The 56,155-nt window shown below is 62.6% G+C and carries 56 protein-coding genes and 3 pseudogenes (2 of these 59 cut by a window edge); 33 read left to right on the top strand and 26 right to left on the bottom strand.

All coding sequences use genetic code 11. The features are described from left to right. Positions 1–431 carry the beginning of an ATP-binding protein gene (locus tag V1294_RS20630; RefSeq protein WP_334499693.1) on the bottom strand. The gene continues 553 nt to the left of window position 1, outside the view, so 431 of the gene's 984 nt are visible here — the first part of the coding sequence; it begins with the start codon at positions 429–431; its stop codon lies beyond the left edge, outside the window. 195 nt (positions 432–626) lie between these two features. Here V1294_RS20630 and yajC point away from each other — a divergent pair, with 195 nt between their 5' ends. Genes yajC through V1294_RS20655 form a run of 5 tightly spaced genes read left to right on the top strand, consistent with a single transcriptional unit; the run spans position 627 to position 4,903 of the window. Continuing rightward, on the top strand, positions 627–989 hold the full coding sequence (gene yajC, locus V1294_RS20635) for a preprotein translocase subunit YajC (RefSeq protein ID WP_108515959.1): 363 nt from the start codon (positions 627–629) through the stop codon (positions 987–989). Between the two features lie 54 nt (positions 990–1,043). Further along, on the top strand, positions 1,044–2,645 hold the full coding sequence (gene secD / locus V1294_RS20640) for a protein translocase subunit SecD (RefSeq protein ID WP_334499695.1): 1,602 nt from the start codon (positions 1,044–1,046) through the stop codon (positions 2,643–2,645). Positions 2,646–2,654: 9 nt separating this feature from the next. Continuing rightward, a complete protein-coding gene (secF, locus tag V1294_RS20645; protein WP_334480971.1) occupies positions 2,655–3,656 on the top strand; it encodes a protein translocase subunit SecF in 1,002 nt (333 codons plus the stop codon). Positions 3,657–3,659: 3 nt separating this feature from the next. Next, positions 3,660–4,043, top strand: coding sequence for an Mth938-like domain-containing protein (locus tag V1294_RS20650; protein WP_334499696.1), 384 nt, complete (start codon positions 3,660–3,662; stop codon positions 4,041–4,043). Then, the gene (locus V1294_RS20655) at positions 4,040–4,903 is read left to right on the top strand and encodes a phytoene/squalene synthase family protein (protein WP_334499697.1); all 864 of its coding nucleotides are present in this window, start codon (positions 4,040–4,042) and stop codon (positions 4,901–4,903) included. Before V1294_RS20650 ends, V1294_RS20655 begins: the two co-directional genes overlap by 4 nt. A 134-nt stretch (positions 4,904–5,037) precedes the next feature. On the opposite strand, the gene V1294_RS20660 is transcribed toward V1294_RS20655, so the two are convergent. The 5 genes from V1294_RS20660 to V1294_RS20680 form a co-directional block, all read right to left on the bottom strand. Further along, on the bottom strand, positions 5,038–6,135 hold the full coding sequence (locus tag V1294_RS20660) for a serine/threonine protein kinase (RefSeq protein WP_334499699.1): 1,098 nt from the start codon (positions 6,133–6,135) through the stop codon (positions 5,038–5,040). 4 nt (positions 6,136–6,139) lie between these two features. Further along, entirely contained in the window at positions 6,140–7,573 is a 1,434-nt protein-coding gene (gene trmFO / locus V1294_RS20665) for a methylenetetrahydrofolate--tRNA-(uracil(54)-C(5))-methyltransferase (FADH(2)-oxidizing) TrmFO (RefSeq protein ID WP_334499701.1), read from the bottom strand. Between the two features lie 186 nt (positions 7,574–7,759). Then, on the bottom strand, positions 7,760–7,912 hold the full coding sequence (locus tag V1294_RS20670) for a DUF1127 domain-containing protein (RefSeq protein WP_334480961.1): 153 nt from the start codon (positions 7,910–7,912) through the stop codon (positions 7,760–7,762). Positions 7,913–8,469: 557 nt separating this feature from the next. Next, on the bottom strand, positions 8,470–9,285 hold the full coding sequence (locus V1294_RS20675; RefSeq protein WP_334499703.1) for a lytic murein transglycosylase: 816 nt from the start codon (positions 9,283–9,285) through the stop codon (positions 8,470–8,472). Positions 9,286–9,495: 210 nt separating this feature from the next. Then, entirely contained in the window at positions 9,496–10,407 is a 912-nt protein-coding gene (locus V1294_RS20680; protein ID WP_334499705.1) for a DUF2189 domain-containing protein, read from the bottom strand. Between the two features lie 292 nt (positions 10,408–10,699). Here V1294_RS20680 and V1294_RS20685 point away from each other — a divergent pair, with 292 nt between their 5' ends. Then, positions 10,700–11,080, top strand: coding sequence for a DUF3597 domain-containing protein (locus tag V1294_RS20685; RefSeq protein ID WP_057855857.1), 381 nt, complete (start codon positions 10,700–10,702; stop codon positions 11,078–11,080). A gap of 177 nt (positions 11,081–11,257) precedes the next feature. Then, a complete protein-coding gene (locus V1294_RS20690; protein ID WP_334499707.1) occupies positions 11,258–12,049 on the top strand; it encodes a fumarylacetoacetate hydrolase family protein in 792 nt (263 codons plus the stop codon). Between the two features lie 73 nt (positions 12,050–12,122). On the opposite strand, the gene V1294_RS20695 is transcribed toward V1294_RS20690, so the two are convergent. After that, positions 12,123–12,395, bottom strand: a complete 273-nt coding sequence (locus V1294_RS20695) for a GNAT family N-acetyltransferase (RefSeq protein WP_334499709.1) — start codon at positions 12,393–12,395, stop codon at positions 12,123–12,125. A 336-nt stretch (positions 12,396–12,731) separates the two neighbouring features. On the opposite strand from V1294_RS20695, the gene V1294_RS20700 reads away from it, so the two are divergent. After that, a complete protein-coding gene (locus tag V1294_RS20700; RefSeq protein WP_334480948.1) occupies positions 12,732–13,133 on the top strand; it encodes an SPW repeat protein in 402 nt (133 codons plus the stop codon). Positions 13,134–13,188: 55 nt separating this feature from the next. On the opposite strand, the gene V1294_RS20705 is transcribed toward V1294_RS20700, so the two are convergent. Continuing rightward, positions 13,189–13,713: a DUF3828 domain-containing protein gene (locus tag V1294_RS20705; protein ID WP_334499711.1), complete on the bottom strand. Its 525-nt coding sequence runs from the start codon at positions 13,711–13,713 to the stop codon at positions 13,189–13,191. Positions 13,714–13,799: 86 nt separating this feature from the next. On the opposite strand from V1294_RS20705, the gene V1294_RS20710 reads away from it, so the two are divergent. The 3 genes from V1294_RS20710 (at position 13,800) to V1294_RS20720 (ending at position 16,598) form a co-directional block, all read left to right on the top strand. Next, positions 13,800–13,928 (top strand): hypothetical protein, encoded by a 129-nt coding sequence (locus V1294_RS20710; RefSeq protein ID WP_334499714.1) that lies wholly within the window; start codon positions 13,800–13,802, stop codon positions 13,926–13,928. 168 nt (positions 13,929–14,096) lie between these two features. Continuing rightward, on the top strand, positions 14,097–15,737 hold the full coding sequence (locus tag V1294_RS20715) for an acyl-CoA synthetase (protein WP_442895362.1): 1,641 nt from the start codon (positions 14,097–14,099) through the stop codon (positions 15,735–15,737). A gap of 3 nt (positions 15,738–15,740) precedes the next feature. Further along, positions 15,741–16,598, top strand: a complete 858-nt coding sequence (locus V1294_RS20720; RefSeq protein WP_334499717.1) for a PCC domain-containing protein — start codon at positions 15,741–15,743, stop codon at positions 16,596–16,598. Between the two features lie 104 nt (positions 16,599–16,702). On the opposite strand, the gene V1294_RS20725 is transcribed toward V1294_RS20720, so the two are convergent. Continuing rightward, a complete protein-coding gene (locus V1294_RS20725; protein WP_334499720.1) occupies positions 16,703–17,347 on the bottom strand; it encodes an outer membrane protein in 645 nt (214 codons plus the stop codon). 715 nt (positions 17,348–18,062) lie between these two features. Then, the gene (locus V1294_RS20730; RefSeq protein WP_334499723.1) at positions 18,063–18,446 is read right to left on the bottom strand and encodes a hypothetical protein; all 384 of its coding nucleotides are present in this window, start codon (positions 18,444–18,446) and stop codon (positions 18,063–18,065) included. 134 nt (positions 18,447–18,580) lie between these two features. On the opposite strand from V1294_RS20730, the pseudogene V1294_RS38050 reads away from it, so the two are divergent. The 7 genes and pseudogenes from V1294_RS38050 to V1294_RS20760 form a co-directional block, all read left to right on the top strand. Beyond that, positions 18,581–18,682, top strand: a pseudogene (locus V1294_RS38050) (AAA family ATPase); the annotation flags it as partial. Between the two features lie 72 nt (positions 18,683–18,754). Beyond that, positions 18,755–19,246, top strand: a complete 492-nt coding sequence (locus V1294_RS38055; RefSeq protein WP_442895456.1) for an AAA family ATPase — start codon at positions 18,755–18,757, stop codon at positions 19,244–19,246. 149 nt (positions 19,247–19,395) lie between these two features. After that, on the top strand, positions 19,396–19,938 hold the full coding sequence (locus V1294_RS20740) for an SRPBCC family protein (protein WP_334499725.1): 543 nt from the start codon (positions 19,396–19,398) through the stop codon (positions 19,936–19,938). A 2-nt stretch (positions 19,939–19,940) separates the two neighbouring features. Beyond that, on the top strand, positions 19,941–20,888 hold the full coding sequence (locus tag V1294_RS20745; RefSeq protein ID WP_334499727.1) for a YVTN family beta-propeller repeat protein: 948 nt from the start codon (positions 19,941–19,943) through the stop codon (positions 20,886–20,888). Positions 20,889–21,079: 191 nt separating this feature from the next. Then, positions 21,080–21,412: a PRC-barrel domain-containing protein gene (locus V1294_RS20750; protein ID WP_334499730.1), complete on the top strand. Its 333-nt coding sequence runs from the start codon at positions 21,080–21,082 to the stop codon at positions 21,410–21,412. Between the two features lie 323 nt (positions 21,413–21,735). Continuing rightward, the gene (locus V1294_RS20755) at positions 21,736–22,338 is read left to right on the top strand and encodes a hypothetical protein (protein WP_334499732.1); all 603 of its coding nucleotides are present in this window, start codon (positions 21,736–21,738) and stop codon (positions 22,336–22,338) included. Next, positions 22,301–23,485, top strand: a complete 1,185-nt coding sequence (locus V1294_RS20760; RefSeq protein ID WP_334499735.1) for an ATP-dependent nuclease — start codon at positions 22,301–22,303, stop codon at positions 23,483–23,485. Before V1294_RS20755 ends, V1294_RS20760 begins: the two co-directional genes overlap by 38 nt. 12 nt (positions 23,486–23,497) lie before the next feature. Here the strand turns inward: V1294_RS20760 and uvrA are convergent, their stop codons facing one another. The 3 genes from uvrA to V1294_RS20775 all read right to left on the bottom strand — a co-directional run bounded on the left by uvrA (position 23,498) and on the right by V1294_RS20775 (position 28,456). After that, complete coding sequence (gene uvrA, locus V1294_RS20765) at positions 23,498–26,482, bottom strand: excinuclease ABC subunit UvrA (RefSeq protein WP_334499737.1); 2,985 nt, start codon at positions 26,480–26,482, stop codon at positions 23,498–23,500. A gap of 253 nt (positions 26,483–26,735) precedes the next feature. Next, positions 26,736–27,479 carry an outer membrane protein gene (locus tag V1294_RS20770; protein ID WP_334480930.1) on the bottom strand — a complete coding sequence of 248 codons (744 nt, stop codon included), beginning with the start codon at positions 27,477–27,479 and terminating at the stop codon, positions 26,736–26,738. 224 nt (positions 27,480–27,703) lie between these two features. Continuing rightward, on the bottom strand, positions 27,704–28,456 hold the full coding sequence (locus V1294_RS20775; protein ID WP_334480928.1) for an outer membrane protein: 753 nt from the start codon (positions 28,454–28,456) through the stop codon (positions 27,704–27,706). A gap of 529 nt (positions 28,457–28,985) precedes the next feature. On the opposite strand from V1294_RS20775, the gene V1294_RS20780 reads away from it, so the two are divergent. The 3 genes from V1294_RS20780 (at position 28,986) to gyrA (ending at position 33,079) form a co-directional block, all read left to right on the top strand. Continuing rightward, positions 28,986–29,474 carry a single-stranded DNA-binding protein gene (locus V1294_RS20780; protein ID WP_334480927.1) on the top strand — a complete coding sequence of 163 codons (489 nt, stop codon included), beginning with the start codon at positions 28,986–28,988 and terminating at the stop codon, positions 29,472–29,474. Positions 29,475–29,746: 272 nt separating this feature from the next. Continuing rightward, on the top strand, positions 29,747–30,145 hold the full coding sequence (locus V1294_RS20785) for a DUF2306 domain-containing protein (RefSeq protein WP_334499739.1): 399 nt from the start codon (positions 29,747–29,749) through the stop codon (positions 30,143–30,145). Between the two features lie 204 nt (positions 30,146–30,349). Continuing rightward, the gene (gene gyrA, locus V1294_RS20790) at positions 30,350–33,079 is read left to right on the top strand and encodes a DNA gyrase subunit A (RefSeq protein ID WP_334499742.1); all 2,730 of its coding nucleotides are present in this window, start codon (positions 30,350–30,352) and stop codon (positions 33,077–33,079) included. A gap of 97 nt (positions 33,080–33,176) precedes the next feature. On the opposite strand, the gene V1294_RS20795 is transcribed toward gyrA, so the two are convergent. The 3 genes from V1294_RS20795 to V1294_RS20805 all read right to left on the bottom strand — a co-directional run bounded on the left by V1294_RS20795 (position 33,177) and on the right by V1294_RS20805 (position 36,245). Further along, positions 33,177–34,109 (bottom strand): IS3 family transposase, encoded by a 933-nt coding sequence (locus V1294_RS20795; RefSeq protein ID WP_334495346.1) that lies wholly within the window; start codon positions 34,107–34,109, stop codon positions 33,177–33,179. Then, entirely contained in the window at positions 34,106–34,516 is a 411-nt protein-coding gene (locus V1294_RS20800; protein ID WP_334495344.1) for a helix-turn-helix domain-containing protein, read from the bottom strand. Before V1294_RS20800 ends, V1294_RS20795 begins: the two co-directional genes overlap by 4 nt. Positions 34,517–35,090: 574 nt before the next feature. Further along, positions 35,091–36,245, bottom strand: coding sequence for an IS110 family transposase (locus tag V1294_RS20805; RefSeq protein WP_334495347.1), 1,155 nt, complete (start codon positions 36,243–36,245; stop codon positions 35,091–35,093). Between the two features lie 88 nt (positions 36,246–36,333). Here V1294_RS20805 and V1294_RS20810 point away from each other — a divergent pair, with 88 nt between their 5' ends. Beyond that, positions 36,334–37,044: an alpha/beta hydrolase gene (locus V1294_RS20810; protein WP_334499744.1), complete on the top strand. Its 711-nt coding sequence runs from the start codon at positions 36,334–36,336 to the stop codon at positions 37,042–37,044. Between the two features lie 183 nt (positions 37,045–37,227). Continuing rightward, positions 37,228–37,737 (top strand): hypothetical protein, encoded by a 510-nt coding sequence (locus V1294_RS20815; RefSeq protein WP_334480922.1) that lies wholly within the window; start codon positions 37,228–37,230, stop codon positions 37,735–37,737. A gap of 166 nt (positions 37,738–37,903) precedes the next feature. Here the strand turns inward: V1294_RS20815 and V1294_RS20820 are convergent, their stop codons facing one another. Continuing rightward, positions 37,904–38,536, bottom strand: coding sequence for a hypothetical protein (locus V1294_RS20820; protein ID WP_334499746.1), 633 nt, complete (start codon positions 38,534–38,536; stop codon positions 37,904–37,906). Positions 38,537–38,889: 353 nt separating this feature from the next. Continuing rightward, the gene (gene pcaB, locus V1294_RS20825) at positions 38,890–40,239 is read right to left on the bottom strand and encodes a 3-carboxy-cis,cis-muconate cycloisomerase (RefSeq protein WP_334499748.1); all 1,350 of its coding nucleotides are present in this window, start codon (positions 40,237–40,239) and stop codon (positions 38,890–38,892) included. 124 nt (positions 40,240–40,363) lie between these two features. Between pcaB and V1294_RS20830 the strand changes: the two genes are divergently transcribed. Beyond that, positions 40,364–41,146, top strand: coding sequence for a GntR family transcriptional regulator (locus tag V1294_RS20830; protein ID WP_334499750.1), 783 nt, complete (start codon positions 40,364–40,366; stop codon positions 41,144–41,146). Positions 41,147–41,155: 9 nt separating this feature from the next. Here V1294_RS20830 and V1294_RS20835 read toward each other — a convergent pair whose 3' ends face one another. Together V1294_RS20835 and V1294_RS20840 are read right to left on the bottom strand one after the other, a co-directional pair. Then, positions 41,156–41,800: a 2-hydroxychromene-2-carboxylate isomerase gene (locus V1294_RS20835; RefSeq protein WP_334499752.1), complete on the bottom strand. Its 645-nt coding sequence runs from the start codon at positions 41,798–41,800 to the stop codon at positions 41,156–41,158. Between the two features lie 175 nt (positions 41,801–41,975). Next, on the bottom strand, positions 41,976–42,233 hold the full coding sequence (locus tag V1294_RS20840) for a hypothetical protein (RefSeq protein WP_334480912.1): 258 nt from the start codon (positions 42,231–42,233) through the stop codon (positions 41,976–41,978). Between the two features lie 273 nt (positions 42,234–42,506). Between V1294_RS20840 and coaD the strand changes: the two genes are divergently transcribed. The 6 genes from coaD to V1294_RS20870 all read left to right on the top strand — a co-directional run bounded on the left by coaD (position 42,507) and on the right by V1294_RS20870 (position 47,305). Continuing rightward, positions 42,507–43,004, top strand: a complete 498-nt coding sequence (gene coaD / locus V1294_RS20845; RefSeq protein WP_334499754.1) for a pantetheine-phosphate adenylyltransferase — start codon at positions 42,507–42,509, stop codon at positions 43,002–43,004. A gap of 47 nt (positions 43,005–43,051) precedes the next feature. Beyond that, positions 43,052–43,594: a peptidylprolyl isomerase gene (locus V1294_RS20850; RefSeq protein ID WP_334499756.1), complete on the top strand. Its 543-nt coding sequence runs from the start codon at positions 43,052–43,054 to the stop codon at positions 43,592–43,594. 4 nt (positions 43,595–43,598) lie between these two features. After that, positions 43,599–44,039, top strand: coding sequence for a hypothetical protein (locus V1294_RS20855; protein WP_442895363.1), 441 nt, complete (start codon positions 43,599–43,601; stop codon positions 44,037–44,039). After that, complete coding sequence (locus tag V1294_RS20860) at positions 44,015–44,479, top strand: peptidylprolyl isomerase (protein ID WP_108515875.1); 465 nt, start codon at positions 44,015–44,017, stop codon at positions 44,477–44,479. The genes V1294_RS20855 and V1294_RS20860 overlap by 25 nt, the downstream gene beginning before the upstream one ends. Before the next feature lie 131 nt (positions 44,480–44,610). After that, complete coding sequence (gene queA, locus V1294_RS20865) at positions 44,611–45,687, top strand: tRNA preQ1(34) S-adenosylmethionine ribosyltransferase-isomerase QueA (RefSeq protein WP_334499759.1); 1,077 nt, start codon at positions 44,611–44,613, stop codon at positions 45,685–45,687. A gap of 316 nt (positions 45,688–46,003) precedes the next feature. Continuing rightward, complete coding sequence (locus V1294_RS20870) at positions 46,004–47,305, top strand: PQQ-dependent sugar dehydrogenase (protein ID WP_334499761.1); 1,302 nt, start codon at positions 46,004–46,006, stop codon at positions 47,303–47,305. A gap of 102 nt (positions 47,306–47,407) precedes the next feature. On the opposite strand, the gene V1294_RS20875 is transcribed toward V1294_RS20870, so the two are convergent. The 5 genes from V1294_RS20875 to V1294_RS20895 form a co-directional block, all read right to left on the bottom strand. Further along, positions 47,408–47,899, bottom strand: coding sequence for a GNAT family N-acetyltransferase (locus tag V1294_RS20875; RefSeq protein ID WP_334499764.1), 492 nt, complete (start codon positions 47,897–47,899; stop codon positions 47,408–47,410). A gap of 74 nt (positions 47,900–47,973) precedes the next feature. Then, positions 47,974–48,999 carry an aspartate-semialdehyde dehydrogenase gene (locus V1294_RS20880; RefSeq protein ID WP_334499766.1) on the bottom strand — a complete coding sequence of 342 codons (1,026 nt, stop codon included), beginning with the start codon at positions 48,997–48,999 and terminating at the stop codon, positions 47,974–47,976. A gap of 254 nt (positions 49,000–49,253) precedes the next feature. Next, positions 49,254–49,832, bottom strand: coding sequence for a PepSY domain-containing protein (locus V1294_RS20885; RefSeq protein WP_442895364.1), 579 nt, complete (start codon positions 49,830–49,832; stop codon positions 49,254–49,256). Between the two features lie 302 nt (positions 49,833–50,134). Next, complete coding sequence (locus tag V1294_RS20890; RefSeq protein ID WP_334499768.1) at positions 50,135–50,869, bottom strand: TetR/AcrR family transcriptional regulator; 735 nt, start codon at positions 50,867–50,869, stop codon at positions 50,135–50,137. Between the two features lie 136 nt (positions 50,870–51,005). Beyond that, positions 51,006–52,097: a patatin-like phospholipase family protein gene (locus V1294_RS20895; protein WP_442895365.1), complete on the bottom strand. Its 1,092-nt coding sequence runs from the start codon at positions 52,095–52,097 to the stop codon at positions 51,006–51,008. A gap of 1,135 nt (positions 52,098–53,232) precedes the next feature. On the opposite strand from V1294_RS20895, the pseudogene tgt reads away from it, so the two are divergent. After that, positions 53,233–54,367 (top strand): annotated as a pseudogene (gene tgt, locus V1294_RS20900) (tRNA guanosine(34) transglycosylase Tgt). Here tgt and V1294_RS20905 read toward each other — a convergent pair. After that, positions 54,364–55,593, bottom strand: coding sequence for an MFS transporter (locus V1294_RS20905; protein ID WP_334499772.1), 1,230 nt, complete (start codon positions 55,591–55,593; stop codon positions 54,364–54,366). The pseudogene tgt and the gene V1294_RS20905 overlap by 4 nt on opposite strands. A gap of 55 nt (positions 55,594–55,648) precedes the next feature. Here V1294_RS20905 and V1294_RS20910 point away from each other — a divergent pair. Continuing rightward, positions 55,649–55,894: pseudogene (locus tag V1294_RS20910) on the top strand (Ada metal-binding domain-containing protein); the annotation flags it as partial. A 45-nt stretch (positions 55,895–55,939) separates the two neighbouring features. Continuing rightward, a protein-coding gene (locus tag V1294_RS20915) for a helix-turn-helix transcriptional regulator (protein ID WP_334489691.1) crosses the window boundary here: on the top strand, positions 55,940–56,155 show its 5' portion. 108 nt of this gene lie beyond the right edge of the window; the window shows 216 of its 324 coding nt (coding positions 1–216); the start codon lies at positions 55,940–55,942; the stop codon falls past the right edge of the window.

Below are 56,155 nucleotides of genomic sequence, written 5' to 3' on the forward strand. Positions count from 1 at the left end.
ATATTGGCGTGAGTGGCCTTCACCAGCGACGACTTGCCCATGCCGCGCGCGCCCCACAGCAGCGCGTTGTTCGCGGGCAGCCCGTCGGCAAAGCGCTCGGTGTTTTCGATCAGGATGTCGCGCACCTGGTCGATACCCCTAAGCAGCCCAAGGTCGACGCGGCTGACCCGCGGCACCGACGAAAGCCGTCCGTCCGGATGCCAGACAAAGGCGTCCGCAGAACCGAACTGCTCAAGGGTGGCCGTCGCCGGGGAGGCCGCGGAAAGGTGGACGGCGATGGCTTCCAGCGCCGTGGCGATCCGCTCGGCGGTGGCGCCGTTGAGGCTGTTTGCCGGACGTTTTGTCGCGGTTTTCGCAACGGCTCGCGAGGCCGCTTTGGGGGCAGTGCGCGCCGCTGTTTGAGCCGCGGTTTTCTTGGCTTTTTTCGACATTTTTGCAGTTCCTGACCGCGCAGCCTTAACGGGCCTTGGAAGGTCCCGCAAGCGGCCTAAATGAGAGGGGCCGGCCACGTTGCAATTGGGCCCGCCGCCGCTATAGTCCGCGCGAATTTGCCCGGGACAGGCGATTTGCCCAAGGCGCTAAGCCCAGGCATGGCCGGTTCTTTTCCGTCTCACGAGGATTGTTCGATGCTGATTACCCCTGCGTACGCCCAGGCTGCGGCCGGCGGCGATGCGAACAGCATGTTGATGTCGCTGCTGCCGTTCGCGCTGATCTTCGTGATCATGTATTTCCTGATTCTGCGCCCGCAGCAGAAGAAGGTGAAGGATCATCAGGAACTGGTCAAAAACATCCGGCGCGGCGACACCGTCGTCACCTCGGGCGGCCTGGTCGGCAAGGTGACCAAGGTGGTCGACGACGACCAGATCGAGTTCGAGATTTCGGACGGCGTCCGTGTGCGACAGATGCGGCAGATGATTTCGGGCGTCCGCGCCAAGGGCGAGCCGGCCAAGGAAAAGAGTGAGAGCAAGGACGAGACGTCCGCGAGCTGAGTTTTCCGCGCCGCTTGCCGCGGCGCATTTTCCTGGATCTGACGGGTCAACTCGATGTTGTATTTCTCGCGGTGGAAGGCGCTGGCGATCATTCTGACCGCGCTGATCGTCTGCCTGTTCGCGGTTCCGAACTTCTTTTCCCAGGAGAGAGTGAAGACCTGGCCGCTCTGGGCGCAGCGCCACATCGTGCTCGGCCTCGATTTGCAGGGCGGCTCGTACCTGCTGCTCGAAGTCGATTCCAACTACGTGAAGAAGGAAAAGCTCGACCAGGTGCGCGATGAGGTCCGCCGCGTACTGCGCGACGCCAAGATCGGCTATACTGGCCTTTCCGTCCGCGGCGACGCCGCCGAAGTCCGCGTCAAGGAGAGTGACCAGCAGGCGGCCCTCACCAAGCTGCGCGAGCTGTCGCAGCCGCTCGGCGGTCTGCTCGGCTCCTCAGGGCAGCGCAGCCTCGAAGTTTCGGACGCCGGCGGCGGCCTGTTCCGTCTCACCGTGCCGCAAGCCGCCATTACCGAACGCATCCGGCAAACGATTGAACAGTCGATCCAGATCGTCGAGCGCCGTATCAACGAGTTGGGCACGGTCGAGCCCTTGATCCAGCGGCAAGGCACCGATCGTATCCTGGTCCAGGTGCCGGGATTGCAGGATCCAACCGACCTGAAGCGCATCCTTGGCCAGACCGCCAAGATGGAATTCCGCATGGTCGATCCGTCGGTGTCGCCGGATCAGGTTCAGTCGGGGCGGGGAGTTTCGGCGGATTCGGAAGTCTTGATGAGCGAGCAATCGCCCAAGGTTCCCTACGTCATCAAGCGACAGGTGCTGGTGTCGGGCGGCGACCTGACCGACGCGCAGCCGGGCTTCGACCAGCGCACCAACGAGCCGATCGTGAACTTCAAGTTCAACAGTTCGGGCTCGCGCAAATTCGCGCAGGCGACGTCGGAAAATGTCGGGCAACCCTTTGCCATCGTCCTCGACAACAAGGTGATATCCGCACCCGTGATCCGCGAGCCGATCACCGGCGGCCAGGGGCAGATTTCCGGCAGCTTCACGGTGCAGGCGGCCAACGAGCTCGCGCTGCTAATGCGCGCCGGCGCACTGCCGGCGCCGCTGACCGTGATCGAGGAGCGCACCGTCGGTCCCGGCCTCGGCCAGGACTCGATCGAGAAGGGCAAACTCGCTGCCTACATCGGCTCGATCATGGTCATTGTGTTCATGCTGGTGACCTACCGCCTGTTCGGCGTGTTCGCCAACGTCGCGGTGGCCATCAATGTCGCGATGATCTTCGGCATCCTGTCGCTGCTTAACGCCACGCTGACCTTGCCCGGCATCGCCGGCGTCGTGCTGACGGTCGGCATCGCCGTCGACTCCAACGTGCTGATCTATGAGCGCATCCGCGAAGAGCTACGTCACGGGCGAACCCCGATTTCGGCGATCGACGCGGGATTCCGCCGCGCATTGGCGACAATTCTGGACTCCAACATCACCACCTTCATCGCCGCTGCGGTGCTGTTCTATATCGGCACCGGGCCGGTCCGCGGCTTTGCCGTCACGCTCGGCATCGGCATCATCACCACGGTCTTCACCGCGTTTACGCTCACCAGCCTGATCGTCGCCGGTTGGGTGCGGTGGAAGCGACCGAAGACCGTGCCGATTTAAGGAATAGCTGTGACTGATTACGTTCTCATTGGTCTGGGCATTCTGATCGTCGTGCTGACGGTGGTCGCGGTGCTCGATCTCTTGCCGCCGCTGCGCATCGTCCCCGACGACACGCATTTCGATTTCACGCGCTTTCGCCGCATCAGCTTTCCGATCTCGGCGGCGCTCTCGATCGTCGCGATCGTGCTGTTCTTCACCCATGGCCTGAATTTCGGCATCGACTTCCGGGGCGGTACGCTGCTGGAAGTGCAGAACAAGTCCGGCCCGGCCGATATCGGCGCGATGCGCGCAAGGCTGAGCACGCTCGGTCTCGGCGACATCCAGCTGCAGCAGTTCGGCGGTCCCTCGGACGTGCTGATCCGGGTGGCCGAGCAGCCGGGCGGCGATGCCGCGCAGCAGGCGGCAGTGCAGAAGGTTCGCGGCGCGCTCGGCGATAGCGTCGAATACCGCCGCGTCGAAGTGGTTGGGCCGCGCGTTTCCGGCGAACTTTTGGCCTACGGCATGGTCGGCCTGATGCTCGCGATCATCGCGATCCTGGTCTATCTCTGGTTCCGATTCGAATGGCAGTTCGCATTGGGCGCCATGATCGCCAACGTCCACGATATCGTGCTGACGATCGGCTTCATGTCGATCTCCCAGGTCGATTTCGACCTCACCAGTATCGCGGCGCTCCTGACCATTCTCGGCTACTCCCTGAACGACACGGTCGTGATCTACGACCGCATCAGGGAAATGCTGCGGCGGTACAAGAAAATGCCGATGCCGCAGCTTTTGAACGAATCCATCAATTCGACATTGTCGCGTTCGATCATCACCCACGTCACGGTGACGCTGGCATTGCTCGCGCTGCTGCTGTTCGGCGGCCACGCGATCCACAGCTTCACGGCGGTCATGATGTTCGGCGTGGTGCTGGTCGGCACCTATACCTCGATCTTCATCGCGGCGCCGATCCTGATCTATCTCGGCGTTGGTGAGCACCGCGACGCCCCGGATAAGCCTACGAAGAAGTAAGTCATGGCCACATCCTCGGACGCCCCGCATCTTCCGAGGTCGGCGCCGATCGAAGCCTACGGCAAGGGCGGCTTCGCGTTCGCCGAGATGTCGCATCGCGGCTCGCTGCTGTGCCTGCCGGACGGCATATGGGCCTGGCAGGTTACGAAACCGGCCGAGATCGACGAATATTCGCTGGCGCGCGTCTTCAAGGCCGCCAATTCCATCGATACGCTGATCGTCGGCACCGGCACTGAAGTCTGGGTGCCGCCGCGGTACCTCCGCGAGGCGCTGCGCGCCGTGCGCGTGGTGCTCGATGCGATGCAGACGGGGCCCGCGATCCGCACCTACAACATCATGCTGGGCGAGCGCCGGCGCGTCGCGGCGGCGTTGATCGCGGTGCCATGAGCGGGGCGGCGACGTCGAAAGAGTCCGCCGCGTTCTGCGCCGATCTGGTGCGCACGCACGACTTTGCCCGCTATGCGTCGACGCTGTTCCTGCCGGCGGCGCAGCGCCGCGCTTTGCTGTCGGTCTACGCCTTCAATGTCGAGATATCGCGCGTGCGCGAGCAGGTCAGCCAGCCGCTGCCGGGCGAGATGCGGCTGCAATGGTGGACCGACATGCTGGAAGGCGCCGGCCATGGCGGCGTCGAAGGCAATCCGGTCGCGGCCGAACTGTTGCAGACGATCGGTGAATTCCGCCTGTCGATCGAACCGCTGTCGCGGCTGATCGAGGAGCATCAGTTCGACCTCTACAACGATCCGATGCCGTCGATGGCGGCGCTGGAAGGGTACGTCACCGACACCTCCGCGGCGCTGTTCTCGCTCGGCGCGCGGATCGCGGCGCAGCCGTCGGCCGTGATCGACCATCTCGCGCGCCATGCCGGGCTGGCCCAGGGCATGGCGCATGTGATCGCGGCGCTGCCGCTCGATGCCGCGCGGCGACAGCTATTCCTGCCGCTGCAATTGCTGCAGCAACACGGCAGCGGGATGGAGGAAGTTTTTTCGGGCAAGCAGACGCCGCGGGCGCGTGCCGCGATCGACCAGTTGGTGGGAGACGTCCGAAAGCACCTCCGTACGGCCTTCGAGCTGCTCATACATGTGCCGCCACAGGCGCGGCCGGTGTTCCTTCCGCTGGCGCTGGTCCGCCGCGATCTGAAGCGCATGTCACGTGCTGACTTCGATCCCTTCGTGCCGCAGGCGACATCGCGGCTGCGGACGCTGTGGACCCTGTGGCGCGCGTCGCGATCGCGTGAGTTTGGCGGGTAGGGTCGCGCCGCATCGTCATTGCGAGCGAAGCGAAGCAATCCACCTCGCAGCACGAAGAAAGAATGGATTGCTTCGTCGCTGCGCTCCCTTGCGCAAACGCTTCGCGTTTGTCGCAGGCAATGACGCCGGAGTGCCTACCGCAAATTCAACTCGCTGCTCTCGAAATTGAACCGATCGCGCAAGTTCTTCCGGCTCTCCAGAATGTCCTTCAGGAACGCGCGGTCGACCTCGCTTTTGATCAGCGGCTCGATCAGGTCGAGCTGGTTCATCGCGACGAGTTGCAGGATCTCGGTGCGCGGCTTGCCGGCGGCGTCGCGCGGCAGGGCATGCACCACCTGGATATGCTCCGGCGGCTTGACGCCCTTGGCTGCGGCGAGGTCGCTGCGCAACTGCTTTTCCAGCGCGACCTTGTCGGCCTCGACGAAGGCGTACAGCCCGACGCCGGTGCGCCGGTCGGCGAATGCGACGATGGCGGTGTCGCGCACGTCAGGGTTCTTTCTGATCAGCTCGATCAGGACAGGGGCGTCGTTGACCAGCCGGCGGCCGCCGCCTTCGCGATCGGTGAAGTTGAACAGGCCGCGGGTGATGGCCTGGTAGACCTTCTTGCCGGTCTTGAGCCAGATGCTGGCGACAAAGGATTTGCGCGCGAGAATCTTGCGCTCCATCGGCGTCAGCGCCTGTGGCGCATAGCTGCGCTTGTGCTTCAGCAGATGCCGCAGGTCCTCATAGGCCGCGATCCGGAACAGGCGGCTTCTTGTCTTGAAGCAGGCGGCCAGTTGAAAATCGGTCACATAGGCGCGGCCGTTGCTGCCACGCAGCCAGTTCTGTTCCTTGGCAAGGTCGTTGTGGCAGATGCCAGCGCGGTGCAGCTTGCGAAGCGCGAGCTTGGCGGAGCGGAAATAGGCGAGGTCGCCATGGGGTTTTGCCAGATGCAGCGCGACGCCGTCGATGAAGCCGCGCACCAGCGCGCTTCGGCCGGCCCAGAGCAGCTTCGGGCCGGCGTCGAGATCGCGCGCCAGCGCCAGCGCGCGGCGCTCGCGGGCGAACAGATGGCGGGCGAGCGGATAGGACCACAGCGGTACCTGATCGAGCCGGCGCAGCACTGCGTCAACCTCGCCGGCATCATCGCGAAAGCGGCCGCGTTCGACGGTCGAGAACACGTCGCGCTTCAGCAGCACGCCTTCGGTCCATCGCGCCGACAGGATCGCGGCGTCGTCCTTGGGCAAACTCATGGTGCTAAGCCGCCGCCGCTACACGAAGATGATCAGCGATCCAGCGATCGAGATCAGCCAGCGCCCGAGCGCTAAGCGCCTGCTTTTTTGCCACCGTCTTCTCGTTGCCGCGCAGCCGCGTGCCATCCGCTTTCTTGGTCGGCAAGCTCGCAAGCGGCGGGAACAGCCCGAAATTGATGTTCATGGGTTGGAATGAGCGCGTTCCGGCCTCAATCGTCTCGATGTGGCCGCCTGTGATATGCCCGAGCAGCGACCCCAGCGCCGTGGTCACCGGCGGCGGTTCGAGCGACTGCTCCCGGGCGTTCGCCGCGGCGTAAAGGCCTGCGATCAGGCCGATGCTGGCGGATTCCACATAGCCCTCGCAGCCGGTCATCTGCCCGGCAAAGCGCAGCCGTGGCTGCGCGCGCAGCCGCAACTGCCCATCGAGGAGTTTTGGCGAGTTCAGGAAGGTGTTGCGGTGCAGGCCGCCGAGCCGTGCGAATTCGGCGTTCTCGAGGCCCGGAATGGTACGGAACACGCGCTGTTGCGCGCCATAGTTCAGCTTGGTCTGGAAACCGACGATGTTGTAGAGCGTGCCGAGCTTGTTGTCCTGCCGCAGTTGCACGATAGCGTAGGGCTTGACCGTCGGATTGTGCGGATTGGTCAATCCGACCGGCTTCATCGGTCCGTGCCGCAGCGTCTCGTGGCCGCGCTCGGCCATCACTTCGACCGGCAGGCAGCCGTCGAAATAGGGCGTGTTGGTCTCCCAGTCCTTGAAGTCGACCTTCTCGCCGGCCAGCAGCGCGGCAACGAAGGCGTCGTATTGCTCCTTGGTCATTGGGCAGTTGATGTAGTCCGCGCCGGTGCCGCCCGGCCCGATCTTGTCGTAGCGCGACTGAAGCCACGCCACCGACATGTCGATGGAATCCTTGTGCACGATCGGCGCGATCGCATCGAAGAACGCCAGCGCGTTCTCATCCGTCAGCTCGCGGATGGCCTCGGCCAGCGGCGCCGAGGTGAGGGGGCCGGTCGCGACGATCACGTTGGCCCAGTCGGCGGGCGGCAGACCGGCGATTTCGGTCCGGTCGATCTCGATCAGGGGATGGTCGTGCAGGGCCCGGGTGACGGCTGCGGAAAACCCGTCGCGGTCGACCGCCAGCGCCCCGCCCGCGGGCACCTGATTGGCATCGGCGCAACGCATGATCAGTGAGCCCAGCCGGCGCATCTCGGCATGCAGCAGGCCGACGGCGTTGTTGGCGGCATCGTCCGAGCGAAACGAGTTGGAGCAGACGAGCTCGGCCAATCCTTCGGTGCGGTGCGCTTCGGTCATCCGCAACGGGCGCATCTCGTGCAGGACGACGCGAACGCCCGCATTGGCGACCTGCCAGGCGGCTTCCGAACCGGCAAGACCGCCGCCAATCACATGGACGGTGTCAGTTTGGGGAGTGGAGGAAATCATGTGCGAAGGGTTAGCGCGTTTTCGCGCCAAGCGCACCTGCCATGGCGTTTTCGAGCGAAGCATGCCCTCGGACTTGATCCGGGGTGGATGCCGGTTCGCGAAGAAAACGCGTCAAACTAGCGGCCAGAAACGACAACGCCCGCAGCGGGGCGGGCGTTATCCGTTCGTCGGGCAGCCGAACAGAGATCAGCCGGCATAGTTCCCGGCGGCAACGCGCGGAATGTCCGAACGATCGAGGCCGATATCGGCCAGTTCGCGATCGCTGAGCTGGGACAGTTCGCTGACATTGCGCTGATAATCCCGGAACGCCTGGATCATGCGGATGAGCGAAAGTAACATCGTAGTCTCCTTGAATTTGCGATTCAGCCTTTAGGGTGCGGCCTCATCGTTGAAATGAATATAGAGCTGAATACTGCAGTGCGGAAGTTCCTATGTTGCGATGCAGCTAATCCTAAAACGCATGACGATGGTAAGAGCCGCTTAACTTTTCAGTATGGCTGAAAAATCGGTCGGCTCGTCCGCCCCATCGGTGTTTCACCCATTGAAAATAATACTGTAAATTTAGCGGCTTACCGTCATTTCCAAATTAACCTCGCTGCCGGCCAAATAGCGATCAGAAGGGCTCGACCGCAAGTCCGCGAGTGCGTGCAGCGCACAAAATATGCTTCAAAGCGGCTTTTTGGAATCTTCTTATGCGCGAATCGCATGTGACGCACTGATTATGAATGAACAAATATTCATTTTTACGGGTGACGATCAGTTTCTGATTTCATCGCCCAAAAGGCGCCAGCGATGGCCGGCTAATGGTAGATACGCTCGCGCGAAGCCAACAACGGGCGGAGACTCTGAGGGCAAAGGGCCGATCGCTGTGGCAGGCTCTTGAGTGGTTGCCAAGTCTAAGGCGCCCGCGAAAGCTGCGTTGCGAAGTGGGCGATGGTCTTGGCGTAGACCTCGCTCTTGTTCCACTCCTTGATCGCAGCGAAATTGGCGCTGCCGGGCTCCCAGTCCTTGCCGCGTTGCCAGCCGTGGCCGGCGAGGAAGTTGGCGGTCGAGGCCAGTACGTCCGGGGGGCTGCGCAGCAGATCGCGGCGTCCGTTGCTGTCGAAATCGACCGCGAACTTGATGTAGGACGACGGCATGAACTGGGTCTGGCCGATTTCGCCCGCCCATGCGCCGCGCAAATCCTGTGGCGCGATATCGCCGCGCTCGACGATGCGCAGCGCATCCATCAGCTCGGCCTTGAACAGGTCGGTGCGGCGGCAGTCATAGGCCAGCGTCGCCAGCGAGCGCAGCGTCGGGAATTTTCCGATGTTGACGCCGAAATCGGTCTCCAGGCCCCAGATCGCCACCAGCACTTCGCCGGGCACGCCATAAGCCTGTTCGATGCGCCCGAGCACCGAGCCGTATTGCTTGAGCATGTTGGCGCCGCGGGTCAGCCGGGGCGGAACCATGCGGCCGGAGAATTCCTCAAACGTCTGGCTGAACACTTTCTGCGAATGGTCGCGGGCCAGCACGCTCTTGTCGAGTGTAACGCCGGTCAGGCCAGCCTGAATGGCGGAAGCCGCGATCCCTTTGGCGGCAGCTTCTTTCTTGAAATCTTCCAGCCACGTTTCGAACGGGCCCGTGCCGCAGGGCGCCGCCAATGCGGACGCCGCAGAAGTCAGCAACAGGGCGCCCAAGGTCAGGGCGCGCAGAGAAAGGCGAGAAATCATCGTGCCGTTCGCTCCACAATCGATGCATCATCGATGGTTAGTGTCCACGTCACGTCGAATGTTCGAAGCAAGATCGGCCAAAACAAGGCTGATGTCGTTGCCCTCAATGGCTTTCCGTTGAAGATGCTCAATTCATCGTTAGTGAGCGGTGAACGACGACACCGCCGGTCGGTTCGGCCGGCGGTATGATCGACCGGGTTCCATGCAAGCCTATGCGCTGTCCTTGCGCCGCCAGGGGAACAGATTGGCCGGGAAATCGGCCGCAGGCTTGCGTTCGCGATGCGCGCGGGGTGGAAGTGGCTGCGGATTGAGTTCCGACTCAATCGTCTCCCGATAGAGATGCCACGTGGCGTGCCCGAGCAGGGGGATGACGACGGCAAGGCCGAGGAAGGCCGGCAACGATCCCGCCACCAGCAGCACCGCGACGATCAAGCCCCAGGCCGCCATCGGTGCGGGATTTCGTGCGACCGCGCGCAGCGAGGTCACCATCGCATCGCCGGCGCCGGCATGACGGTCGAGCATCAAGGGGAACGACACCACGCTGATGCACAGCGCGGCGAGGGCGAACAGGAAGCCGACACCGCAGCCAACCACGATCAGCCACCAACCCTGTGGTGTCGTCAGCACGCGTTCGGCGAAATCGGAAGCACCGGTCGCGCCCGCATAGCCGAACGCGGCGATGTAGATCGCTTGCGCGGTTGCTACCCATGTCACGAACAGCGCCAGCAACAGTACACCTAACCCGAGCATCGCGCCGAACGATGGCGAGCGTACGACCTCGAGCGCATCCCAGGCGCTTGCCGGTTCGCCGCGTTCGCGACGGCGGCTCATTTCGTAGAGGCCGAGCGCAGCAAACGGGCCGAGCAGGGCAAAGCCCGCGGCGAGCGGAAACAACAGCGGCAGAACCGAATAGCCGTGCACGGCGCGCGCCAGCATCAGTCCGAGCACGGGATAGATGATGCACAGGATGATGGCGTGGCTTGGAACGGCTTTGAAATCTTCCCAGCCGCGCTGCAAGGCCCGATGGAGGTCTGATAGGCCGATGGTTCGGATGACGGGCGCACCGGCGGCGTCTGGTCCACTCTGCGCCATCGATGTGACATTGCCGTGATAGGTCGCCATGGTCGCTGTCTCCCTCGCGGTCGCATCACGCGCCAACCGAAGGACGCCAACGCGCCATTTCATAAACCGATCACGATCAGGCCAGACGCGAAGACGGATGGGGAACTGGCGATGTCGCGAACTGAGACAGCAGCGTACTCCCAAACAGCGACAAACGCACTCACGCTTCGGTGAATGTTTCATTGGCAAGCTTCATCCGGCTGGCTAGACTTGCCAGCGATCCCGGCGTGGTGCTGCCGGTCAAACAGTGCCACCAAGACTCACCCCATCCTCAAGTCATTGGGAGCGAACAATGAGCATTTTCGGAAAAATCATGAGCGCGATTTTCGGCACCAAGGCAGACGCTGCGCCGGCTGGCGGCGGCGCGGCCGCGGAGGCCGGATCGTCCGGTGGGGCCGCTGCACCAGCCGCCGCGACCGTCGACGTCGCGCCGATCCTGGACAAGGCGGTCGCTGCCAAAGGCGAGAAACTGGCGTGGCGCACCTCGATCGTCGACCTGATGAAAGCGCTCGACATCGATTCCAGCTTTGCTGCCCGCAAGGATCTCGCGAAAGAGCTCGGCTACACCGGCGACAGCAACGACTCCGCCAGCATGAACATCTGGCTGCACAAGCAGGTCATGGCCAAGTTGGCCGCCAATGGCGGCAAGCTGCCACCCGATATCAAGCACTGACGCTTCGCCCGGCTCACACAAGCGAAAGGCCCGCGGCGCCGCGGGCCTTCTTTTTTCTTTGGTGCGATTTTCCTTGGTGCGATTGCAATGCAACAACGCGCAAACGGTATCCACTTCGTGAGGAAAACCCAGTAGCTTCGGGCCGACAAAAAGACGCGCAAAACAAGGAGGACGCCAATGAGCAATGTCGATCGCAGGACCATCCTGGCAACGGGTGCGCTGGCGCTGGCCGGTGCCGGCATGGAGGTCGGCACGGTCGCAGCGCAGGCCGGCCCGAGATCGATTTTTCCGGTTGGCACGACGACCATCCCGATCGTGGGTGAGACCGACGTGTTTCCGGTGCGGCGGATCTATTGCATCGGGCGAAACTATGCCGCGCATGCGCGCGAAATGGGTTCCGACCCCAATCGCGAGCCGCCGTTCTTCTTTCAGAAGCCGACCGACGCGATCCAGAATGTCGCGCTCGACACGGTCGCCGATCATCCATACCCCTCGCTCACCAAGAACTACCATTACGAGGTCGAACTGGTGGCGGCGCTGAAATCCGGCGGTACCAATATTTCCGCGGAGAAAGCGCTCGACCACGTTTACGGCTATGCGCTCGGTCTCGACATGACGCGGCGCGATCTGCAGCGTGCGATGGGGGATGAGAAGAAGCCATGGGAAATCGGCAAGAGCTTTGATCGCTCCGCCGTGCTCGGGCCGATTCACCCCGCTGCCAAGACCGGACATTTCACCAAGGGCGCGATTTCGCTGGCGTTGAACGGCACGGTCAAGCAGAACTCCGATCTGCGCAACATGATCTGGAGCGTGGCGGAGCAGATCGCCAAGCTTTCGGAAGCTTTCGAACTCAAGCCGGGCGACATCATCTATTCGGGCACGCCGGAAAATGTCGGCCCGGTCGTGAAGGGCGATGTGCTGTTGTGCAAGCTCGAAGGCCTGCCGGATATGTCGATCCGGATCGTTTGAGAATACCATCCCCACCGTCGTCGCCCCTGCGAACGTTCGCAAGGACGATGGCGATTTGCGAAGGTGCGCTGGCTCACCCCGCCAGATCGGCAAATTCCGGGTTTCTGCGCAGATAATCCACGACGAACCCGCAGCCGGCGATGACCTTGCGGCCGTCGGCGCGGATCAGCTCGAGCGCGCCCCTGACCAGTTCGGAAGCGATGCCGCGGCCACGCAACGCGCGGGGCGTTTCGGTATGGGTGATGATGACCGCCGAGGGGGTAACGCGATAGTTCGCGAACGCCACATCCCCGTCGACGTCGAGTTCGAAGCGATTTTGAGCCTTGTTGTCGCGGACGGCGGCCATGCAGCGATTCCCGGATGATTGACCGTTTCATGTAGGGACATGAACCCGCCGATACAAACCGGCGACAACGCAGGCGCAACTGCGGATTTCCGCAAGGTGCTGGGATCAGTCCGGGCCTGGGCCATAGCTTGAAGCGGCTCGGTGCGGCGCAATAAAGTGCGGTGCCCACGGTTCGCGCGTGCAAGATCTTTGCAGGCGGGCCTTGCAGCGGGGTGTGGGGTTCCTACGTCTTTCGGATGACATACGCCGCCGAAGCGGCCGGGTCTGGGTTCGATATCGGTAAATGCTGTGATCGCGGCCGCCGACGTATGCCTCTTTTTTCAAGGGGAGGTTACAATGTCGGGCTTTGGTTTCTTCAGCAAACATCGCACGTGGGAAGACTGGTTCGGCATGCTCCTTGGCGTGCTGATCGTGGTATCGCCGTGGTTTCCTTTCTCAAGCCACGACGTGATGGACTCCGAACGCAGCACCATGATCCTCAACACGTTCGTGATCGGCATGCTGGTGTTCGGTCTGGCGCAGCTCGAATATGTCGCACTGCAGCGCTGGGAGGAGATAGGCGAGATCGCGCTCGGCCTCTGGCTGATCGCCTCACCGTTCATCCTCGGCTACTCCGGTGACGACATACTTCGGGCCTGGCATGTCGCCCTCGGTGCAATCGTCGTCCTGCTGGGTGCGCTTCAGCTCTGGCAGGATTGGCGCTTGAGCGACCAGGAACTGGCCAACCATCCGCAGTAATTGCGGGCAGGGCCCGCCGGCCCCATCCGTGACCGGCGGGCCTTCGACTCAAATCCTAGTACTTCAATGAATCGACAAGCAGGGCGCGGACCGACCACGGGCTGCCGTCGACGGCTCCCTTGATGTCGTCGATCTTCCACTGGCCGGCCTCGTGGATAAAATCGTAGCGGAGGGTCTTGTCGGCCGGGTTGGCGCGCGCATTCCGCTGATGACTTTCGATCGTGACGGCGACGGTCGCCTTGTCGGCTCCCTGCTTCTCGGCAGCCACCTTGAAGGAATTCACGTCGGGATCCTGCGAATTGGAGACGGGATCGAAATCCACCGGCCCGCCGTCGCCCTTGCGCGTGCGGGCATCCGCCTTGGCCCAGAGTGCGACCAGCGAATTCGACAGGTATTTGGTTCTGCTATCCTTGGTCTGGATCACAAACGTACCGCCGCCATCGCCCTTGCCCTTGGCCACGCGGGTGTAGATGGCGGTCAGGATGCCGGCGGGGTCGTCGGCCGCGCCCGCGCGGCGCGGCAGCATAGCGGCCAGCAGGGCGGCTGCGCCTGATAATATCAGCTTTCGACGGGTAACCATGGTGACCTTAAATCGTTTGAGCTGCTTATGGACGGGAAGGCGGGGCTGGCTATGGTGATGCCCGCAACGCTTGCCGGGAGATTAGCATGGCCAATGAAAAGGGCCCCAACATCAAGAAGATGCAGAAATGCAAGAATTGCGAGGGCAAGGGCCTGCTGAAGAAGGGCGACAAGGTCGTAAAATGCCAGCGCTGCAAGGGGACCGGCGTGCGGTGAATGCCGCCCAGCCGCCGCGACGCGTGGCCCGCGGTCGCTGTGGATGACCCACCGCGCGCTGGCAGGCGCAAGGCTTTCTGCTACGAGGCTTTCTGCTACGAGGCTTTCTGCTATCGTTGCGACGAGGTGTTCTATGTCTGTTTTTCGAAGCGTGATGGTTGATTCCCAGTGACTGAAACCGTGACTATTCCCACCCCGCGCGGCGGCATGGCGCGGATGTCGCGCCGGGTGATGAATCTGGCGCATATGCTGACCCAGAATGCCCGCCGCCATGGCGACCGCACGGGCTTCATCTGGGGCGACAAATCCTGGACCTGGCGCGAGATCGATCGTTCCGTCTCCGCGCTGGCAGCGGGCCTCGCTGCGCGGGGCGTCGTCAAGGGCGATCGCATCCTGGTCCATTCCAAGAATTGCGACGAGATGTTCTGGTCGATGTTCGCGGCCTTTCGCCTCGGCGCGGTCTGGGTGCCGACCAATTTCCGCCTGATGCCGGACGAGGTCGCCTATCTCGCCACCGCTTCCGGTGCGAAGGCGTTTCTGTGCCATGGTGATTTCCCCGACCACGCCAAGGCTGCGGCCAATCCGGCGCTCGAATTCATCTGGCGGATCGGCGAGGGCACGTTTGGCGAGAAGGCGGTGAGCGAGGTGATCGCGTCGCAGGCCGGCGCCAGGGTCGAGAATGCGGCGGTCGATTACGACGATCCCTGCTGGTTCTTCTTCACCTCCGGCACCACCGGCCGCTCCAAGGCGGCGGTGCTCACCCACGGCCAGATGGCCTTTGTGGTGACAAATCATCTCGCCGACCTGATGCCGGGCACGACCGAGACCGATGCTTCGCTGGTGGTCGCGCCGCTCTCGCATGGCGCCGGCGTGCACCAGCTCGTGCAGGCCGCGCGCGGCGTGCCGACCATCCTGCTGCCGTCCGAAAAATTCGACATCGCCGAAGCGTTCCGGCTGATCGAGGCGCATCGCGTCAGCAACATTTTTACCGTGCCGACCATTTTGAAGATGATGGTCGAGCATCCTTCCGTCGACAAATACGACCATTCCTCGCTGCGCTTCGTGATCTATGCCGGCGCGCCGATGTATCGCGAGGACCAGAAGGCGGCGCTGAACAAGCTCGGCCCGGTGCTGGTGCAATATTTCGGGCTCGGCGAGGTCACCGGCAACATCACGGTCATGCCGGCCAATCTGCACGATCCCGAGGACGGCCCGCAGGCCCGCATCGGCACCTGCGGCTTCGAGCGCACGGGCATGCAGGTCTCGATCCAGGGCGATGACGGGCGCGAGCTCAAGCCCTTCGAGACCGGCGAGATCTGCGTGATCGGTCCCGCCGTATTCGCCGGCTATTACGACAACCCCGAGGCCAACGCGAAGGCGTTTCGCGACGGCTGGTTTCGTACCGGCGATCTCGGCCACATGGACGAGGAGGGATTCGTCTATATCACCGGCCGTGCCTCGGACATGTACATCTCGGGCGGCTCCAATATCTATCCGCGCGAGGTCGAGGAGAAGATTCTCACGCACCCGGCGATCGGCGAGGTTGCCGTGCTCGGCGTGCCCGACCCGTTCTGGGGCGAGGTGGGCGTCGCCGTCTGCGTCGCGCGCGAGGGCGCGGCTGAAGTGAGCGAGGCCGAGCTGGCCGCATTCCTGGCGCCAAAGGTACCGCGTTACAAGATGCCCAAGCGCTTCTTCTTCTGGGAGGCGTTGCCGAAGTCCGGCTACGGCAAGATTCCGAAGCGGTTGGTCCGCGATGAACTCGAGGCGCGAGGGTTGCTTGAGCTCGTTGCGAAGTCGACGGGTACCTGAGGGATGCGCAGCATTGACCAGCCCGGCGCGCCCGCGTCCGAACGCATCCAATGGGTCGAGGCGCGGGGACGGGCGTTTTCATTCACGCTTGCCGCCGGCCTGCCGCTGCTCGAGGCCGCGCGCCGCGGCTTTGCGGAAGCCGGATTTTCAGGCGGCGTGCTGAGCATGCGGGGAGGGGCGCTGGGGCCCTTTGCCTATGTGATGCCGGCGCTGTCGAAGACCGGCGCCAATGCGGCGTTCTACAGCGACACCTTTCGGCCCTCTGGAATCACGCGGTTGAAGCTTGGCGCGATGACGCTTGGCGAGCGCGACGGTGCGCCGTTCTTTCATTGCCACGGGCTGTGGACCGAGACCGATGGACGACTGCACGGCGGCCACATCCTTCCCGAGGAGAGCATCGTCGCCGAATCGTTCGCGGTGGAAGCGTTCGGAATCGACGGTGCGATGTTTGCGGCCGAGCCCGATCCCGAGACCAATTTCAAATTGTTCGGTCCCGTCGCGCGCGCCGGCACCGATGTGAAGGCCGACAGCCGCGCCTTCGCGCTGCGGCTGCGGCCGAATCAGGATTTTGCCGCGGCGCTGGAGACCTTCTGCCGGCAGCACGGAATTTTGCGCGCGCGGATTCACGGCGGCGTCGGCTCCACCATAGGCGCGCATTTCACCGACGGCAGCACCGTCGTACCGTTTGCGACCGAGCTTGCGATCAAGGCCGGCGCGATTGCGCCCGGCGCCGACGGCACGCTGCAGGCGGAGCTCGACGTCGCGCTGGTCGATTATCTCGGCGGCATCGCCGAGGGCCGGCTGATGCGCGGCGACAATCCGGTGCTGATGACGATGGAGCTGGTGCTCGAGGCGGTGTGAGACTCCGTAGGGTGGGCAAAGGCGCGCTTGCGCCGTGCCCACCGCCTTCTTTGCGGACTGAATGGTGGGCACGCTACGCTTTGCCCACCCTACAGTTCTTGACTTCACCGGAAGTGATAGTTCACCCCGACCTTGATGGTGTGGAAGTCGAAGGAGCCGGAATCCAGCGGTTGGCCGCCGAAATTGTAGGTCTCGCTGCCGAGGCTGGTGTACATGTATTCGGCCTTGGCCGACCAACTCGGCGTGAACAAATATTCGAGGCCGCCGCCGATGGTGTAGCCGGTATGAGTCTGGCTGTCCGAAATCGTCATGACGCCGTCCGTGAAGGACGTCTTGGCGTTGGTCCACGCCCAACCGCCCTTGGCGTAGAGGAGGGCTGCATCGATGGCGAAGCCGGCGCGGCCGGTCACGCTGCCGAATGCATTGATCTTGTTTTCCTGCGTGATGCCGACGTCCACGAGGAAGCTGTCCTTGATGCTGGCGCCCGCGGCGTCGACTTCGACACCGAAGACGAACTGGCTGCCCGGAAGTTGCCAGTTGTAGCCGACCGTGCCGCCACCGAAGCCGCCGCTGCCGGCGTCGGTCTCCCAGCCAAAGCCGCCCATTGCGCCGATATAGAAGCCGGACCAGTTATACGCCGGAGACACCACCGCCGGAGGGGCCTTGGTGTAGGGCCGCGCCTGCATGTCGGCGGCCGAGGCCGCGGTCGCGACCGAGAGAGCCACGCCAGCTAGAAGTAGTCGTTTCATATTTTGTCCCCTAAAGTTGAACACTCGTATAACCCCCTGCGGGCTCGATAGCGAACCGATCGCACCGGCATGGTGACGTATCGTTTGTGGAAGAGGACGCGAACGCGCCCCAAAGAGCCGTCTGCAAGCGACGTTTGCGCAGATGTGAGAACGATCGCTTGCGGGTTAACCATACGTTTCGCATGCCGGCAAAAGTTGGACCGAAGCGCGTCCGCGCATTGGCGCAGGCAGGTTGCTATTTCGACGGCAGTGCGGCGGGGTGCGGCGTGGAATTGTTCGATCTGCGAAAAGAGAGGTGGCTGCGTTCGTGCAATCGAGATTGTGATGCTCGCGTGTGCGGGTGTTCGGTACGAAGCGGCTTCTCCACGTCATTGCGAGCGAAGCGAAGCAATCCATTCTTTCTTTCTTTGTGCCGACGCATGGATTGCTTCGCTTCGCTCGCAATGACGGTGGATACAGTTTCGCATTCTTGCGGCGCTGATCGCCCGAGGTTTGCATTTTCGCTTGCCCAAAAATCAGAGGGCGCAGGGAAGACCGGGTTGCTCGCTGCAACCGCGGTCTCGTGTGCAAAGTGCGTAAACAAAAACGCACACGAGCATACAGGTTCAGCGGAAACACTCCGGCCTTCCCTGCACAGTGGCCGAGCGTCGAAGAGGCCTCGGTCGGCCCTGATGTCAGCCTGCCGAACGCCAGGTGATGACCGTTAGGTGATCGCTCACCGCAGCTTTCGCACGTGAACGTTGATGTCGAGATCGATATCGCTGACGCAGGTTTGCGTCGTCTGATGCGAGCCGCCTTCATGCCAGCGACCCTCGCGCGTGCGGGCATTTCTGACACCAGCCAGCTTCAGGCAGCGCCATTGCGGCAGCGGCCCTGAGCTCTCGCCAGCGAACTGCCAGGCCAGCACGACCTCTTCGCCGCGTCTGTTGGTGCCGATGATGTGCGGGCACAGTTCGCGGATGCGGCTATCATAGTCGCAGATGACCTGCTGCTCGCCGAGGATGGCGTTGCGGAAGAGGGTGTAGGTGGCGCTTTGCATCGGGGTGGCGTGCCATCTAGGATTGTACGACGTTCCCTGTATAACCATCACGAACGACATTGTTTCCCCCGGGATCCGAGCCCATGGCTTCCAGACGCAATCGCCCGATCAATCTGCCGGCGCCGTATCTCAAGCGCATCTGGCTCGAGCCATCGCGGATCACCAACCGCGAGGCCTATCCGTTCTGCTTGCCCTTGCTGCGCGACGATTTTGAGCTGAGCTTTGATAAGGCGATCACGATCATCGTCGGCGAGAATGGCACCGGCAAATCCACCTTGCTCGAGGGCATCGCCGTGCTCGCCGGCTATGACGAAGCCGGCGGCGGCAAGGGGTACATGACGGTCGACCACTCATGGGCGTTGGAAAAAATGGGGGGACAATTGTCCAGCGCGTTGCGGGCGAGCTGGCTACCCAAAATCACCAATGGCTGGTTTTTCCGCGCCGAAAGCTTTTTCTCGGTTGCCCGATACTTGGACGAGATGGCCCAGAAATATCCAATGGGAGGAGGCCCTCCGCCGGACTTCCTGTCCCATTCCCACGGTGAAGGGTTTTTGCGTTTCTTCGAGGAGCGTTGCCAGAAGCAGGGCATCTTTATTTTCGACGAGCCGGAATCCGCGCTGTCGCCCGCGCGCCAGATCGAGTTTTTGAAGCTGATGCGGCGGATGGAGAATATCGGCCATTGCCAGATCATCATGGCGACGCATTCGCCTGTCCTGATGGCGTATCCCAACGCGAGGCTGTTGCGGCTGACGAAGTACGGCCTGGAGCCGGTGACGGTGCGGGAAACCGATCACTACAAGGTCATGCGCGAGTTTTGCGAGGATCCGGCGGGGTTTGTGCAGGCGGCGATCGAGGAGTGAGCCGTTGGCTCTACCCGTCCTACGATATTAGCCAACGCAACGCCGCGCGTCGCGGCGGCGCCACAAACCAGCCTCCTTTGGTCTGAAAATGCGCTACGATAACGCCGCTGCGCGGCTAGCGCGGGCCAACAAGACAATGAGGAAGCGACATGAGGACGACGCTCGCGAGGGTGGGGGCCGTGGTGGCGGCGCTGGCAGTGATAGGCGTAGCCTGGGCGCATGGGCCGACCCGCCAGAAGGTGCGGGAATCGATCGAGATCAACGCGCCGCCTGCAAAGGTGTGGGCCGCGATCGGCAACTTTCAGGACATGAGCTGGCTGCCGCCGGTTAGCAAGACCGAGGGCGACAAGGGCAACGCGATCGAGGCCACTCGGCGGTTGACGCTGGCGACCGGTGCGACCGTCGATGAGGAACTCTACAAATACGATGCCGGGAAGATGACCTATTCGTACCGGATCACCGCCGTGGATGTGAAGGGGCTGCCGGTGACCAACTATTCGTCCACCCTGACAGTTACGCCCAGCGCTGACGGCAAGGGGAGCAGCCTGGAGTGGGCCGGCGCGTTCTATCGCGGTTTTCCGAACAACGATCCGCCGCCGGAGCTGAGCGACGAGGCTGCTGTGAAGGCGGTGAGCGGGCTCTACAAAGCGGGCCTCGAGGCGCTGAAGAAGAAGGTCGAAAGCGGAAGCTGATCGTGCGGGCGATCGTTCTGGCGGCGCTCGTCGCCAGCATCGGTACCGCCTGGGCCGGGCAGGCGCGGGCCGAGGAGGCCTTCGTCACCAATCAGCTCAGCGAAAACCTGACGGTCGTGGATCTCACATCCTTGCAGCCGGTCGCGACCATCGCGATCGGCGGCAAGCCGGCGGGCGTCGCCATCACGCCGGATGGACGCTTCGCCTATGTGACGAGCCCCGATGCCAAGGCGCTGACGGTGGTCGATGCCGCCGCACGCCGGATCATCGGGAAGATCAACACCGGCGGCGGTCCGCTCGGTGTCGCCGGGGCGCCGGATGGCGCAACAGTTTATGTCGCCGACTGGTACGCCGCGGCGGTGCGGGTGATCGATCCGAAAGAACAGCGCGTTGTCGCCGATATCGCGGTCGGCGCCTCGCCGTCGGGGCTTGCGGTGACACCGGACGGGCGATTCCTGCTCTCGGCGGACCGTGACGCCGATAGCGTGTCCGTCATCGACACCGCGACGCGCCAGCGGCGGGCCACGATCAAGGTCGGGGAGCGCCCGTTTGGCATTACCATCGATGCCGAGGGCCGGCGGGCCTACACCGCCAATGTCGGATCGAACGACGTGTCGGTGATCGACATCGCCGATAACAGCGAGATCGGGCGCGTGAAGACGGGCCTGCACCCCTATGCGGTCGCTCTCGCGCAAGGGCGCGGCTTCGTCACCGACCAGTATGACGGCACCGTCAGCGTGTTCGATCTCTTAACGCTGGCGCCGGTCAAGCGCATCAAAGTGGGCGATTACCCGGAAGGGATCGCCGCGACGGCGGACGGCCGGCGCATCATCGTGGCGAACTGGGAGAGCAACTCGATCAGCGTGATCGATGCGGTCGAACTGAAGGTGACCGAAGAGATCAAGGTCGGCGACGGGCCGCGGGCGTTCGGGACATTCTTGCGGCGGTAGCCGGGGAAGGAACGCAGTCGGACGTTCGGCATTGCGAAAGACCAAGCAAAGAGCCGCCGCAGCATTTGCGCTGGATCAGAAGCGCGACGGGAACGCCAACCGCGCTTAATGCACCGCGGCAACCGGACGCGCACGCATGCCAAGCGCGTTGGTGCTATAATGCCGGAAGAATAGAAAGCAGGGAGGATGCCATGCCTCATACCCTGGTGCCCAGTGATCGCGTCGAGCGCGCGAATGTCTACGGGCTAGACGGCGCAAAACTCGGCACGATCGAGCGACTGATGTTGGACAAGGTGACCGGCACTGTCGCGTATGCCGTGATAAAAACCGGCGGGATACTCGCCAGCCACCACCATTATCCTGTGCGATGGGACGCACTCAGGTTCGATCCCGCGCGTCAGGCCTTCGCGGTCGAGCTGACGTTGGAGGATTTGCGCGCCGGCCCGTCGGAGTTCGATGAAGACGACTTCGACTGGGGCGACCGCTCGCGATCCTACCCGCACCCGCATTATTGGACGGTGTAGGGCGACGGCTCGCAGGGCGACTGCGGATGATTGTCGTGTTGTAGCGAATTGGGAGACCAACGCGCGAGCGACATCAAAGTCGCCGGCCGACCGAGAGCGTTCGGTAATGTACCGTGTTGGCAAGCCGCGCTGAGTCAGATCGTGATCTTAAGAGATGCGCGATACACTTCGCTATTCGGTCTAATCCTTCAGCAAAACATGGGGAATATCAAATGGACCGCAAATTTGGCCGCTGTTCGCTTGCTTTCGCTGCTATAAGTTGTAGGGGAGCCTCTTTGGGTGTTGTTGATTGATTTTCAGATTGGAGCAACTTGAGGATTGCGATGGACATATTTCGTAGGTGGAAACGAACAGGGCTGCGAGTCCTGGACTCCGTTACGGGCGCGCGCGAAGCGAAGATATTCGTTGAAGAACTCGAATTCTCGAGTGGGCAGAAGATAAAGCTCACCGAAAGTTCAATTCTAGTGATTGTGGGACCAAACAACGCAGGAAAGAGCTCAGTTCTTCGCGAGATACGTGACTATTTGATAGAGGGATGGACGTTTGGACCGGTTCTCAGGAATGCTACGGTCCGAGTGCGAGGTAGTGCTGACGCGTTTAAGCGCTTGGTGCGAGAAGCTGGACTTGCAACGGACAAACTCGGAATCATAAAAATTGGTTGGTCAGATTACCCAGTAGACAAAGTGGACGAGGATATTAAGAAGGGCTTTGTTGGTTCTAAGGCGGTTCCGCTATTTTTCTCGTACCTTGGTGCGGAAGAACGCCTTCAGATCGCTGATCCTAGCGGTCGCGGTGACTATCTGAAGAGTGCGCCGAAGAATCCAATGCAATGGCTAGAACTGGATAATCTCGCTGAGAAGCGCATTAGTGATATCTTTGAGAAGACCTTTGGCGCTGGGCTTTATCCTGAACACCTTTGCTGGTGAAAAGCTCGTACTGCATATCGTCGGACCTGGCGAAGCTCGAAATGAATCGCCGAGCATGCGTGACGAAGCGAAGTGGCTTGCGTCTCTACCTCGATTGAATCGTCAAGGCGATGGAATGAGGAGTTTTGCTGGGACGGCAATGAGTCTGCTTGTTCACCCCACCAGCGCTATTCTCTTAGACGAGCCAGAAGCATTTCTTCATCCGCCACAAGCACGCAAGCTTGCTCAAGTCGTCGCGACTGAAGTGCCAGGAGAATGCCAAGTCATTGTGGCTACGCACAACGACGCCTTTGTGAGAGCTCTCCTAGACTATTCGGGTGAACGCTTAATTCTTGCTCGTATCGTCAGGCATGGCACGCAAAATAAGGTGACGGTTCTTGACCAAGAGCAGCTAGATGCGATGTGGAATGACCCGCTCATCCGGACATCCGACGTCTTGTCGGCGTTGTTTCATGAGGCCGCCATTCTCTGCGAGGGTGACTCTGACGCACGGTTTTTTGGCGCATTGTTAGAGGCCACAGGCAAAGAAGATCGCGATTCTGATGTTAGACTTTATCATTTTGGCGGTAAGGACCGTATTGCTAGCATAGCGCGGGCGCTGAGGTCCGTCGGTATTCCGGTGATTGCTATTGTCGATATCGATGTTCTCTCAGATCGAGAGAAATTTCTCACGCTTTTTGAGGCGATGGGAGGGCGCAGAGCCGAGGTTGAGGCCGATGTTCGTAGCTTGCTTCAGTTGGTGACTAGGCGGAAGGGACAACTGACGGGAACCGAACTCGGGGTCGAACTTCGTCGACTGGTGGCTGAGGTTGAGAAAGAAAATGACGTTCCTGGCGATGCGCGCAGAAGATTGGTTGAACTAGGCAAAAGCCCGTCAAATTGGGAGCGTGTAAAGCAAGATGGGTTTCGAGCGCTTGATGTTCCGACCTTCACGCGCATTTCGGACGCGTGTCAAAATGTAGGGTTGCTTATAAATCCGGAGGGTGAATTGGAAGGGTTCTGTCGTTCAATTCCTCGAACTCACAAAGGGGAGTGGTTAGCCCAAGCAATTCGAAAAGATCTGGCCGGCGATCCTCTTCTTGCAGATGCCCGCGATTTTGCTGCAAAGATCAGGACAACCACGAAGGAAGCTATTGAACGAGGATAGATTGATCTAGCCTTACTCCGCCGCCTCACTAGCGCTGCTGCTCTTCCTCGGCTTGCCGTCCGCCTTCTTCAGCACCGGGGCCAAAAACTTCCCCGTATAACTCCGCGGCGCTTTCACGATGTCCTCCGGCGGGCCCCAGGCGACGATTTCGCCGCCGCCGTCGCCGCCTTCGGGGCCTAGGTCGATCACCCAGTCGGCGGTCTTGATGACTTCGAGATTGTGCTCGATCACGACCACCGTGTTGCCCTGCGAGACCAGCTCGTGCAGCACTTCCAGAAGCTTTGCGACGTCGTGGAAATGAAGCCCGGTGGTGGGCTCGTCCAGGATGTAGAGCGTGCGGCCGGTGGCGCGCTTTGACAGCTCCTTTGCCAGCTTGACGCGCTGGGCTTCGCCGCCGGAGAGCGTCGTCGCCTGCTGGCCGACGTGGATGTAGTCGAGGCCGACGCGGTGCAGCGTTTTAAACGTCTCGCGGACGCGGGGGACGGCCTTGAAGAATTCGGCGGCTTCTTCCACCGTCATGTCGAGCACGTCGGCGATGCTCTTGCCCTTGAACAGGACTTCGAGCGTCTCGCGGTTGTAGCGCTTGCCCTTGCAGGTGTCGCAGGTGACGTAGACGTCGGGCAAGAAGTGCATCTCGATCTTGATGACGCCGTCGCCCTGGCAGGCCTCGCAGCGGCCGCCCTTGACGTTGAACGAGAACCGTCCCGGCTCGTAGCCGCGCGCCTTGGCCTCGGGCAGGCCGGCGAACCATTCGCGGATCGGCGTGAACGCGCCGGTATAGGTCGCGGGGTTCGAGCGCGGGGTGCGGCCGATCGGCGACTGGTCGATGTCGATGATCTTGTCGATATGCTCCAGCCCCTCGATGCGGTCGTGGGGGGCGGCGCCTTCGCTGGCATTGTTCAGCTTGCGGGCGATGGCCTTGTAGAGCGTGTCGATCAGGAGCGTCGACTTGCCGCCGCCGGAGACGCCGGTGACGCAGGTGAACAGCCCGAGCGGGATTTCCGCCGAGACGTTCTTTAAGTTATTGCCGCGGGCGTTGACGACCTTGATGGTGCGCCGGTGGTTCGGCGGCTTGCGCTCGGGGATCGCCACCGACATCTCGCCGGTGAGGTATTTGCCCGTCAGCGATTTCGGGTTCTTCATGATCTCGGCGGGCGTGCCCTGCGCCACGATATGGCCGCCATGCATGCCGGCGCCCGGGCCGATATCGAGCACGTAATCCGCGAGCCGGATCGCGTCCTCGTCATGCTCGACCACGATCACGGTATTGCCGAGGTCGCGCAGCCGCTTCAGCGTTTCCAATAGCCGCGCATTGTCGCGCTGGTGCAGGCCGATCGAGGGCTCGTCCAGCACGTAGAGCACGCCGGTGAGACCCGAGCCGATCTGGGAGGCGAGGCGGATGCGCTGGCTTTCGCCGCCGGATAGCGTGCCGGAGGCGCGGGAGAGCGTGAGATAGTTCAGGCCGACGTCGAGCAGGAACGACAGCCGCTCGCGGATCTCCTTCAGCACCCGCGTAGCGATCTCGTTCTGCTGCGCGTTGAGCGCTTTCGGCACGCTCTCGAACCACTCGCCGGCGCGAAGCACCGACATTTCCGAGATTTCGCCGATATGCTTGCCGCCGATCTTGACGCACAGCGCCTCGGGCTTGAGGCGATGGCCGTTACAGCCAGCGCAGGGGATGTCGGAGAAATATTTTGCCAGCTCCTCGCGCGCCCATTCGCTCTCGGTCTCGCGGTAGCGGCGCTCGAGATTGGTGATGACGCCCTCGAACGGCTTTTTGGTATCGTAGGATCGGACGCCGTCCTCGTAGGAGAATTTTATCTCGTCGTCGCCGGAGCCGTGCAGCAATGCTGCCTGCGTCTTCTTCGGCAGGTCCTTCCACTTGGTGTCGAGCGTGAACTTGTAGAATTTTCCGAGCGCGGTCAGCGTCTGGATGTAATAGGGCGAAGAGGATTTCGCCCAGGGCGCGATCGCGCCCTTGCGCAGCGTCATCTCCTTGTCGGGAATGACGAGGTCCTCGTCGATATGCTGCTCGACGCCGAGGCCGCCGCAGGCGGGGCAGGCGCCGTAGGGGTTGTTGAACGAAAACAGCCGCGGCTCGATCTCGGGGATCGTGAAGCCGGAAACCGGGCAGGCGAATTTTTCCGAAAACAAAATGCGCTCGGGCCCGCTCTTGTCGTGGATCTTTGCGGTCTTCTTGTCAGACTTCTTCTCTTCCGCAGCGCCGGCCGGCGCGTCGGCATATTCGATCACAGCCAAGCCCTCGGCGAGCTTCAGCGCGGTCTCAAAACTTTCGGCGAGGCGCTGGCCGATGTCGGGGCGGACCACGATGCGGTCGACGACGACGTCGATATCGTGCGGGAATTTCTTGTCCAGGGTCGGCGCCTCCGCCAGCTCATAGAAGGTGCCGTCGATCTTGACGCGCTGAAAGCCCTTCTTGAGCCATTCGGCGAGCTCCTTCTTGTACTCGCCCTTGCGGCCGCGCACGACCGGCGCGAGCAGATAGAGGCGGGTGCCTTCGGGCAGCGCCAGCACGCGGTCGACCATCTGCGAGACGATCTGGCTTTCGATCGGCAGCCCCGTGGCGGGCGAATAGGGCACGCCGACGCGCGCCCACAGCAGGCGCATATAGTCGTAGATCTCGGTGACGGTGCCGACGGTGGAGCGCGGGTTCTTCGACGTCGTCTTCTGCTCGATCGAGATCGCGGGCGACAGGCCGTCGATCTGGTCGACATCTGGTTTCTGCATCATCTCCAGGAACTGGCGCGCATAGGCCGAGAGCGATTCGACGTAGCGGCGCTGGCCTTCGGCATAGATGGTGTCGAAGGCGAGCGAGGATTTGCCGGAGCCGGACAGGCCGGTGAACACCACGAGCTTGTCGCGGGGAATTTCGAGATCGACGTTCTTGAGATTGTGCTCGCGCGCACCGCGGATAGTTATCGCCCGCGATGCGGAGCCGGCGGGTGGTTGGCGCTTCGCCCTGAGCACTTCATCCATATCGGCATTTCCAGACGCGTGGGAGACGCGCCACGTTGGGCGCGCATTGCCGGTGAGAGCCGGGATCAGGCGCCGATGATTGAAAGTCGGAACATAGGAAGAACGAGGAACGATTTCCAGTGCCGCGTGCGAATCATCAACGGATTGTTTTCGCCGAGATATTTTTGGCAGCAGCAGTCAGTAGTGCCGCACAAAAAAAGGCCGGCGCGAGGCCGGCCTTTTCTCAATTTCGGGAACTCAGGTGACGCGGAGATTAGTACCCGCCGAATTTGTAGTTGATGCGAGCGGTGACGATATCAACATCCTGACGGATGCGGCTCTGGGCCACCAGCGTGCCAGCCGGGAAGACGACGCCGTTGCTCACGAAGTTATAGGTCTTGTCCTGCATGAACATGTGATTGTATTCGATGCCGGCCGACCAGTTCGGGGCGAAGCCATATTCCAGGCCGACGCCGACCACGCCACCCCAACGGGTGTCATCGACGCTGTTGGCGAGCTGGACACCGGTGCCGGTCGCGAGCACGCGGTAGCGATCGGAGGTCACGGCGGCGCCGCCCTTGAGGTAGAACAGTACGTTGTTCGCGGCGTAGCCGACCTGACCGGTGAACAGTCCGAAGGCATCGACACGAGTGTCGTTGGTGAACGCCGGAAGCAGCGGGATCGCATTGCTGCCGTGGAAGTCAGCCCAGTTGCCCTGCGCTTCCACGCCGAACACCCACGAAGCAGCCTGCCAGCGGTAGCCGATCTGACCACCGACGGTGCCGCCGGTTGCGTCATGGCTGCCCTCCGAGAAAGCGATGCCGAGGCTGGTCTCGTCCCAACGGTTGCGGCTCGATCCCCAGCCGCCGTTAACGCCAGCGTAGAAGCCGCTCCAGTTGTACACCGCAACCGCCATCGCTGGTGCTTTGGTATATGGCCGTGCGGCAAGGTCTGCGGCAGTCGCGGGGGCGATTCCAAGCGCGATCAGAGCGGTGGTCGTCAACAAAACTTTCTTCACGTTTCTTCCTTTCAGCATTTCCAACGCAACTGCACGAGTGGTCAATTTGAGGTTGCCTGCGCATATAGCGTGAAGAGATCGCAGAATGCTGTCGCCGAAAAACCACATCCGCGGCAAAAGTAGGTAATATGCAACCGTGGCGGCATGACTATCCCGCAGTACAACCAAACAAAAAAGGCCGGCGTGAAGCCGGCCTTTTCGATTCCGTTCGTTGAAAGCGAAGATCAGTACCTCGCCGCGATGCCCGGGCCGCCGAAGCGGTAGTTGATGCGAGCGGTGACGATATCGACGTCCTGAGTGATGCGGTCGTTGCCGAGGAAGGCGCCGGTCGCGTCGACAAAGGTGTGGGTGCGGTCCTGCATGAACAGGTGATTGTACTCGACGCCGACCGACCAGTTCGGGGCGAAGCCGAATTCGATGCCCGCGCCGACCACGGCACCCCAACGGGTATCGTCGCCGGTGGTGGCAGCCAAGACGCCCGTGGGAACATCAAAGACGCGGAAACGATCCGCCGTAACGGCCGCACCGCCCTTGACGTAGAACAGCACGTTGTTGGCGGCGTAACCGATCTGGCCCGTGATCAGGCCGAACGCATCGATGCGCGACTCGTTACGCGCGGCGGGGAAAAGCAGGCTCACATTGCTGCCCTGGAAGTCGGCCCAGTTGCCCTGGCCTTCAACACCGAACACCCAGGTGCCGGCCTGCCAGCGATAACCGATCTGACCGCCGACGGTGCCGCCGTCTGCGTCATGGCAACCCTCGGCCCCGATGAACGCGCCGGTCACGTCGACGAAATCCCAGCACTTGCGGCTCGTACCCCAGCCGCCGTTGGCGCCGATGTAGAAGCCGCTCCAGTCGTACACGACGGCGACCGGCGCCGGCGGGGCCTTGGTGTAAGGCCGTGCCGCGAGGTCAGCCGCCGCCGCAGGGGCGGCGAACGCGATGAGGGCAACCGTACTCAAGAAAACCTTTTTCATGGGTCTATCTCCAGCTCTTCCGCTTTCCGTTGGTCCCGAAGCGTTTCGAAATGACGCGAGCATTCGCGCCGTTCGACAACCTCTATATCGCGACTCGCCCGGAAATGGTGTCGCCGGAATGCAACATGTACAAACGAAGTGTATTTACCCAAGCTAATGATTTGCCTGCCATATTCACGATACCGTGCGGAACTTTCGGGTTCCGTTTCGGAAGGTTTTCGGTTCCCCGTGAGTTCCCGGTAATCGCGCTTGGGTTGCATCGTGAGAACCGGGCCAGATATTAGGTGCTGGCGGGAACAAAGCTGGAACGGTTGCGGGGGCGATGCTATATGTGGATAACCGCCGGCTTGCCGAGGGATCGCTAAGTCGGCGGAGCCTGCGAGTGTATAGGGTCGTTCGAATGTCCGGAAACGGACGCAGAAGGCGGACAAGCGACAGGTCAAGAATTGAAGGCGGCCGGCACTTGGCGGGTCCGACCAGTAATTTTTGCCAGTGATTTTTTGCCGGCGATATCGAGTGGAGAGCGGCGATGGCGGGAAGCGTGAACAAGGTGATTCTGATCGGCAACCTCGGCAAGGATCCTGAAATCCGGCGGACACAGGATGGGCGGCCGATTGCCAATCTGAGCATCGCGACGTCGGAGACATGGCGCGACAAGGGCACCGGCGAGCGTAAGGAAAAGACCGAGTGGCACCGCGTCGTGATTTTCTCCGAACCGCTTTGCAAGATTGTCGAGCAGTATCTGAAGAAGGGCGCCAAGGTTTACATCGAGGGCGCGCTGCAGACCCGCAAATGGACCGACCAGAGCGGCGTCGAGAAATACTCGACCGAAGTCGTGCTGCAGGGTTTTAACTCGACCCTGACGATGCTGGACGGCCGCAGCGGCGGCGGTGGCGGCAGTTTCGGCTCCGACGATTCAGGCGATTTCGGCTCCAGCAGTCCGGCCAGTTCCGCGCCGCGCCGCGCCGTGGCGGCCGGTGCCCGCAACAGCGACATGGACGACGACATCCCGTTCTGAATCGGGGCCTTCGCCCGGCATGTTGGCTCGCAGGAAATTCTCCTGCGAGAACTGGCATCTGCGCCTGCGTTACGACTGATGCGCCGGCGCAAGAACCGGCCGCATTCCGGCTGAAAAGCCGTTTCTTGTATTGCGCCGGGGGCAGACGCGTCGCGATCCGGGCCCGCGGGCGGTTGGCCCGGCCGTTATGTTATTAATATTTACATGAGGTATTTCACTTAAGCTGATCGCTGCCTCGAACGCCAATCGGTCTCCCTCCGGGAACCACCGCCATGACCCTCGCGCCGCTGCTGGATGCCGCTCCCGCGATCCCCGTTCATGCCTTCGCGGCAATGGCCGCTTTCGCCCTTGGCCTCGTCCAGTTCGCTGCGCCGAAGGGCACGCTGCCGCATCGGACGGTCGGCTGGATCTGGGTCGGCCTGATGGCTGTCGTGGCCGCCAGCTCGTTCTGGATCCACGAGATCCGCTTGCTCGGCCCATGGAGCCCGATCCATCTGCTGTCGATCTTCACGCTGATCGTGCTGCCGATCGCGGTGTGGAGAGCCAGGCGCCATCGGATCGCCGATCATCGCCGGATCATGACGATGATTTTTGTGGGCGCGCTGGTCATTGCCGGGCTGTTCACATTCCTTCCGGGGCGGATCATGCATGCGGTGGTTTTCGGCCATTAAGCCGTCGCAAAAAGCGTCGCTTGGACCCGCTGTTTGCGGTCCCGAAAAAGCTCGCTCCCGCAAGCCCCGTGCAAGACGCTTCCGATCCCCGTAAGTCCATGAAAAAACGAGCGTAAAAAGAGCCGATCCGGAGCGCTTCGGGGTGGTTATCGGACCCCCGATGCGCTATATGATTCTCGACTGAGAATTGACCGGATTTCCCCTTTGTCTGACCCTGAAGATAACACGCCCGGCGAGCCGCCGGAGCCCTCTGATATTCGTCCCGTTTCCATCCTCGACGAGATGAAACGCTCCTACCTCGATTACGCCATGAGCGTGATCGTGGCGCGGGCGTTGCCGGACGCGCGCGACGGGCTCAAGCCCGTGCATCGCCGCATCTTGTATTCGATGTACGAGCAGGGGCACACGCCCGACAAGAAGTACGTCAAGTCCGCGCGCGTCGTCGGTGACGTGATCGGTAAGTATCATCCGCACGGCGACCAGTCGATTTACGACGCCATGGTCCGGATGGCGCAGGATTTCTCCATGCGTGTGCCGCTGATCGACGGGCAGGGCAATTTCGGCTCGGTCGACGGCGATCCGCCCGCGGCGTATCGATATACCGAAGCCCGTCTGACCCGATCGGCGCTTGAAGTTCTTGGCGATATCGACAAGGACACCGTCGATTTCCAGCCAAACTACGACAGTTCCGAGAAGGAGCCGTCGGTTCTGCCGGCAAGGTTCCCGAACCTGCTGGTCAACGGCGCGGGCGGCATCGCCGTAGGCATGGCGACCAACATCCCCCCGCACAATCTCGGCGAAGTCATTGATGCCTGCACGGCGCTGATCGACAACCCCGCGCTCGGCATCGACGATCTCATCAACATTATTCCGGGACCGGATTTTCCGACCGGCGGCATCATTCTCGGGCGCCAGGGAATTCGCTCGGCCTATCATCTGGGCCGCGGCTCCATCGTGATGCGCGGCAAGGTCACGATCGATGCTATTCGCAAGGATCGTGAAGCGATCATCATCACCGAGATTCCCTATCAGATAAACAAGGCCACGATGGTCGAGCGCATCGCCGAGTTGGTGCGCGAAAAGAAGATCGAAGGCGTCGCCGATCTGCGCGACGAATCCGATCGCGACGGCTTCCGCGTCGTCATCGAGTTGAAGCGCGAAGCGATGGCGGACGTCGTGCTCAATCAGCTCTATCGCTTCACGCCGCTGCAGACGAACTTCCCGGCCAACATGCTTGCGCTAGATTCTGGCCGCCCGCAGACGATGAATCTGAAAGATCTGCTGACGCTGTTCATCGCGTTCCGCGAGCAGGTCATCACCCGTCGGACCAAGTTCCTGCTCAACAAGGCCCGCGACCGCGCCCATATCCTGGTCGGTCTTGCAATCGCGGTCGCCAATATCGACGAGATCATTCGCGTCATCAGAACCTCGCCCGATCCGAACACCGCGCGCGATACCTTGATGTCGCGCGATTGGCCGGCCAGGGACGTGGAAGCGATGATTACGCTGATCGACGACCCGCGGCACCGGATGGCGCCCGACGGCACCGCACGGCTGTCGCTCGAGCAGGCCAAGGCCATTCTCGAGCTGCGACTGCAGCGCCTGACCGCGCTCGGCCGCGAGGAAATTTCCGAGGAGCTCGACAAGCTCGCAGTGGAAATCGCCGATTACCTCGACATCCTGCGGTCGCGCGCGCGCGTGCAGGCCATCGTCAAGACTGAACTCGCCGACGTGAAAGACGAATTTGCCACCCCTCGCAGGACCGTCATTATAGAGCAGGAAGGCGAGGTCGAGGACGAGGACCTTATCCAGCGCGAGGACATGGTGGTCACGGTCTCGCACGCCGGCTACGTCAAGCGCGTCCCGCTCTCGACCTATCGCGCCCAGCGGCGCGGCGGCAAGGGACGGGCGGGCATGCAGACCCGCGACGAGGATTTTGTCTCCAGGCTGTTCGTGGCCTCGACCCACACGCCGGTGCTGTTCTTCTCCTCCCGCGGCCAGGTCTACAAGGAAAAGGTCTGGCGGCTGCCGGTGGCTGCTCCCAACGCGCGCGGCAAGGCGCTGATCAACATCCTGCCGCTGGAACAGGGCGAGCGCATCACCACCATCATGCCGCTGCCGGAGGATGAATCTTCCTGGGGCAATCTCGATGTGATGTTCGCTACGACAGGCGGCACCGTTCGCCGCAACAAGCTGTCCGACTTCGTCGATGTCCGCCGCTCCGGCATCATCGCCATGAAGCTCGGGGAGGGCGAGGCGATCGTCGACGTGCAGATCTGCACCGAACACGACGACGTGCTGCTGACGGCGGCCGGCGGCCAGTGCATCCGCTTCCCCGTCACCGATGTCCGCGTCTTCACCGGCCGCACCTCGATGGGCGTGCGCGGCATCGCGCTCGCTGAAAACGACACGCTGATCTCGCTGGCGATCCTGCGCCATGTCGAGACGACCTCGGACGAACGGTCGGCTTACCTCAAGATGCGCCGTGCGGTGGCAGGCGAGGCCGCGACCGAGGAAACCGCCGAGGCGGAGACCGAGGAGGCGTCGACCGCGATCCAGCTTTCTTCCGATCGCTACGTCGAGATGTCGGCGCAGGAGCAGGTCGTCTTGACGGTGTCCGTCAACGGCTACGGCAAGCGCACGTCATCTTACGAGTACCGCACCACCGGTCGCGGCGGCAAAGGCATCGTCGCGATGTCCGTCAACAACCGCAACGGCAAGCTGGTGGCGTCATTCCCCGTGGAGCACAGCGATCAGATCATGCTGGTGACCGACAAGGGCCAGTTGATCCGCTGCCCGGTCGAGGACATCCGCATCGCCGGCCGCTCGACGCAAGGCGTCATCGTGTTCGATACCGCCGAGGACGAGCACGTGGTGTCGGTCGAACATATCGGTGACGACGGGGAGAACGGCGAGAACGGCAACGGGGCGTAAGCTGCGGTCTTGTGCGTAACCCGGGTGGAGCGAAGCGCAACCCGGGATCACCCCGTCCGCTGCAAGTGGAGTGCACCCCTGCTGTGAGACACAAGAATCAGGGACAGGTTGTGCCCGCCGCTTGTGGCGGCAGGGCGGGTTGAGAGATAGCGGCCGGGCTGCGGGGCTGCTGCGCAGCAGCCCCGCAGCCCGGTAGATTTGCTTCGAACTCGGCGGGAGGCCGGTAAGCCAGCGCCGAGTGCAGCCGTTGGCGGTTGTACACCTCCTCGATGAAGGTGCCGATGGCATTTTTCGCATGCTGCGCATCGCGGTAGGTTTGGCCGTTGACCTCCTCCTGCTTGAGGGTCTTCATGAAGCTCTCGGCTCTGGCATTGTCGTAGGGATTGCCAACCCGGCTCATGCTTGGGGCAATGTCGTGCCGCTGGAGTAGTTCAGTGTAGTCGCCGCAGGCGTATTGGATGCCGCGGTCGGAGTGGTGGATCAGGCTGCCGGGCGTTGGCCGGCGCGCCTCCAGCGCCATGGAGAGTGCGGCGATCGCCAGGCGCGCCTCCAGGTGCGTTTCCAGGGCCCAGCCGACCACGCGCCGGCTGAAGGTATCGAGCACGATGGCGAGATAGGCGAACTCTTCCTGCAGCCGGATGTAGGTGATGTCCGCCACCCAGAGCTGGTCGAGGCCGCTCGGCACCATGCCGCGGGCCAGGTTCGGTACCACGCGCCAGGAGTGGCGCGAGTCTGTCGTAACCGGCACAAACGGCCGCCGCCGCAGGCACAGCAGATTATCCTGCTGCATCAGGCGCAGCACGCGTTTGCGGTTCACCGCAAAGCCTTCACGTCGCAACTGCGCGGCGATCCGGCGATAGCCGTAATGCGTGTACGCAAGCACCAACCGCTGGATCGCGTCCCGCACAGCGGCTTCTTCCACGCGCGGGGCGGAGGCCGCCCAGTGCCGGTAGTAGCCGGCCCGGCTGACGCCAGCCAGCACGCACATCCGCTCAATCGTGAGTTCGCCTTGCAGCAGGGGGATCGTCATCGCCTGGATGACCGCGTAGATCCCGTCACGCCAGGTCCGGCGTTCGGCCGGCGTGCTTCCTTGACCCGCCGCAAGGCTTGCCGAAAAAAATCGAGCTCGATCTGCTGCTGGCCGATCTTGCGCTCAAGTTCGGCAACCCGCTCTGGCGCGGCAATGTCGCCAGCCGCAACCTCGCGCGCCCGCTCCGTCACCTTCGCCGCGACAACGGCAGTGCCCTTCCGCGGTCGACCCAGCGGCCGCAGCGCCTCCGCCCCGCCCGCCCGAAACAGATCGCGCCATGCATAGAGATCCTTGCGCAGCACATTCAGCTCCTGTGAAAGAGCCCTTATGCGCTCGCCCGCCAAAATGCGGCGCACCGCCTCAAGCTTGAATTCTCGGCTGAAAATACGGGGAGATTTCTTGGACATGCGTTCTCCGTTAGAGAACTGTCCCTAATTTCCCGTGTCTCACTTTTGGGGTGCACTCCACAAGACTTTCCCCGGATTGCGCTGCGCTCCATCCGGGCTTGTATGGGGTTGTGGTTGTCAAGGGGAATGATTGATCAGGGCATGTGTTGCTCCCGGTCGTTGTCGTGGAGCGCGCTGCGCTCGCAGTGGCTGTTTCGTTCCGATGGTTGATCGCTGCGCCAGGCGCGGCCGCGGTCAAGGTTGGCCGCAGGCCACCGCCGGAGGCGGCGCGTAGCGACCTTGACGGCGGCAAGGCTGGCGCGAAGCTTTCGGATCGGAACGTTTTGGTGCGCGCGGTGAGCGGGTTGACGCGACATCCTGGACTGGGCCGTGACGTTGTTATGCGGCAGACACCGCATCAACTTGTATCCGGTCGGGTGTGGTGACCCGGACCCTGATCTTTCATGCACGGGTGAAGGTAAGGCCCAGAAGAGACGGGACCCATCTACGAAAGCGGAATCCGAAGACCCAAACCCGGGTTCGGTCACACGTCTGTCCTGGGTCACGTCGGCCGTCATTGGCGCACCGGCGTTCGTTAGAGGCTTGGGCGCAGCGCCGCGCCGGTTGGCACGAGGCCGGTTTCCAGATAGCGCCACAGTGCCACCATCAGCTTGCGCGCCAGCGCTACGATGGCGATCTTGCGGATGCGGCCCTTGAGGTTGCCAACCCGCGCGCGGAACCAGCGGCTCAGCTCGCTGTCGGGCTGATGGCTCAGCCACAGCCAGGCGAGCTCGATTGCGGTCGTTCGCGCCCGGCGATTGCCCGCCTTGCTGATGCCTTGTTGTCGACGGCGGGCGCCGCTGTCGTAGGGCATGTCGGTCAGTCCGACGCAACTGCCGACCTGACGCCGGTTCTTAAAGTCACGGTAGAAGACCTCGTTGGCCAGGAGCTGGGCGATGTGCGGGCCGATTGCCTTGAGTTGGGCAAGCTGAACCGCCTTCGCCTCGACCGAGTCCTTTGCCGGTGCCCGATGCGCGGCCGCATTCGCCGCCTCGAGCGCCTTGATCTGCGTGTGCACCAATACCAGCCGCTCATGCTCGCGGCGGATCTCGTCCTTCAGCCGTGGCGGCAGAACGCGCCCATCGCCGGTACGCACCTCGTCCAGACCCGACAAGAAGCCCGGCTTCAGGGGCATGACATCGCGGATGCCCTGGCCATGCAGCAGCCCCTTGATCCGGTTGCTGTGCCCGGTGCGCTCCTTCAGCAGCCGCTCGCGCTCGCGCGTGCGCCGTTTGCGATCCTCGTCCTCAGGCGTGGGAACCCGAACCATGCTGCAAACCCGCGGTTCGCCCCGCAGATACGCCAGAAACGAGCGCATCAACTGCGCCAGGTCGATCCGATCGGTCTTGGCCCGCCGGGCCCGCCGGTTCACCTCGATGCTCGACGCATCGATCTCGTAATTGAGTACCTCGTTGTCGGCCAGCCAGCGGTGCAGCCAATGACCGTCGAGACCCGCTTCATAGCAGGACAGAATACGAACCGGCTTCCCCGCCTGCGCCGCCTTCGCCCGAGCCTTGACCAGCAAACCCGACAGCGCCGCCAGGTCGCCCCCATCAATCCGGTAACGGCTCATCTTCTCGCCGCCAGGCATCATTATGCCCAGCTGCCATTTCGCCTTGCTCAGTTCGAAAGCAATGTAAACCGTGCCATACTCGCAGCCGGCGGGTGTGCCAGTGTGATCAGTGCGCATCGTTGATCCTCCGGGTGGTTGGGTGCTCGCAAACTCAGCTTACCCCTGACCACCTGCCACCCCATAGGATCTACGAACGCTGGGGACCATGCCCTTACATTTCATTCTTGTGGCAGGACCTCTGGTCCGGGCGTCAAGCTGGGAGCCAACGGCCGAATGCCTGCGGGCGGCGGGATGTCATGTTCAGGTACCTGACGTATTGGCCCATCACCGTTCGCCGCCGTCCTGGAGCGCATGGACTTCCCAACTTCTGGAGCACATCACCGGCGGCCATGAACCAATTGTGGTGGGCCATAGTTCGGCGAGTGTGCTGGCTGCCGACCTTGCGACCAGGTTGCCCGCGCGGGGAATAATCGTCGTGGATGGGGAAGTGCCTCCATCGCAAGGCGCAACCTTCCCGGTCAGGCCCGCCCTTTACGACTTCATCAAGGGCCTCGCCGAACCCGACGGCATGCTTCCGATCTGGTCGAGATGGTTTGCGCGCGATATGCAGCGCATGTCTCTTGTCGGTGTGGATGTCCTGGCGCGCGATGCGGTGGCATTCGCCCGGTTTGAAAGTGAACTTCCACGGATGCACATCGGTTGGTTCGACGACACGATCGAACTCGCCGATTGGGACCACATCCCTGCCGGTTTCATCCAGACTTCAGCGATCTATGATCACGCAGCCATTGCGGCGCAACGACGTGGCTGGCCGGTTACGAACCTGCACGGCACGCATTTGCATCCGACGCTTCATCCAGCAGAGACGGCAAGCGCCATTCTCGCCATGTCGCGTCAACTCGTTTCCGGCGGTTAGCTGTAGATCCTATGGGGTGGCAGGTGGTCAGGGGGTAAGCTGAGTTTGCGACCACCCAACCACCCGGAGGATCTACGACGCTCCATCCGGGTTCCCGCTCACGGTAAACCTGCCCTTAACCATAGATTGTTACCATTTGCTGTGTCCGGGTGGTGACCGTCCGGCCAAACGGGAGCGGATATCATGCCCGTCGAGATGCTGACCTACGCCGAACTGGGTGAAAGGCTCACAGTTTCCCCAGAGGCGGCCCGTGCTCTGGTGAAACGACACCGCTGGCCGCGCTCCCGCTCCAACGACGGGAAAACGCTTGTCCAGGTCGATCTCAGCGAATTCAGCCATTCCCCAATATCCCGTCCGCCGCAAGCTCAGGCCGGTCACCAGGTGGTCACCGCCTTCAAGCAACAAATTGAGATCTTGCAGACTGAGCTGGCAGATATGAAGGTGATTGCCAACGGCTATCGGGCCGACTTTGAGAGAGAATGCGAACGCACGAACAAGCTCCTGGCCGAACTGCTCAAAGTCAGCACGGAAAGCGTGGGAGCCCGGGAAAAGGCCGCTCTGCTCGAAGGGAAGCTATCGATGCTGACGCAACCTTGGCGACGTCGGCTGATCGATGCTTTCACCCTTGCGCTGCCACAAGTCGCCTCCAACCCTCGCGAGAGCGCCGGCCCGGTAGCCCAGTCACGGAATTGATCCGACTTGCCGACGTGCCGGGCTCCGCCGCGATTGGCACAAACCTGCACATCATTCCGGCTCTGCCATTTCTGACCTGAATGTTCAGTCCGGCTTATCCCTGAAATGGTGTGCTTGTTGGTGTAGACAGGAAGTCACTTGCTCGCCTTCGAACTGGCGCTCCTCACTACAATGCACGCCGACTCGCCCTCGCATTAAATCGCGCAAACAGCATGGCTTCCCGGAGGGGCCGGTTCGAGCCCAAGACGAAGACGAGGCCCAGCGCCATCAGCAGCACGCCAAGCCAGGTTGCCATCCAGCCCGGGCCGTCATCGGCCGCCTCGGCGTTCGGAAAGGCGACCGGCGCTGCAGCGGCAGGAGGCACGGAGGCGGCAACAGCGTCGCTGGCGGCTGGTGCGGCTGCCAGAAGCGTCTCTGCGTCGAGCTGGCGCGACGTGGGTTGGTCAAGCGTGAACTTATCGGTCGGGCGGTTGGCGACCGGTGGCGGCGGCACGAAGGCTGCGGCCCCCGTAGTCGGGAGGGAAGCGGCATCGACCATCCTAAGCTCGGGCGCGGGCTGCGTCGGCTGAGACGTTGCCGCTGGTGCGGAGTGCAGCAACTCCGCACGCGCATCCATGACCGCCTTGCGCCGTGCGGCCTCATTCTCCTCGACTGCCGCGATCCGAGGCTTAGCGGCGCGATGACGAACCTGCTTTACCGTCGCGGTCCCCTCGGCAGCCTGGAACCAGCACTTGTGGCGCCCCTCAGAACGATAGACCCAGCGCTGCCCCTCTGCGGTCGACGTACCGGGTCGCGGCAAGCACTCCCTTTCCTTTTCTGCGGAAGCGGGCTCAGGGGCCGGCTGGGGTGGAGAGACATTGAACAGGTCTGCAAGAGGATTCGAAGACGCAGGCGAAGTCGGAAGACCTGCGAGAAGGACAAAGGCAGTGATGCAAGATCGCAGATGACCGGACATGAGAACCCCGGAGTTGCGCCCCCGCGGAAACGATCTTTGGCCGTGACCTGGGTCACAATGCGGCTCAAATCCGGCAAGGGGACGGATTTATTCTGGTCCGGAACCGAGATTGAGGCCAGGGTGCCGTCCTGCAGCTCGTGTGTCCTGGTTCGTTTTTGGCAGGGCGCATCGATCCTCCCAAGTATTTATCGTTTTGCTTATTGTTTGATGTGACAGGCGAGCACGCGGTCCACCATCGCCCCGGCCGTTCCGAGATAGTTGGACGGTTCGCACAAGGCGGCGAGCCGATCGTGGGGCAGGGCGGATGCGATCGCCGGACGCCGCAGCAATGCATCGAGGAGCGGCTCACCACGGGTGAACGCGTCGCGGCAGGCGGCATAGACCTCGTCATGCGCAAGCTGACGGCCAAGCACGGGCGCGAGCCCCATCATGACCGCCTCGGCGACGATCAGCCCGCGCGTGGAATCGAGGTTTCGCTTCATCGCCGCCGGATCGACGATCAGGCCGGAGAGCATGAATTGCGCCTGTGCCAGCGACCCGGCCGTGAGAAGACAGGCCTGGGGCAAGGCGAGCCATTCACAGTGCCAGGGACCGGTGGCGCGCTCGAGATCCTGCACCATGGCGTCGAGCATCAGCGAAGCGGCGTCGCGCGACATCTTTGCGTTGGCCAGCAGAATTTCCGACGAGATCGGATTGCGCTTCTGCGGCATGGTCGAGGATGCGCCGCGATGCGAGGCGAAAGGTTCGAACACCTCGCCGATCTCGGTCGCCATCAGGATCATGACGTCATAGCCGATCTTGCCGAGCGCGCCGCAGATCACCGCTGATGTCTGGACCAGTTCGACCAGCCCGTCGCGGGCGACGTGCCAGGTGATGTCAGGCTCAGCGAGACCGAGGGCGCGCGCGTAGGCGGCGCGCACATCCAGTCCGCGTTCGCCGAGTGACGCCAGCGTTCCCGCCGCGCCGCCGAGTTGCGCCTGCAATGCGCGCGGCTTGGCTTGTTCGAGCCGGTCGGCCGAGCGCTGCAACGATGAGAGCCAGATCGCTGCCTTGTGCCCGAACGTGATCGGCAGGGCCTGCTGCAGATGGGTTCGCCCTGCCATCGGCGTATCGCGGTGGAGGCGGGCGAGCTCGGCGAGCGTGGCCATGACCTCGGCAAGCTGGGTTTCGATCAGCGCAACCGCTTCGCGCAGTTGCAGCACCGTCGCCGTGTCCATGATGTCCTGGGTGGTCGCCCCCCAATGCACGTAGCGGCCGGCTTCGCCGATTTGCTTCGAGAGCTGCCGTACCAGGCCGACGATGGGGTAGCCGACATTCTCGGTGTCGCGCTTCAACTGCTCGCTATCGAGCGCGATCGTCGGGGCGAGTTGGGCGATCGCCTGTGCCGCCTCTTGCGGAATCACGCCTGTTTCGCCCTGGGCCACGGCAAGCGCCACTTCGGCCTGCACATAGGCCCTGAGCTGGGCTTCGTCGGAAAATACCGCCCGCATGGCCGGCGTCGAGAACACGTCGCGATAGAGGATGCTGTCGAAGAGGATGCTGGCCACGCGCTTGTTTCACTCCTTGTTAATATGTACGGCCATATGATTGATATGTACAAATTTGTCAAGCCGGGATGCCGGTCCATCGAAGCCGTGCTAAGCGTCGCCCTGACCGAGAGAACCGTTGGACATGCCAATTTACGAGGATATCGCCCGCGATCTGCTGGAGGCGATCCAGCGGGGCCAATACCCCGTCGGCGGCATGATACCGACCGAGCTGGAGCTTGCCGCGCGCTACGATGTCAGCCGGCAGACCGTGCGTGCGGCGATGCGGCGGCTCACCGAGCTCGGGGCGGTTTCGCGCCGCAAAGGTTCCGGCACGCGGGTTGAGGCGCGCGAACGTCCGCAGGAGAGTTTTCAGCAGACGCTCGGCTCATTGAGCGATCTCGTGGCGCTGGCTGCGGCGACGGATCGCGACATCAGAAGCATCGACACCGTCGTGATGGATCGCAAGGCGGCGCGGCGCTTCGGCTGCCAGCCGGGGTCGCGCTGGCTGCGGATCGCCTACGTTCGTGCATCGACAAAGCCCAAGAGCCCGCCATTGGCCTGGGTCGATTGCTATGTCGAAGAAAGCTATGCGGATGCCGTGAGCGATATTCGAAAGGATCGCCGCCTGGTCTGCGACATGATCGCGGACAGTTACGGCGTGATCGCCTCCGAAGTGCACCAAACCGTTGCGGCGACCGTGATCCCGAACGAGTTTGCCAAGGCGCTGGGAGCGGAAGCCGGATCGTCCGCGCTCGAAGTTATCCGCCGATATCTGGACGCGCACGGCCGCCTGTTCGAAATCTCTGAAAGCATCCATCCTGCCGGCCGGTACGTCGTGACGTCGGTGCTCAAGCGCGTCGGCAATCCGGGGACGGCATACGGCAGCGCGACGCGATCTTCCGGCAAGACGAAATCGCGCGCCTGAAGGATTCAACTAGATCCCATCGCGCCTTAGCCGTTCGATTTGCTCGGGTTGCTGCTCTAGTTGCCATGCCAGCATATCCAAACGATCGGCCCCAAAGAAAATCTCGCCGTGCGCCACAAAACTCGGCACGCCGAAGATACCTACTTCGTACGCCTGCATGGATTGCGTAACCAACTCGCTCCGTGCCCTCGGCGAGACAGCAGACTCAATCACCGTCTCGTCGAGCGCGGCAGATATCAAGCAATTTACCAGGACCTCGCGGGCGCCGATGTCACTGCGATGTTGCCACATCGCCTCGAAGACCATGTCAATAAACCGATCGTGAGGAATGCCTTCTTGCGCGAGCCGAAGCGCGACGCACAAGGCCGGCGCGGGATCAGGACGAGGTTGATGCAGCGGTGACAATGGTGCGCCCAGGAAGTTCGCTGATCGCCGGATGTCGGCCAGGAAGTGCTTTCGCTTCGGCGGTGGCAGCGGATCGACATACGGTGCCATCGGCTCGCGTCCAGCCTGCAAGTTCAGCAGAACGTCAATCGAAACCGGGTTCCATCGCCATTTCCACGCTGACAACGCCTGCCGTCGGCGGATTCGCCACCAGGCCAAGTAGGCGTAGGGCGATCTGAAGTCGTAGTAGATATCTATCGGTGCGGCCATTGCCACAATGCTACGTGCACCGTGTCCGCGATGCTTCGATCCCGGTCGAAGGATGACTGGAACATGATCCAGGACGCGCAGGACGGCGGTCAGAACGCAAATGGCGAGGAGGGGGGCATCCCTACTCGCCAATACTGCGGTTGCTTGGAGGTTGGTCGGAACGAAAATTGTGCCGTTACGGCGTCCGGTCGGCGGTAACCAGGCGCGCTTCTTTCACCAGCGACTTAGAGCCGGCGGTGCGGAGGCAGGAAGCTTCGAAATTCGGCCAGGCTTGCTGCGAGCAATCCTTGCCAACGGTGCGGATATCGAGGCGGTCACCCTTGGCAAGCGCCTGCGGAACACTGGCTTCGACCTGGGGGGCAAAGCCGGGCAATACGGTCAGCGCGGCGGCAATGAAGGCAGCAGCAGCAATTGCGGAAAAAGCCTTGATCATGACGGTCCCCTGTCATGGGCCTTTGCGGCCCGTCGTTCGTTGGGTGGACTTGTAGCCAGCGCAAGTTTCCGGCCGTCTTCACGGCGTGCGAAAATGGTTTCGTCCCGGCCGAGTTTTGTTTCGTCGGCCATTGGCGGACGAAACATTGGCGGCTCGCCCCGGAGACGCTCGGGGCTCACGACTGGTTCATTGGCCGATCTGAAATAAAAAACCGGGCCGGCAGGGAACCTGGCCCGGCTTGCCGGGCCGCCCGAGGCGGGGTAGACGGGACCTATGCTCCGTATCGCGCTCTATCCCGGTTCATTTGATCCCATCACCAACGGCCATCTGGACGTGCTCCGGCACGCTGTGACGCTGTGCGACCGCCTGATTGTCGCCATCGGGGTCCATTCCGGCAAAAAGCCGCTGTTTTCGACCGAAGAGCGGCTGGAGATGGTTCGGGCGGTATGTGAGCCGATTGCGCAAAAAGCCGGCTGCGCTTTCGACTGCACCACCTACGACAACCTCACCGTTGCTGCGGCGCGGCAGGTGGGCGCCACCATCATGATTCGTGGCCTGCGCGACGGAACCGATATGGACTACGAAATGCAGCTCGCCGGCATGAACGAGGCCATGGCGCCGGAGGTGCACACCGTATTCGTTCCGGCGTCGCCGGCCGTCCGCCCGATCACCGCCACGCTGGTGCGCCAGATCGCCAGCATGGGCGGCGACTACTCCGCCTTCGTGCCGCCCCAGATTGCCGCGAGCCTGAAGGCCAAATTCGCGGGCTGATCCGTTAGTCCGAGATGCTTTCCCGTTATCACCTGTCCGGAGCTTTCATGATCCGAATTCTAGCCGTTCTCGTCGCGCTGTTCTTTGTGGCTCCCGCGATCGCCCAGCCGCTGCCCGCTGGTCTCGACAAGGCGAATGCGATCGTGATCGACACCACCAAGGGCCGCATCGTGATCAAGCTGCGGAACGACATCGCGCCCCAGCATGCCGAGCGCATCAAGCTCCTGGCGCGCGAGGGCTATTACAACAACGTGCCGTTCCATCGCGTGATCGAGGGCTTTATGGCGCAGACCGGCGACGGCAAGAATTTCAACGGCACCGGCGGTTCGAAACATCCGAACCTGGCGGCCGAATTCTCCAACGTGCCGTTCAAGCGCGGCATCGTCGGGATGGCGCGTGCGAGCGATCCCAACTCCGCCAATTCGCAGTTCTTCATCATGTTCGCCGAAGGCGCCTCGCTGAACGGCAAGTACACCGTGATCGGCGAAGTGGTGTCGGGCATGGATGTGGTCGACAAGATCAAGCGCGGCGAACCTGTGGCCGATCCCGACAAGATGGTGAAGGTGCAGGTCGCATCCGACGTCAAGTGAGGCGATGATTTCGGCGCGCCGCAAGCCGTTCATCTGGTTTGCCGCCGCTCTGTTGTGGCTTGCGCCGGCGGCGTACGCGCAGGCCCAGCCGCAACAGCTCAACACCATCAAGGACGTCTTTGCCAAATTGTATTCGTGCTGGCAGCCCCCGCCTGCCTCGCGAGCCAACCCGATGGACATCACGGTCATCGTCAGTTTCAACCGCGCAGGCGCCATTCTCGGTCAACCCAAGATTACCTATGAATCCGCAAATGCCGGCGATAACGACCGGATCGCGTACCGAATTGCCGTAATGGAGACATTGCAACGTTGTGCGCCGTTGCCATTTACCGAGGGACTGGGCGGTGCGGTTGCCGGCCGGCCTTTCGCGGTCACTTTCAGATCCCGCAAACGTCCACCCAAACCTGAAGAGAAAAGAGCATGGCTGATACAGAAAATACTTTGATTCTTGAAACCACCCAGGGCCCCGTCACCATCGAAATGCGTCCCGACCTGGCGCCGGGCCATGTCGCCCGCATCAAGGAACTGGTGCGCGAGGGATTTTACGACGGCATCGTGTTCCACCGCGTGATCGAGGGCTTCATGGCGCAGACCGGCTGTCCGCACGGCACCGGCACCGGCGGTTCCGGCCAGAAGCTGAAGGCCGAATTCAACAAGGAACCGCATGTGCGCGGCACCACCTCGATGGCCCGCGCCGCGAGCCCCGATTCCGGCGACAGCCAGTTCTTCATCTGCTTCGACGATGCGTCCTTCCTCAACGGCCAGTACACGGTCTGGGGCAAGGTCACCTCGGGCATGGAGAACGTCGACAAGATCAAGCGCGGCGAGCCGGTGCAGAATCCGGACAAGATCGTCAAGGCGCGGATGGCCGTCGACGCGGCTTGATTTCAACCCGTCATTCCGGAGGCCGCGCAACGCGCGGCAATCCGGAATCTCGAGATTCCCCGATGCGCAATTGCGCATCTGAGGTTCACGCTTCGCGTGCCCCGTAACGCCAAGTGAGGCGCACCCGCGCCATGCGCACCGATCTCTTCGACTTCGAACTCCCTGCCACCAGCATCGCGCTGCGGCCCGCGAGCCCGCGTGATGCTGCGCGCATGCTGGTCGTGCAGCCGGATGGCGTGTTGTGCGACCGCACCATCTCCGAGCTTCCGCAATGGCTGCAGCCCGGCGACCAGCTCGTCGTCAACGATACCAAGGTGATTTCCGCCCAGCTTAGGGGGCGTCGCATCGGCCGCGAGACCGAGCCGAAGATCGAGGCGACGCTGATCAAGCGGCTGGACGGCTCGCGCTGGCGCGCGCTGGTCAAGCCGGCGAAGAAGCTCGCGCCCGGCGACATCGTTCGCTTCGGCAATGAAGGCAAGGTCTGCCTGCTCGGTCATCTCGATGCGCAGGTCGAGGCCAAGGGCGACGAGGGCGAGATTACGCTCTCATTCTCGTTTCATGGGCCGGCGCTGGATCAGGCCATCGCCGATCTCGGCACGCCGCCGCTGCCGCCCTACATCGCGTCGAAGCGCACGCCCGACGATCGCGATGCCGCCGATTACCAGACCATGTTCGCGGCCAATGAAGGCGCCGTCGCGGCGCCCACGGCGGGACTGCATTTTACGCCTGAGCTCGAGGCGGCGCTGCGCGCCCGCGGCGTCGGACTGCACCGGCTGACCTTGCATGTTGGGGCAGGGACCTTCCTGCCGGTCAAGGTGGAGGAGACTTCCGAGCACAGGATGCATGCCGAGTGGGGTTCGATATCGGCCGATACCGCATCCGCACTGAATGCCGCTCGCGCCAAGGGTGGGCGCATCGTTGCGGTCGGCACCACGTCGCTCCGGCTATTGGAGAGCGCTGCGACCGAGGACGGTATCATCCAGCCGTTCGACGGCGAGACCTCGATCTTCATCACGCCGGGCTATCGCTTTCGCGCCGTCGATATCCTCTTGACCAATTTCCACCTGCCGCGCTCGACGCTGTTCATGCTGGTGTCGGCCTTCTCAGGGCTCGACACGATGAAGCAGGCCTATGCGCATGCGATTGCGGCGGGGTACCGGTTCTATTCCTATGGGGACGCCTGCCTGCTGTTTCGCAGGTCCCATTGAGGCAAAATGCCGGGCGTCTTGCTGCAGTGCCGCCAACACGGACGGCCGCAGCCACCCTGGAAAAAAGCCCGCCGGTGCGGCGGGCTAAAGGTTCAGGGAGGAGGCGCTCTGACAATAAAGCGCCACTATCTGTCTCTTCGATTCGGCTGTTACCGCCAAGATCGTATAACTACCGGCTTCCAAGCATATCGCGTGCGCTGTTGCGCCGTTGCAACCATGCGGGTGCGCGGCATGCGTCGGCGCCTTCGTGCCTCGACGGTGAGGTTCCAACGGTTCCTGTCGTCGGATAGGGTGCGCGCATCATCTGGAGAACTTCATGAACATGTCGGGTATTTTTGCGCGCGTCGTCGCGCTGATCGGCGCCGTCGCGCTTCAGTGGCGGCGACTGCAGGGATCGGCGCCTGCACCAGCCTGGGGCAACACGCCGGCGATTCCGCAAGCGAAGCCGCAAGGCGCCATCCCGACGCTCAAGATGCCGACGGCCCAGGGCTGGAGCAAAGGGCAAAAGCCCACGGCAGCACCCGGGCTCAAGGTCAACGCGTTTGCGAAAGATCTGGACCACCCGCGCTGGATCAACGTGCTGCCCAATGGCGACGTGCTCATCGCAGAATCGACGCAGATCGCAGGACCGCCCAGGAGCGTGTTCCACTATGCGATGCAGGCGACGATGCGGCGCGCCGCGGCGCTCGGCGTCAGCGCCGACCGCATCACCTTGTTGCGCGATCCTGATGGTGACGGCGTTGCCGAGGGACGCGGAATTTTCATGGAAGGGCTGAGCCAGCCGTTCGGCATGGCGCTGGTCGGCGACACCTTCTATGTCGGCAACACCGATGGCGTGGTCGCCTTTCCGTACGCGGCGGGCGCGGACCGCATCACCGCCGAGGGACGCAAACTCGTGGCGTTCAAGCCGAGCGGACACTGGACGCGGAGCCTGCTGCCGAGCGCGGACGGCAAGAAACTCTATGCCGGCGTCGGCTCGCTCAGCAACATCGCCGAGAACGGCATGGAAGTAGAGGAAGGCCGCGCCGCGATCTATGAGCTCGATCTGGCTGGCGGCACGAGCCGTATCTTCGCCAGCGGGCTTCGTAACGCCGTGGGCCTCGCATGGGAGCCCAACACAAGCGTGCTCTGGACCGTCGTCAACGAGCGCGATGGCCTCGGCGACGAGACGCCGCCGGACTACCTGACCTCGGTGCGCGACGGCGGCTTCTACGGCTGGCCCTATTGCTACTGGGGACAGACGGTGGACGACCGCGTGCCGCAGGATGCGGCCATGGTCGCGAAAGCGATCCAACCGGACTATGCACTCGGCGGCCACACGGCTTCGCTCGGTCTGTGCTGGATGCCATCAGGCACGCTTCCCGGTTTTCCGGACGGCATGGTGATCGGCCAGCACGGCTCCTGGAATCGCAGCACGCTGAGCGGCTACGCCGTCGTTTTCGTGCCGTTCGAGAACGGACGCCCGTCCGGTCCGCCGCGGGATATTTTGACCGGGTTTCTCGCACCCGACGAGAAGGTCTCCTACGGACGACCGGTCGGCGTCACGCTCGGCTCCGACGGCTCACTGCTGGTGGCAGATGATGTCGGCAACGTGATCTGGCGCGTGACGGGCGCGTAGGTGCCGTAGGGTGGACAAAGCGAAGCGTGCCCACCATTCATACTGCCGATGCAGATAGATGGTGGGCACGGCGCAAGTGCGCCTTTGCCCACCCTACAATTCCTAAAGATACGCCGCGAGATATCGTACGGTCTTCGTGCCGTCGTTGATGGTCGCTCGGCCAATCTCCTCAAAGCCTAGCGCTTCGTGGAATTTGTCCGATATGGGATTCGGGGGCCGGACGTTCACTTCGCAGACGACCCGAGAGTGACCGAGACGAATGGCGCGCTTGAATAGCTCCTCATAGAGCATCCGAGCGAGGCCGTGTCGCCGCCATTTCTCCGCAACCACCACGCGGTCTATGTACAGGAACCGGTCCAGCCGGCCACGAAACCAAAGAAAATGATCGCCATCGTAGTCCTCGGTGTCTTCAAATGCGAGCAACAGCGCGGCAGCAGGCGGGATGAACAGCGCAAGACGCGCAGACCTGATCAACTGATCGAAGCGCTCTGAAGTGAGTAGGGAGGTCTCTCGCGCGCTTGCGTTGTTCAAACGGAGCAACGCTTCGCTCTTCGGATCGTCATGCAGATCGCGGATATCGAATCGCTCGGGCATCGAAATCTTTCAGAGTACGTCCAGCGCCTATGCCCACCTTACGATTTCTACGATTCCGCGTGAATTAACTCACCTCACGCCATCGCGCGTTGCGGCAGCAGCTCCGCGATCTGGATCGCGTTGAGCGCCGCGCCCTTCAGGAGTTGGTCGGCCGACACGAACATCGAGATCGAGTGGCCGCTAGCATCGCTGAGATCCCGACGGATACGGCCGACCAGGACGTCGTCCTGCCCCGACGCATCGATCGGCATCGGGAAGTAGTTCCTGGCGCGGTCGTCGACGATCTTGACGCCCGGTGCGCTGGCCAGGATCGCGCGCACGTCATGCTCGGTGATCGGCCTTTCGCATTCGAACGTGATCGCCTCGCAATGGGCGCGCAGCACCGGGACGCGGACGCAGGTGACGCCGATGGCGATCTGCTCGTCCTCGAAGATCTTGCGGGTCTCCTTGATCACCTTGGTTTCTTCGCCGTTGTAGCCGGTCTCGGGATCGACTTCGGTGTTGTGGCTGAAGACGTTGAACGCGTAGGGAAGCGGGATGACCTTGGGCGTGAACGGCCGGCCGTCGAGATAGGCGCGCGTCGATTCCACGAGCTCTTCCATCGCCGCCGCACCGGCGCCGCTCGCCGCCTGATAGGTCGACACGATCATGCGCTTGATGCGGTTTTGCTTGTGGATCGGCCACAGCGGCACCAGCGCCGTGATCGCTGAACAGTTCGGAACGGCGATGATGCCCTTGTGCTCGCGGATACGGCCCGCGTTGATCTCGGGGATCACCAGCGGCACGTTCGGATCCATCCGGAAGGCCGAGGAGTTGTCGACCACGACCGCGCCGGCCTTCACCGCTGCGGGGGCGAACTTGCGCGAAATGCCCCCGCCGGCCGAGAACAGCGCGATATCGACGCCTTCGAACGACTTTTCGGTGAGCTCCTCGATCACGATCCTCTCACCGCGGAAGTCGATGGTTTTGCCCGCCGAGCGGGCGCTGGCCAGCGCCTTGAGCTTGCCGACGGGAAAAGCGCGCCTGTCCATGGTGGCGATGAATTCGGCGCCGACCGCGCCGGTCACACCGGCAATGGCTACAACGGGTTGGTGGCTCACGGGTCTATCCTCTTTGGTTGAGCATCATGGCTTGCGGGCAATAAAAAAGCCCCGGTCCTTTTCAGGCGGGGCTTCGGTTCAGATAATGCGATCGTTCGACTACGCGCGCACGGCTCCCGAGCCCCCGGAGGGTGCTTTGGTTTTCGCGGTCGCTTTGGTCGAAGTCGTCATGGCGCGGACTTATGCGGCAGACAAGCGCCGCCGTCAACGGGTTTTGGCCCTATCCGGGCTGCAACGGGGTTAGACGAGCCCCGTCATCGCCGCCTTGCGGCGCCTGGAGGCTTGAGGATTACCTCCTTCAGGTCGCTGCCACTCATGACGACAATCGCGAAATTCAGCCGGCTGTGTTCGCGGATCAGGCCGCCGCTGATGGCCTTGCCGGCCGCCGCCTGCTCGGCCACGCGAACGGCATCCGCCAGGCGGTGCCGGATCGTTCTGAGTGCAACGAGGTTGCTGCGGTCCTCGGCATCGAGCTCCTTCAGGGGCAGGGCGGCTTCGCCGCCGACGATCTTGCCGGTCGTGGCGTCGATGGCGTGGTGCCAGATGCGGTCGTTGTGAAGGGTCTTTACCCGGTAAACCGGTGAATCCGATGCGCCGTCGAAGCTGACATCGGCGGTCGTCGCACCGACGTGCAGGGCTTCGGCAATGGCCATCGCCTGGCTCAGCGAGATCGTCGAGCCACGGAAGAGCTCAAGCTCCCGGTTGACCGCCTGCTGGTCGGACGCAGCGCTCTCCTCGGCCTCATTGCGGAGCGAGGCTGGCTCGCCGCTCGACGACGCGACAGCATAGACCGGGGCAGGGAGGATGACCGCCACCAGGGCGGCTGCAAGCAACTGTCTCCAACAGGGCGCACCCATGTTTGCAGTCTCCATCCTTGAGCCTGTCTCTGCCGGCGGAGGGGCCGGATCGTCGCGAAAGAAGGCGCGGCCGACCCCTTGGAGGCATACGGGTCGGCCGCAGAACGTCGCAGACGGAACTGTACCGCCGTTTGCGGCGATCGAAGCGGCGCGAGCCCGCTGGGACTGGAAAGCAGGACCCGCACTTCGCTTATAACAAAACCATACCGTATCGTTTTGTTTCGGTCAAGGATGCCGCCATGCCGCAACCCACGTGAAACTCCGTTCTCACGGAATTGTCAGCGGGAAGGGCGCCGCCTGATGGTTCCTTTGGACTGAACGCGGCTCGACGGCCCAAGCGCACCTGCCAGGAACAGCTTGATCGCCGAGCGCATGCGTTTTTCGGCGGACTTCATCTCCAGCGGCGTTCCGAACGTCGCCATGCGATGCGTGTGACCGACGACCACGTCGAGAAAAACCTCGGCCGCGATGCCGGTATCCTCGACGTCCATAGCGCCTTGTGCGACCAAACGATCAAAGAAGCGCGCGGTCGTGGAAACGGCCTTCAACCAGCCTTCTTCTTTGCCAAGTTTGGCAATGTCGGGAAAGTTGATGGCCTGTGACGTCATCATGCGGCTGAACGCGACGGCATCGGGTCCGCAGGTGAACGTCAGCATCTCGCGCCCGACCTCGATCAGGCGCTGCTCGACCGAAATGTCCGAGGAACGCGTGATCTGCGCCTCTGCCGCTTCAGCAAGCGGAGCAAGCCAGCGCGCAATCTCGCGCCTCAGCACTTCCGCAAAAAGCCCGCGCTTGTCGCCGTAGCGCGAATAGACGGTGGGCTTGCTGACCCGGGCTGCTTCCGCAACCGCATCAAGCGAGGTCGCGTCGTAGCCCCGGTCCAAAAAAAGACGGGTGGCAACGTCGATCAGCCGCTGATCGCGCTCGACGGCGGCGCTCTTCGTCGGCCGGCCGCCGCGCGACTTCGGGACGTCTCGTTTCGCCGGTCTGGCTTTGGTCGCAGTCAATCCCATGCCCATTGATTCCTGCGCGGTCGTGAAACTCCTCATTGCTCTATAACGCGCAGTAAGAGGGGCGTCATCGCCAATCTGGCCGAATTGGCCATATCGTCAACGGTCCAGGAAAGTCGTCGTTCCGCTCCTGCGTGGCTCACGGAAGCGTCGAGGTCCAGGCCCGGCCCGACGCAGCCTTCTCATAGCCATGCTGATAAAGCGCGCGCATATAGGCGGTGTCGAACCCTTCTGAGCGCGATGCGGGATAGTCGCGCTCAATGTAGGACAGATGGAAGCCCCACCGGTTGCGCTTGGCGAAATCGTAGGTCGAGAAGATCACCGAGCGCGTCTGGGACTGGGTGATCGACGACAGGCTGCGTGAAGCGACATCGAGCGTGCTGTTGGACACGAGCTCGAACGTTCGTTCGAGCTTCTTGTTGACGAGGATGTAGATGTTCATCCGGCTGTTTCCGGGCAGGCGGCCCTGGAACAGCAGGGCATCCGGCAGCGTCAGGACTGGAGCGGTCACGCCGCCGTCGACATGCATCTCCTCGAAGCGCCGGCCCTGTCCCTCGGCTTCGATCAGGATGGGCGGGAAAACCAGGGGAATGCTGGCGGAGGCCGCCATCACGTCGCGAAACAGGCGCAGCGCCTCGGGCGAACCGATCGCGGCGATCTTCCCCATGTCCCAAACGACCGTGCGTTGGGTGTCGAGATCGGTCGTCACCACGAGCAGTTTTCGGCCCTTGGCATTTTCGCGTGCAACGGCGGCCAGGATCTCCGGCCCGACATAGCGGGCCACCAGTTCGCGCAGTCGCTTATTGCCGAACAGGCCGGATCCGAAGAGCACGCGGATGATGCTGGCATCATCGAGCAGGCTCTCCGCGATGCCGCTGGTGTAGACCTCCCTCAGCGTGTCGTCGTATTGGGAGCCGAGAAACGCAAAAGGCGCAATCAGGCCGCCGGTGCTCACGCCTGAGACGACCGAGAAGGTCGGACGGGTGCCGGCCGCGGTCCAGCCGTTCAGCACGCCCACGCCATAGGCGCCATCGGCGCCGCCGCCGGAGAGCGCGAGATAGGTCTTGGTTGAGGAGCGGTCGTCTTTCTCGAAACGGAATTTTGTGACGGGTTCGTCGGTGTAGCGCCGCAGCCCGTCGATATCGAGCACGCGGGAGCCGGAGGCATCCGCAGCGCTGTAGGGCGTCCGCGGCAGGGACGTGCAGGCGGCCAGCGCGAGGCTGCACAGCAAGACGGCTGACCGGAGCAGGCGTGAGCCTGTCCTCCTGATCCGGCGGTCGGAGAGGATTGATCCAGTCAGGAAAGAGAGGGAGGGCATTCGCCGCCAGTCACCGTACACACGCACTTGCCGCCGCCGGCCTCATCGCCAGCGGGGTTTCGTGCCCGGTTCATAAAACTATACGGTATCGTTTTGTTTGACAAGAGGCGAAGGGCGCTCTGGGCGGCTCAATGGTGTCCGGCGTGGGACGCGGGCTGCTCCCGAGCGAGAACTGACCACTCGCGAGTAGCCAGTTGCTCTCCCTGTCTACGCCCGGCGATTTGGCGCCGGCGTACAGCGTCAGCGAATCGTCCTGACATTGAACATTCCCTTCGCAGGGAATGTTGGCAGCCGCTTTCTTTGCGCGGGTCGGTGTAGAGGTCGAAAAGGCAGCGCCGGACAGACCGGGCTTTTCGCCCACCCATACGCGCTTTTTAGTGTTACCTTGCGCTTGCGCGCCAGGTTGCCGGTTCGCAGGGAGGATTATTCCACGAACCACCGGCAAACTGGCCAGCGTCTGGAGCCCGGATGCAGTGAACGATGCGGGAGGGATGGACGACTGCGCGGTTTTTGTCGTACCACGCCGCCCTGGTGCCTGAGCCCCGGGTTGCCGGTTCGCAGGGAGGATTATTCCACGAACCTCCGGCAAACTGGCCAACGTCTGGAGCCCGGATGCAGTGAACGACGCGGGAGGGATGGATAACTGCGCCGTTTTTGTCGTACCACGCCGCCATGGCTGGACTAGCGAACATGGCCGCGGCGATCAGTCCTACCGAAACAAGCTTACTCATTTGCGCGTCTCCATATGATATCAGTGATGGAATGACTGCGCCGATGCACATCATCAAGTGTTGATCTATATCAACCTCGTTCCCGAATACGGCGGCTGATGACCGCCCTCGGTCAATCGTTACTGAAATGGGGTATCCGCGCGACGTCCGCTTTCCTCCCAATAGCCACCGTAATATCGCGCCGCAACAACTGAGCCAAAGTGCCGAGTTTTATTCAATAGCAAGGGAGCCCGAGTGCTTCCGTGTTGGGCACCAAGCGTCACATTTCATCCACCAGGCGGTTGATTGGCCGTTCTCGGCACGCAATAAGCAGCGCCATGAGTCTTCCCAATCATTTCGAATTGCTCGCCACCAATGGTACGGCACGCACCGGCCGCCTGACCACGCCGCATGGCGTGGTGCAGACGCCTGCCTTCATGCCGGTCGGCACCGCAGGTGCGATGAAGGGCCTGCACTGGCGCGAGGTGCGCGATGCCGGCACCGATATCGTGCTCGGCAACACCTATCACCTGATGCTGCGGCCGGGCGCCGAGCGGATCGCCGCGCTCGGCGGTCTGCAGGCCTTTCACCGGCTGGAACGGGCCGATGCTGACGGACTCCGGCGGCTTCCAGGTGATGTCGCTGTCGGACCTGCGCAAGGTGAGCGAGAAGGCCGTGACCTTCCGTTCGCATATTGACGGCGCCAAGGTCGAATTGTCACCGGAACGGTCGATCGAGGTGCAGCGGCTGCTCGGCGCGGACATCGCCATGCAGATGGACGAGTGCGTGCGGCTGCCGGCTACGCGCGACGACATCGAACGCGCGATGCGGCTGTCGTTGCGCTGGGCCGAGCGCAGCAAGCGCGCCTTCGAGACCGCGCCAGATGGTTACATGCTGTTCGGCATCGTGCAGGGCGGCGACATCCCCGAGATGCGCCATATCAGCGCGCGCGAACTGGTCGAGATCAATTTCCACGGCTACGCGATCGGCGGGCTTGCGGTCGGCGAGCCGCAGGCCGTGATGCTTGCGATGATCGATGAAACCGCGCCGGCGCTTCCTGTGGATTGCCCGCGTTATCTGATGGGTGTCGGCACGCCCGAGGATTTGCTGGAGGCGGTGGCGCGCGGCATCGACATGTTCGACTGCGTGATGCCGACCCGCAACGGCCGTCATGGCATGGCGTTCACGCGCTTCGGCCAGATCAATCTGCGCAACGCCCGCCATGCCGACGATCCGCGGCCGCTCGATGAGGAAAGCGAATGGCCGGCGACGCGAGACTATTCCCGCGCCTATCTGCATCATCTGGTCAGGTCGGGAGAAACACTCGGCGCCATGCTGCTGTCGGAAATCAACGTGGCGTATTACCAGCACCTGATGCGGGGCATGCGCGAAGCGATTTCACAGGGAATTTTTGCTGACTTCCGCGAACGCACGCGCGCAGGCTGGGCGAAGGGCGATATACCGCCGCGCTAGGGTGAAGTTGCCGGAGCGCGTGTGGACTTTCGGCCAAGCAGGATAATGACGGCTGCCAGAAGTTGAATCAGGGCAATGAGGGCGAACGGAAACTGATAATCGGCTGTCGTGTCACGCATGGCGCCAATGATGGCCGGAGCGAATGCAAATACCCCCTGATTGATGGCGACAATCAGCGCCACCGCGGTGGCGACATCCTCGCGTTCGAACTCCTTCTGTACGATCAATGGTGGGAGTGAGGTCAGATTGCCGATGCCGAGACCGAACAGAACGCACCCAAGCGCGAGACCCATCCATCCGCTGGCGAAAATCAACAACAGGACACCGCCGATCTGCACGGCAAAGTTGGCGGCAGCCGCGAACCGGCGATCATGCTTGCCGATCCACTTGCCGGCCGCGATCCGGCCAATGACGGCACATACCGTCGCCAGGCTGACAAGAAGCCCGGCATGCTCAATTCCAAGCTCCGGCGTAAGACGAGCCACCAGGTGGGCCAGCAGGCCGATCTGGGCGAAGAGTCCGAGCGAGAAAGCTGCCGAAATCGTGATGAAACGCGCGGATCGAACGATCTCGATGCGAGTCCGTCTCGGCTCCGGTCTCGCTCCCGCCTGATGCGAGGCGTCGCCGTCTGGCGCCAGCCCCATGTCCTCAGGGGATTTGGTCAGGAACCTGACGCAGAGGTACGCGACTGTGGCGACCATGCAGCCACCGATCAGGAGCGCGGCGGACGGAAATCCGATCGATCGTATCAACGAGACCCACAGCGGCACGAACAGCACGCCGCCGACGCTGGCGCCGTTGAACGCAAGTGCTATCGCCATCGGCCGGTCGCGATCGAACCATCTTGCCACGATGGCGTTCAGTGCTGCGCCGCTCGTTAAGGCCCAACCAGCGCCGCTCGGGATTGCGGCGGCGAACAACTGCCACGGCTCGCGCGCGCCGGACCACAGGATCAGGCCGGCCGCCGTGAGGACTGCGCCAAGGAACGTCGTTTTGGCTATTCCAAGCCTGCGATGTATCTCGGGCAAGCCGGCAATGACGATAGCGCTGAGCAGGAAGTGGCCGGTGACGGCCAACGAAATCTGCGAGATCGGCCAGCCCCGCGTTTGGTGCAGCGATTGAAGAAACACGGAAGGGCCGTAGAATCCGATGCCCCAGGCAAACACGGCGATTGCGAACGCCGACCAGGCAACTGACCATCCAAAGAACCGGCTCGCAGCGACCATTGTTTCCATTTTCCCGAAACATAAGATGGGCACGAGGTAGCATCAGGAGTGCGCGATGGCTCGCCGCAATCGGACTCGGTCGTCGGCAAGAACCAGGGTCGGCAATCTGGATGTGGCAACCTGCGAGAGGGCGCGCGTCAGCCGCGATCGACGATTTGACGGTCGGTTCTTCTCAGGCGTCAGGACAACGCGCATCTACTGTCGTCCGGTCTGCCCGGTTCGCCCCGCGAAGGCGGAAAACGTGTCGTTTTATCCATCGGCAGCGGCCGCGGAGCGCGCTGGATTTCGGCCGTGCCTGCGTTGCCGGCCAGAGACGGCGCCATTCTCTCCGGCATGGAAGGGTTCATTGGCGACCGTCGAGCGCGCGGTCCGGCTGATCAATGAGGGCGCACTCGATCGCGCGCCGGTTGAAGTGTTCGCGGCCAGCCTTGGCGTGGGCGCGCGGCATCTCACCCGATTATTCGACAAGCATCTCGGCGCCAGCCCCGGTCAGATTGCCAGGACGGCACGCGTGCAGCGGGCGAAACGACTTTTGGATAATACCAAATTGCCGATGATCGAG

Origin of the sequence: Bradyrhizobium sp. AZCC 1678, assembly GCF_036924765.1 — a bacterium.
GTDB lineage: Bacteria > Pseudomonadota > Alphaproteobacteria > Rhizobiales > Xanthobacteraceae > Bradyrhizobium > Bradyrhizobium algeriense.

Coding starts and splice junctions, on each gene's coding strand:
- yajC (WP_108515959.1), top strand. CDS start 627: ATGCTGATTACCCCTGCGTACGCCCAGGCTGCGGCCGGCGGCGATGCG.
- secD (WP_334499695.1), top strand. CDS start 1,044: ATGTTGTATTTCTCGCGGTGGAAGGCGCTGGCGATCATTCTGACCGCG.
- V1294_RS20650 (WP_334499696.1), top strand. CDS start 3,660: ATGGCCACATCCTCGGACGCCCCGCATCTTCCGAGGTCGGCGCCGATC.
- V1294_RS20655 (WP_334499697.1), top strand. CDS start 4,040: ATGAGCGGGGCGGCGACGTCGAAAGAGTCCGCCGCGTTCTGCGCCGAT.
- V1294_RS20660 (WP_334499699.1), bottom strand. CDS start 6,135: ATGAGTTTGCCCAAGGACGACGCCGCGATCCTGTCGGCGCGATGGACC.
- trmFO (WP_334499701.1), bottom strand. CDS start 7,573: ATGATTTCCTCCACTCCCCAAACTGACACCGTCCATGTGATTGGCGGC.
- V1294_RS20670 (WP_334480961.1), bottom strand. CDS start 7,912: ATGTTACTTTCGCTCATCCGCATGATCCAGGCGTTCCGGGATTATCAG.
- V1294_RS20675 (WP_334499703.1), bottom strand. CDS start 9,285: ATGATTTCTCGCCTTTCTCTGCGCGCCCTGACCTTGGGCGCCCTGTTG.
- V1294_RS20680 (WP_334499705.1), bottom strand. CDS start 10,407: ATGGCGACCTATCACGGCAATGTCACATCGATGGCGCAGAGTGGACCA.
- V1294_RS20685 (WP_057855857.1), top strand. CDS start 10,700: ATGAGCATTTTCGGAAAAATCATGAGCGCGATTTTCGGCACCAAGGCA.
- V1294_RS20690 (WP_334499707.1), top strand. CDS start 11,258: ATGAGCAATGTCGATCGCAGGACCATCCTGGCAACGGGTGCGCTGGCG.
- V1294_RS20695 (WP_334499709.1), bottom strand. CDS start 12,395: ATGGCCGCCGTCCGCGACAACAAGGCTCAAAATCGCTTCGAACTCGAC.
- V1294_RS20700 (WP_334480948.1), top strand. CDS start 12,732: ATGTCGGGCTTTGGTTTCTTCAGCAAACATCGCACGTGGGAAGACTGG.
- V1294_RS20705 (WP_334499711.1), bottom strand. CDS start 13,713: ATGGTTACCCGTCGAAAGCTGATATTATCAGGCGCAGCCGCCCTGCTG.
- V1294_RS20710 (WP_334499714.1), top strand. CDS start 13,800: ATGGCCAATGAAAAGGGCCCCAACATCAAGAAGATGCAGAAATGCAAG.
- V1294_RS20720 (WP_334499717.1), top strand. CDS start 15,741: ATGCGCAGCATTGACCAGCCCGGCGCGCCCGCGTCCGAACGCATCCAA.
- V1294_RS20725 (WP_334499720.1), bottom strand. CDS start 17,347: ATGAAACGACTACTTCTAGCTGGCGTGGCTCTCTCGGTCGCGACCGCG.
- V1294_RS20730 (WP_334499723.1), bottom strand. CDS start 18,446: ATGTCGTTCGTGATGGTTATACAGGGAACGTCGTACAATCCTAGATGG.
- V1294_RS38055 (WP_442895456.1), top strand. CDS start 18,755: ATGGGGGGACAATTGTCCAGCGCGTTGCGGGCGAGCTGGCTACCCAAA.
- V1294_RS20740 (WP_334499725.1), top strand. CDS start 19,396: ATGAGGACGACGCTCGCGAGGGTGGGGGCCGTGGTGGCGGCGCTGGCA.
- V1294_RS20750 (WP_334499730.1), top strand. CDS start 21,080: ATGCCTCATACCCTGGTGCCCAGTGATCGCGTCGAGCGCGCGAATGTC.
- V1294_RS20755 (WP_334499732.1), top strand. CDS start 21,736: ATGGACATATTTCGTAGGTGGAAACGAACAGGGCTGCGAGTCCTGGAC.
- uvrA (WP_334499737.1), bottom strand. CDS start 26,482: ATGGATGAAGTGCTCAGGGCGAAGCGCCAACCACCCGCCGGCTCCGCA.
- V1294_RS20775 (WP_334480928.1), bottom strand. CDS start 28,456: ATGAAAAAGGTTTTCTTGAGTACGGTTGCCCTCATCGCGTTCGCCGCC.
- V1294_RS20780 (WP_334480927.1), top strand. CDS start 28,986: ATGGCGGGAAGCGTGAACAAGGTGATTCTGATCGGCAACCTCGGCAAG.
- V1294_RS20785 (WP_334499739.1), top strand. CDS start 29,747: ATGACCCTCGCGCCGCTGCTGGATGCCGCTCCCGCGATCCCCGTTCAT.
- V1294_RS20795 (WP_334495346.1), bottom strand. CDS start 34,109: ATGACGATCCCCCTGCTGCAAGGCGAACTCACGATTGAGCGGATGTGC.
- V1294_RS20800 (WP_334495344.1), bottom strand. CDS start 34,516: ATGTCCAAGAAATCTCCCCGTATTTTCAGCCGAGAATTCAAGCTTGAG.
- V1294_RS20805 (WP_334495347.1), bottom strand. CDS start 36,245: ATGCGCACTGATCACACTGGCACACCCGCCGGCTGCGAGTATGGCACG.
- V1294_RS20810 (WP_334499744.1), top strand. CDS start 36,334: ATGCCCTTACATTTCATTCTTGTGGCAGGACCTCTGGTCCGGGCGTCA.
- V1294_RS20815 (WP_334480922.1), top strand. CDS start 37,228: ATGCCCGTCGAGATGCTGACCTACGCCGAACTGGGTGAAAGGCTCACA.
- V1294_RS20830 (WP_334499750.1), top strand. CDS start 40,364: ATGCCAATTTACGAGGATATCGCCCGCGATCTGCTGGAGGCGATCCAG.
- V1294_RS20835 (WP_334499752.1), bottom strand. CDS start 41,800: ATGGCCGCACCGATAGATATCTACTACGACTTCAGATCGCCCTACGCC.
- V1294_RS20840 (WP_334480912.1), bottom strand. CDS start 42,233: ATGATCAAGGCTTTTTCCGCAATTGCTGCTGCTGCCTTCATTGCCGCC.
- coaD (WP_334499754.1), top strand. CDS start 42,507: ATGCTCCGTATCGCGCTCTATCCCGGTTCATTTGATCCCATCACCAAC.
- V1294_RS20850 (WP_334499756.1), top strand. CDS start 43,052: ATGATCCGAATTCTAGCCGTTCTCGTCGCGCTGTTCTTTGTGGCTCCC.
- V1294_RS20855 (WP_442895363.1), top strand. CDS start 43,599: ATGATTTCGGCGCGCCGCAAGCCGTTCATCTGGTTTGCCGCCGCTCTG.
- V1294_RS20860 (WP_108515875.1), top strand. CDS start 44,015: ATGGCTGATACAGAAAATACTTTGATTCTTGAAACCACCCAGGGCCCC.
- queA (WP_334499759.1), top strand. CDS start 44,611: ATGCGCACCGATCTCTTCGACTTCGAACTCCCTGCCACCAGCATCGCG.
- V1294_RS20870 (WP_334499761.1), top strand. CDS start 46,004: ATGAACATGTCGGGTATTTTTGCGCGCGTCGTCGCGCTGATCGGCGCC.
- V1294_RS20875 (WP_334499764.1), bottom strand. CDS start 47,899: ATGCCCGAGCGATTCGATATCCGCGATCTGCATGACGATCCGAAGAGC.
- V1294_RS20890 (WP_334499768.1), bottom strand. CDS start 50,869: ATGGGATTGACTGCGACCAAAGCCAGACCGGCGAAACGAGACGTCCCG.
- V1294_RS20905 (WP_334499772.1), bottom strand. CDS start 55,593: ATGGTCGCTGCGAGCCGGTTCTTTGGATGGTCAGTTGCCTGGTCGGCG.